Raw genomic sequence first — 53,993 nt, forward strand, 5'->3', positions numbered from 1 at the left:
CCTTCAGCATGAAGTTCTTGATGCGGATGTTGGCGAAGGTGCCGCGCATCATGATTTCGTGATTGCCGCGCCGCGTGCCGTACTGGTTGAAGTCGGCGGGACGCACCTGATGCTCGCTGAGGAATTTTCCAGCAGGCGAAGTCAGCTTGATCGAACCGGCCGGCGAGATGTGGTCGGTGGTGATCTTGTCGCCGAACATCGCCAGAATCCGCGCATCGACCACGTCGACGATGGGGTCGGGCTGCTTCTTCATGCCTTCGAAATAGGGCGGGTTCTGCACGTAGGTCGAGCTCATGTTCCAGCGGTAGGTCTCGCTCTCGACGGTCTTGATCTTGCGCCAGTTGGTGTCGCCCTTGAACACGTCGGCGTAGCGCTTCTTGAAGATCGTGGCCGTCACGAACTTCTTCATGAAGGCGTTGATCTCCTTGGTGGTCGGCCAGATGTCCTTCAGGTACACCGGCTTGCCGTCCTTGCCCTCGCCGATCGGCTCGACCGCGAGGTCCTTTGTCACCGTTCCCGCCAACGCATAAGCCACGACCAGCGGCGGCGAGGCCAGGTAGTTGGCCTGCACGTCGGGGCTGACGCGGCCTTCAAAATTGCGGTTGCCCGACAGCACGGCGGCGGCGACGATGCCGTTGTCGTTGATCGACTTCGAAATCTCCTCCGGCAGCGGACCCGAATTGCCGATGCAGGTCGTGCATCCGAAGCCGATCAGGTTGAAGCCGACCTTGTCGAGCTCCTTCTGCAGGCCGGAATTGGAAAGATATTCCGCGACCACCTGGCTTCCGGGCGCAAGCGAGGTCTTCACCCACGGCTTTGCCTTCAAGCCCTTGGCGGCCGCGTTGCGCGCCAAGAGGCCCGCGCCGATCAGCACGCTCGGGTTGGAGGTGTTGGTGCAGGAGGTGATCGCGGCGATCACCACGTCGCCGTGGCCGAGATCGAAGTCGCGGTTCTCGACCGAATAGCGGTTCTCGGCGCCTTCGGGCTTCTTGTATTCGCCGGCCAGCGCTGTCGCGAAGCCGGTGGAAACTGCAGGGAGCGCGACGCGGCCTTCGGGGCGCTTCGGGCCGGCCATCGACGGCACGACATCCCCGAGATCGAGCGTCAGGGTTTCCGTGAACACCGGGTCGGCTGATTTCGCGGTGCGGAACAGGCCCTGCGCCTTGGCGTAAGCCGAAACCAGCGCGACGCGATCCGCCTTGCGACCGGAGGTCTTGAGATAATCGATGGTCGCGGCGTCGACCGGGAAGAAGCCGCAGGTCGCGCCGTATTCCGGCGCCATGTTGCCGATGGTCGCCTTGTCTGCGACGGAGAGGAAATCGAGGCCGGGGCCGAAGAATTCGACGAACTTGCCGACCACGCCCTGCTTGCGCAGCATCTGCGTGACCGTCAGCACCAGGTCGGTCGCGGTGACGCCTTCCTTGAGCTGGCCCTTGAGCTTGAAGCCGACCACTTCCGGCAGCAGCATCGACAGCGGCTGGCCGAGCATGCAGGCCTCCGCCTCGATGCCGCCGACGCCCCAGCCGAGCACGGCGAGGCCGTTGACCATGGTGGTGTGCGAGTCGGTGCCAACGAGCGAATCCGGATAGGCGACCTCGAAGGTGCCGGTCTTCTTGCCGACCGTCATCTTCTGCTTTTTGGTCCACACCGTCTGCGCGAGATATTCGAGATTGACCTGGTGGCAGATGCCGGTGCCGGGCGGCACCACGGAGAAGTTAGAAAACGCCTTCTGACCCCATTTCAGGAACTCGTAGCGTTCCTGGTTCTGCTTGTATTCCTCGACCACGTTCTTGCCGAACGCCTTGTTGTCGCCGAAGAAGTTGACGATCACCGAGTGGTCGATGACGAGATCGACCGGCACCAGCGGGTTGATCTTCTCGGCGTCGCCGCCGAGCGCCTGCATCGCGTTACGCATCGCGGCGAGATCGACCACCGCCGGCACGCCGGTGAAATCCTGCATCAGGACGCGCGCCGGGCGGAACGCGACTTCGTGCTCGAGCTTGCGCTTCCGGAGCCATTTCGACACCGCGACGATGTCGGCCTTCTTGACCGTGCGGTCGTCCTCGTTGCGCAACAGGTTTTCCAACAGCACCTTCATCGAATAGGGCAGCTTGGAAATTCCCTTCAGACCGTTCTTCTCGGCGGCGGGCAGGCTGTAATACACGTAGGTCTTGCTGCCGACCTTGAGGGTCTTGCGGCATTTGAAGCTGTCGAGCGAGGTCATGTCAGGAAATCCCAAATTCTAGTTATACCCGGCAAGGGTATTTAAACACCATCAGCGTTAGGCTGGCCTATCGGCTTGCAGCCGCCGATTGTGTGCTGCATCAAGTTCCGGGCTTATAGAATCTTTCTAGAAGCGCCGCCACACTGACAAGCGTGCTGCAGCAATGCGGTACCCACAAATTCTGACGCGGTACCCATCAATTTCAGAGGGCTGTGACGAAGCAAAATGCGGCTCTCCGGACGCCAAATCGACTGTATCAGGGGCGGCCGCAGCGTGTTCTCGGGCCTCGATTTCGAAGCCTCTTCCGGCGAGGCGCTGGCCGTGGTCGGCCCGAACGGCTCCGGCAAGACCTCGCTGTTGCGCCTGATCGCGGGCCTCCTGGTGCCGGCGGGCGGAGCGGTCGGTCTGGAGGGCGGCGAGGCCGAACTGACCTTGCAGGAGCAATCCCACTATCTCGGCCATCGCGACGCGCTGAAGCCTGCGCTGAGCGTGCAGGAGAACCTCGCGTTCTGGCGCGATTTTCTGGGCGGCGCGGCCGGCGATACCAGCCAATGCCTCAAGGCCGTTGGGCTCGGCCATGCCACGCATTTGCCGGCGGCCTATCTCTCCGCGGGCCAGCGGCGGCGACTTTCGATCGCCCGCCTGCTGGTGGTGCGGCGGCCGGTCTGGCTGCTGGACGAGCCGACCTCGGCGCTCGATGCCGCCGGGCAAAACCTTTTCGTCGGCGTCATGCGCGATCATCTCGCCAGTGGTGGCATCATCATCGCCGCGACCCATACCCCGCTCGGGATCGACGCGACGGAACTGCGGATGGGGGACGCGAAGTGACCGCCCTCGCCGCCCTGATTCGCCGGGACATCAGAATCGCGCTGCGCGTCGGCGGCGGCGCGCTGATCGGCGTGCTGTTTTTCCTCACCGTCACGGTGCTGATGCCGTTCGCGATCGGACCCGATTTGGCGCTGCTGACGCGGCTGGGACCGGCGATCCTCTGGCTCGGCGCACTGCTGGCGAGCCTGCTCACGCTGGACCGCCTGTTCACGGCCGACCACGAGGACGGTTCGCTCGACCTGATCGTGATGGGCCGGGCGCCGCTGGAACTGGCCTGTGCCGCGAAAGCGCTGGCCCACTGGCTAGCCGCCGGCGTGCCGCTGATCGTGGCAACCCCTGTGCTGGGGCTGATGCTCAATCTCGACGCCACGGCGACCTCGGCGGTGGCGCTGACGCTGCTGGTGGGAACACCGGCACTAACTTTTACCGGTATGATCGGCGCGGCACTGGCCGTGACACTGCACCGCGGCGGCTTGCTGCTGGCGGTGCTGGTGCTGCCGCTGTCGATTCCGGTACTGATCTTCGGCGTCGCCGCGTCGCAGGCGGCCATCACGGGTCCGTTGTCATTTGGAACACCGTTTTCGATCCTGTGCGCGCTTTCGCTGGTCAGTTTCGTGATCGGACCGTTTGCCGCCGCCGCCTGCCTGCGGCACGGTCTGGACTGAGCACGATTTGACGCCGATCAACTCTCGCGGAGGCCATATGAAACAAACCAAGCCGGATTGCCTGCCCCGCCACTGACGACTATCAGGATGCCATGACGCTGATCGACCTCGCCAATCCCACCAAATTCCTGTCGCTGACGGCGCGCGTGCTGCCGTGGCTGGCGGGCGCGACCGCGATCCTGCTGCTGATCGGCTTCTACCAGGCAGCGATGGCGCCCGACGACTATCAGCAGGGCGCCACCGTCAAGATCATGTTCATCCACGTGCCCAATGCGTGGCTGGCGATGTTCGTGTGGGGCGTCATGAGCATTGCCGCGCTGGGCACGCTGGTATGGCGGCATCCGCTGGCCGATGTCGCGGCCAAGGCCGCCGCCCCGATCGGCGCGGCATTCACGTTTCTCGCGCTGGTCACCGGTTCGCTGTGGGGACGGCCGATGTGGGGCACCTATTGGGAGTGGGATGCGCGGCTAACCTCGGTCCTGATCCTGTTCCTGATGTATCTCGGCCTGATGGCGCTGTGGCGCGCGGTGGACGATCCGTCGCGGGCGGCGCGGGCCGCCGCCGTCCTGACCCTGGTCGGCGCGCTCAACCTGCCGATCATCAAATTCTCGGTCGACTGGTGGAACACGCTGCATCAGCCGGCGGCCGTGATACGAATGGGCGGTTCTACGCTCGACAAGGCGTTCCTGATTCCATTGCTGGTGATGGCGGTCGGATTCTCGCTGCTGTTCGTCACGCTGCATCTGGCGGCGATGCGCAACGAGATCCTGCGCCGACGCGTGCGCAGCTTGCAGATGTTGCAAGCCAGCCAGCAGGCGGCATGACGTGACATCGCTCGGTCCCTACGCTTCCTTTATCGTGACGTCCTACACGCTGGTGGCGGCTGTCGTGGTACTTCTCATCATCTGGATCGCCATCGACTATCGCCTCCAGAAGGAGCGCCTGCGCGAACTCGAGGCCAGCGGCGTGACCCGGCGCTCCGGCCGCCAGGCGACGGACATCCGATGACCGCGCCGCCCACAGCATCGGACGAGCTGCCGCGCCGTCGGCGCTGGCTGGTGGCGCTGCCGCTGATCGGTTTCATGGCGGTCGCCGCGCTGTTCCTGCTGCGGCTGTATGGCGGCGATCCCTCAAAAATCCCCTCCGCCCTGATCGGCCGCCCGGCGCCGCAGACCGCGCTGCCGGCGTTGGAAGGCCTCGTCCATAACGGGGCGCCGGTCCCGGGGCTCGACCCCGCCGCCTTCAAGGGCAAGGTCTCCGTCGTCAATGTCTGGGCGTCGTGGTGCGTGCCATGCCACGACGAGGCGCCGCTGCTGACCGCGCTGGCAAAGGACACGCGGCTGCAGATCGTCGGCATCAACTACAAGGATTCCCCCGATAACGCCCGCCGCTTCCTCGGCCGCTACGGCAATCCGTTCAGCATGGTCGGCGTCGATGCCAATGGCCGCGGCTCGATCGAATGGGGCGTCTATGGCGTGCCTGAAACTTTTGTCGTCGGCCGCGCGGGCACCATTCTTTACAAGCTGGTCGGGCCGGTGACGCCGGCCAATCTCGACAGTGTGCTGAAGGTCGAGATCGAGAAGGCGCTGAGCAAATAATTTTCTGGTTTTATCTGCCGTTCATTTGGCAGCCATGGCGCCGCCACGAATTCGCAGCTAGCTTTATGGCGTTACTTGAACCGTCCTTGGAGGGACACCCTATGCGTCATTTCACGCTCGCTTCTCTTCTCGCCACCGCGCTGACTTTGGGCATGCTGACGGCGACCCCGTCGATGGCCCAGACCGCGCAGCCCGCAACCAAATCCGACAGCAAGATGGCTCCAGCCCCGAAGGCCTCTGAGTCGAAGATGGCGCCGGCGCCCAAGGCGGAACTGCTCGATATCAACTCGGCGACCGCCGATCAGCTCGACGCGCTGCCGGGTGTCGGCAAGGCCTATTCCGCCAAGATCATCGCGGGCCGCCCGTACAAGGGCAAGGACGAGCTGGTGCAGAAGAGCATTGTCCCGCAGGCGACCTACGACAAGATCAAGGACAAGATCATCGCCAAGCAGAAGAGCTGATCTTCGCAGAACGCATCGGCGCGCGCCCCGCGCCGGTGCGTTTTGCTTTTTGATCAGCCCTTGCTCACATCGCCCGCTTCCGCCTCGCTCGCCTCGAGCGTGGCCGGCTCCAGATGGTAGCGCTTGATCACCGGCATCTGGGTCATGGCAAAGATCATCGTTATCGGGATCGCACCGAACGCCTTGAAGGTGACCCAGAAGTCGGTCGATTGCGTGCGCCAGATGATTTCGTTCAGGACCGCCATCGCCAGAAAGAACAACGCCCATCGCATGGTCAGGATGCGCCAGCCCTTCGGCGTCAGGTTGAACATCTGATTGAACAGGATCGCGATGAAGGAGCGGCCGAACAAAAGACCGCCGCCGAGGATCGCGGCGAACAGGCCGTAGATGATGGTCGGCTTGACCTTGATGAAAGTTTCGTCGTGCAGCACCAGCGTCAGCGTGCCGAACACCAGCACGATGACGGCGGTGACGATCGCCATCATGGGCACATGCCGCACCACCACATAAGAGGCGATCATCGCGGCCACGATCGCCACCATGAAGGCGCCGGTCGCGACGAACAGGTTGAACTTCGCGTTGGCGACGAAGAACACGATGAGCGGACCGAGTTCGGTCGCGAGCTTGAACACCGGATGCGGCTGGTTCTTGTCCATCTTAGCTTTCAATCCCTGCAATCGCGTTGGCAAAGTCGCGCGCGGTGAACGGCGCGAGATCGTCGATGCCTTCGCCGACGCCGATGAAGTGCACGGGCAGTTTGAATTTCTCCGCCAGCGCCACCAGGATGCCGCCTCGCGCGGTGCCGTCGAGCTTCGTCATCACGAGGCCCGTGACGCCAGCGGTACGATGAAATGCCTCGACCTGCGACAGCGCATTTTGTCCCACCGTGGCATCGAGCACCAAGAGCACCGCATGCGGGGCCGATGCATCGACCTTCTTGATGACGCGAACCACCTTTTCGAGTTCGTTCATCAGCTCGGCCTTGTTCTGCAAACGCCCGGCGGTGTCGACCAGCAGCACGTCGATATTCTGTTCCTTCGCCGCGGTCAGCGCGTTGAAGGCAAGGCTTGCCGAATCCGAGCCCTGCGCGCCTGATATCACCGGCGCCCTGGTGCGCTCGCCCCAGATCTTGAGCTGTTCGATCGCCGCGGCGCGGAACGTGTCGCCGGCCGCCATCATGATCTTCCGGCCCTCGGCGCTGAGTTTCGCGGCAAGCTTGCCGATGGTGGTGGTCTTGCCCGAGCCGTTGACGCCAACCACGAGAATGACGAACGGCCTTTGCGCCGCGTCGATCTCCAGCGGCTTCGCCACCGGCGCCAGCACCTTCTCGACTTCGGTCGCAACCACCGTCTTCACTTCGTCGGCCGAGATCGCCTTGTCGTAACGGCCGGCGCCGACGGCATCGGCTATCCGCACCGCCACGGCAGTACCGAGATCGGCGCGCAGCAGCACATCCTCGATATCGTCGAGCATGGCGCGGTCGAGCTTGCGCTTGGTGACGAGGTCGGCAACGGCCGAGCCGAGCGAACTCGAGGTCCGCTTCAGGCCGCTCGAAAGCCGCCGCCACCAGCTCAATTTGGGGGTTCCGGGAGTGGTATCGCTCATGTCGGGGACGTGTTAGCGGTTTCGCGCCATGAGCGGAAGTCACAACAAATCCATTGATGTTCCCGGGGCATCCCTCGATGTCCCCGGGGCATCCTTTGATGTTCCCCGGACATCCCTTGATGTCCGTGGGCTAACGGCAGATGAAATCCAGGCGCGCGTGCTCCATCGCGACGGGCTGATGCTTGTGATCGACAAGCCTGCCGGCCTGCCGGTGCATCGCGGCCCCAAGGGCGGCGCCAATCTGGAGGCGTCCTTCGACGGCTTGCGATTCGGCCTGCCACGGCCGCCGGTGCTGGCCCACCGGCTCGACAAGGATACTTCCGGCTGTCTCGTGCTGGGACGCCATCGCAAGGCCACCGCCTCGCTCGGCCTGTTGTTCAAGCACGGCAAGATTGGAAAAACCTATTGGGCGGTGATCGAGGGCGGACCTGCCGAAGATGAAGGCACCATCGACATGCCGCTCGGGCGGCTCAACGTCGAGCGCGGCTGGTGGCAGAAGCCGGATCCAGACGGGCAGAAGGCCGTCACCAACTGGAAAGTGCGCGGCCGCGGCGACGGCCTTTGCTGGCTCGCACTGGAACCCGTCACCGGCCGCACCCATCAATTGCGCGTGCACACGTCAGCCATGGGCTGGCCGATCGTCGGCGACAATATCTACGGCAACGGACCTCGTTTTGGCGAGCCGATCCTGCATCTGCATTCCCGCGAGATCGTGATTCCGATTTCGAAGAACAAGGAGCCGGTGCGCGTGGTGGCGCCGGCGCCGGAGCATATGCGCGAGCAGTTGAGGAAGTGTGGGTGGAACGGAGAGTGACTTCTTCCCTCTCCCCTTGTGGGAGAGGGTGGATCAATCGTGCGAAGCACGATTGAGACGGGTGAGGGGTTCTCTCCGCGGGTAAATCTCTCGCATTGCTATTCGCGGATAGAGACCCCTCATCCGGCGCTTCGCGCCACCTTCTCCCACATCCGCCTTCGCCGAAGGCTACGGCGGACATGAGGGGAGAAGGAAGAGTTACACCGTCAATCGCGTCCCATCATGGCCCTTGATCGCGAGCGCCATCACTGCGCCCGGTCTTTCACCTGATACCGCAACCGGCAGGAAATGCTCCGTCCGCCCTTGCGTCGCACTTTCGATCAAAACCTGACGCGTCGTGCCGACCTCTGCCGCCAACCGCCGCTGCAACGCCGCCTCACCCGCCGCGCGCAGCCGCTTCGCACGTGCCTTGATCGCTTCGCCTGCCACTTGCGGCATCCGTGCGGCGGGCGTACCGGGTCGCCTGGAATAGGGAAACACATGCAGGAAGGTGAGATCGCACTCATCGACGAGATCCTGCGAACGCGCGAACATCTCTTCTGTCTCGGTCGGGAAGCCTGCGATGATATCGGCCCCCAGCGTGATATCGGGGCGCAGCCGCCGCACTTGCGCGCAGAATTCGATCGCGTCTTGCCGCGAATGCCGGCGCTTCATCCGCTTCAGAATCATGTCGTCGCCGGACTGCAGCGACAGATGCAGATGCGGCATCAGCCGCTCATCTTTGGCGATGACGTCGAGCAGATCGCGATCGGCTTCGATGGAATCGATCGATGAAATCCGCAGGCGCTTCAGTTCCGGTACATGCCGCAGGATTTGTCGGGTCAATTGCCCCAGTTTCGGCGTACCCGGCAAATCAGCCCCGTAACTCGTGAGGTCCACACCGGTCAGCACGACCTCGGCATGGCCGCGCTCGACCAGCGCGCGAACCTGATCCACCACCGCGCCCATCGGTACCGAGCGCGAATTGCCGCGGCCATAGGGAATGATGCAGAAAGTGCAGCGGTGGTCGCAGCCGTTCTGCACCTGCACGAAGACGCGCGGCAGGCCGGCCTTGAATCCGTCCAGCAGGTGCGGCGCCATCTCCTTGACCGCCATGATGTCGGCAACTGCGATCTTCTCGCTGGCGGCGATACCAAAACCGGTGTCGAACGCCGTGCGCGCATCGCGCCAAGCTTCGCTTCGCATCTTGTCGTCATTGCCAACGACGCGATCGACCTCGGTCATTTCGGCGAACATTTCTGCTTGCGTCTGCGCCGCGCAGCCGGTGACGACGATGCGCACATCCGGCCGCTGACGCTTCAACCGCCGGATCGATTGCCGCGCCTGCGCCACCGCCTCGTTGGTGACGGCGCAGCTATTGATGACGACAGTATCGGAAAGCCCCGCGCGCTCCGCCTCGCGGGCGATCACCTCGGATTCGAACGCGTTGAGACGGCAGCCGAAGGTGAGGACGTCGACGCTCATGGTTCCTAGGCGACGCTGGCGAACAGCGCGGGATCGAAGCGGCCTTCATATTCGAAATCGGCGGTGCCGGTCATCAGCACATGGTCGTCGCGCTCGCGCCATTCGATCGCAAGCTTGCCGCCGGGCAGCGTGATCTCGACCGACCGATTGGCGCGCTTCAACCGCGCCGCCGCGACCGCGGCCGCACACGCGGCCGAGCCGCAGGCCCTGGTCAGGCCGGCGCCGCGCTCCCAGGTGCGGATCGTGATGTGGTCGCGGTCGACGATATGGGCCAGCGTGATGTTGGCGCGCTCGGGAAAGATCGGGTGGTTTTCCAACAGCGGCCCGAAGCGTTCGAGGTCATAGGCGTTGACGTCGTCGACCCAGAAGATCGCGTGCGGATTGCCCATCGAAACCACCGACGGCGAATGCAGCACCGGCGCATCGATCGGCCCGACCTGCAGTTCAATATAGCGGGTGTCGCGAAATTCTTCCGCCAGCGGGATATCCTGCCAGCCGAACTTCGGCGCTCCCATGTCGACGGTATAGAGATCGGGCGCCGGGCCCTGCCAGCAGTTCAGGAGGCCGGCGCGGGTCTCGAAGGTCACCGCGGTCTGGCCGGTCTCCTCGAACAGGCGGCGCACCACGCAGCGCATGCCGTTGCCGCAGGCGCCGGCCTCCGAGCCGTCATTGTTGTAGATGCGGATGAAGGCCTCGGTGCCCTGCAGCCGCGGCGGCTGCAATACCATCAATTGGTCATAGGGCACGCCCGCAGGGGAGGCCACCGCACGCGCCTCCTCAGCCGTCACGGCGGCCTTGGAATCGCGCAGATCCACCACGACAATTTCGTTGCCGATGCCGTTCATCTTGGCAAATGCGTGGTTGGCGAGCGCGCTCATGGAATTTCCCAAATTCTGCCTGCCTTATATGGCGAATGATGGCCAATTGGCTAGTGAGGTGAACTTGCAGTTCCTATCAGTCCCGCTGCAACCCTTTCATAGGAACTGCAAATTCACCTCACTAGGAAACGACAAGCTTGCTGGTGCTCCTCTTAATTCCGAAGCTCGCATAAGTGCCCGCCGCATATGCTTGCGAGCTTCGGAATTGGAGCACCAGTACGCAGGGGCGTATGACGCATCTGTCATGGGACGAAAGCGGATCTTGCGTGTTAGAAAATGGCACCATTCTGGCGGGCGCGGACCGGGACATGCCGCCGCCAGGGTGGGGTGGGATGGAGAATACCTGAAATGAACCGTATCAGCACTTTCCGTGCGGCTTTGGTCGCACTCTCCATGGTTGCGTTTGGCGGGGCAGCCCTGGCGCAATCGCCGGCGCCCGCAGCCTCACCGGCCGCGAGCCCGTCGGCTGTGCCCAGCCCCGCACCATCGGCGGTTCCGGTCCCGCCGCCGGCCGAAACCAAGTCGCCCGCGGATGCCCCCACGGCGGAAAAAGCCCCGTTGCCCGCGCCCCCTCCTCCCGCCGCCGGCGTCCAGGCCGCCGACCCCTTCGGCGAGGAGTTCGCCCTCGAGCCCAAGAAAGTGGTTATCATCAAGGGCACCGCGAATTGGGACGCGGCCTTCGACACCCTGATCGATGCGTTCAAGGCGCTGACCGCCGTGCTCGACAAGCAGGGCATCAAGGCCACGGGCAATTCGATGATCGTCTACACCTCGACCGACGATACCGGTTTTACGTTCCTGGCCCAGATTCCGGTCGATCAGGACGTCAAGAACCTGACCAAGGACATGAGCATGGGCAAGTCGCCCGAGGGCAAGGCGCTGAAGTTCGTCCATCGCGGCTCCTACGACAACATGGACAACACCTACGAGGCGATCACCAACCACCTCGACGACAAGAAGCTCGAGGCCAAGGATACTTTCATCGAGGAATACATCACCGATCCCCTGAAGACGGCGGAGGACAAGCTGGTGATCAACGTCTACGTGCCGCTGAGGTAAGAAGGATGAAGTATTCGCTCGTCCTTGCGGCCGTGGCCGCCACGTGGCTCGCCGTGCCCGCATTGGCGCAGACGATGCCGCCGCCTGCGATTTCCGTGACCGGCGAAGCGAATGTGTCGGTGCCGCCGGATCAGGCCCAGATCGACGGCGGCGTGACATCGGACGCCAAGACCGCGCGCGAGGCGTCAGATGCCAACAACGCGGCGATGGGCAAGGTGCTGCTGGCGCTGAAAGGCGCCGGCATCGAGGAAAAGGACTACCAGACCTCGCGGCTGTCGCTGCAGCCACAATTTGCGACGTCGTCCAAAAGCTCGGACCGCGCAGCAGGCATCGTTAGTTTCCGCGCCAGCAACCGTGTCACAGTCAAGATCCGCGATGTGACCAAGGTGGCGAACGTGATCGACGTGCTGGCAGGCGCCGGCGCCAACGAAATCGGCGGCATCAACTTTAGCGTTTCACAAGCCTCCAAGCATCTCGACGAGGCCCGCGAGAAGGCGATCGCGGACGCCCGCCGCAAGGCCGAGATCTATGCCAAGGCTGCCGGCGTCACGCTCGGCGAGCCCATCAGCATTTCCGAGGAAGGCGCGCCCGTGCCGCTACATCGCGGCAAGATGGCCGCGCCCATGGCCGCCGGCGCACCCGTGGCGCAAGGCGAAGAGACGCTATCGGTGACGGTGAGCGTGTCCTGGGCGATCAAGGCGAAGGAACAGTAGTGGCCTGTCGTCCCTGCGCAGGGCCGAGACGACGAGACGTTAGATCTCGTAAACCTGCCCCGGCTTCAGCGCCGCAAACCGCTCGGGCGCGACCTTCGCCTCTTTGAGCGCATCGGCCAGCGCATTGACCGGCTCGTCGATCGCTTCATCCGTCAGCTGGAATGTGCCGTGATGATGCGCCAGCGCTTCTTGCGCGCCGCAATCGGCGAGCGCCTTCACCGCATCGGACGGATTCATGTGCTGGTCCTTCATGAACCAGCGCGGCTCATAGGCGCCGATCGGCAATATCGCCAGCCGCAGCGGGCCGTGCTTCTCGGCGACGCGGCGAAAGTGCTTGCCCTCGCCGTAACCAGAGTCACAGACGATGTAGAGTTTCCCCGCCGGCGTCTCCAGCACGAAACTCGCCCACAGCGCCTTGTTGCGATCAAACAATCCGCGCGCCGACCAGTGCTGCGTCGGCACCAGCGTCACCGCAATGCCATTGCTGAGCTCGACGCGGTCCTGCCAGTCGAACCCCTCGGCTTTGATCGCACTGTCCGTGTCGCGCATGGTGACGTCGTTACCGAGCGGCGTGATCACCCTCGGCGAGAATTTTTCTGTAAGCTTCGACAGCGTCGCGATGTCGAGATGGTCGTAATGGCCGTGCGACACCAGCACGACATCGATCTTGGGCAGCGCCTCGAAGGCGATGCCGGGATCGTTGTGCCGCTGCGGCCCGGCGAACGAGACGGGCGAGGCCCGCAGCGACCACACGGGATCGACGAGGATGTTGAGATCCCGGGTCTGGATCAGCCAGGAGACATGGCCGACGAAGGACAGCCGCACCTTGTTGCCGGAAACGCGAGGCGGCGGCGTATCGCTGTGCGCGTTCGGCACCCAATCCGGCCAGCTCGCGCGCTTCCGGTCGGTTCCGAACTGCCAGCGCAGCACCTCGGCCAATGATCTCGGCGGCACCCCGTCGGGATCGAAGAAGCGGGTTCCGTCGAAATGATCGGAGACGGGGCCGTCATAGGTTTTCATATTGCTGATCCAGATCGAGGGCACGCCGACGGCCGCGGCTGCGCCGGCGAGTATTCCAAAAACATGGCGACGGGTGATGGGCACGGGAGATCACGAAGGGCGCGCGAGAGCTGACGACATGGAGCGCTATATGGCGTGCTCTGGCTCAACTTGGAACCTGCGGCGAAAGGAAGCTTGCCTGGAGGCCATCACCGCCTGCTGAAACGATAATTAGATCAGCAACTTAGATCACATCCAACGGCTATCACAACCTAGTTTCTCCTTGACTTTCGCCCCTTCCGGGCGTTTAACCCGCCGACTTCTCGGAAAGACGTTCTTTTCGACCCGCCGCCCGGCCCACGAGACCGGAGGCCAACGCCCGACAGCGCGATGCGCCCTCGGGCGCGAAAGTGTTTGGACGATCGTTTTGGCGTATTCCGCCGAGACAATTGGCCGTCATACCCCGCGAAGGCGGGGTATCCAGTACGCCGCAGCTTCTCGGTTCAAACGAGCTGCTCTGGAATACTGGATCACCCGCCCCAGTGCGCAATTGCGCACAAGGCGGGTGATGACAGTGGTGGATGGATCGATATATCGCCCGCAAGGGCAGCAACAGGACAACGGCATTGTTCGACAATCTGTCGGAAAAGCTTGGTGGGATACTCGATCGGCTGACGGGCCGCGGATCGCTGTCTGAGGCCGATGTCGACGCCGCGATGCGCGAGGTGCGCCGCGCGCTGCTGGAAGCCGACGTCTCGCTCGACGTGGTTAGAAGCTTCACCGACCGCGTCCGCGAGCAGGCGGTCGGCGCTACCGTCGTCAAGTCGGTTACCCCCGGCCAGATGGTGGTCAAGATCGTCCATGACGAACTGATCGCCACGCTTGGTTCCGACGGCCAGACCATCGACCTCAATGCGGTGCCGCCGGTCGCCATCATGATGGTCGGCCTGCAAGGCTCCGGCAAAACCACCACCACCGCAAAACTCGCCCGCCGCATGACCCAGCGCGACAAGCGCAAGGTGCTGATGGCCTCGCTCGACATCTACCGCCCGGCGGCGATGGAGCAATTGGCCGTGCTCGGCCGCGACCTCGACATCCCGACGCTGCCGATCGTGGCCGGCCAGAAGCCCGCGCAGATCGCCAAGCGCGCGCTGGAAGCCGGCAAGCTCGGCGGTTACGACGTGGTGCTGCTCGACACCGCCGGCCGCACCACGCTCGACGAAGAGATGATGAGCGAAGCGGCCGAGATCAAAACCACGGCCAATCCGCATGAAGTGCTGCTGGTCGCGGATTCCCTGACCGGCCAGGACGCGGTCAACCTCGCGCGCGCCTTCGACCAGCGCGTTGGCCTCACCGGCATCGTGCTGACGCGGGTGGACGGCGATGGCCGCGGCGGCGCGGCGCTGTCGATGCGCGCGGTGACCGGCAAGCCGATCAAGCTGATCGGCACCGGCGAAAAGACCGACGCGCTGGAAGATTTTCATCCGAGCCGGATCGCCGGCCGTATCCTCGGCATGGGCGACGTGGTGTCGCTGGTGGAGCGGGCGGCGGCGAATATCGACGCCGAAAAGGCCGCGCGCACCGCCGAGCGGATGCGCAAGGGCCAGTTCGACCTGACCGACATGCGCGAACAGTTGCTGCAGATGGCGAACATGGGCGGCATCAGCGGGTTGATGGGCATGATGCCCGGCGTTGCCAAGATGAAGAACCAGATCGCCGCCGCCGGGATCGACGACAAGATTTTGAAGCGCCAGGTCGCGATCATCGATTCGATGACGCGGGCCGAGCGCAAGAACCCTGACATCCTGAAAGCCAGCCGCAAGAAGCGCATCGCCGCCGGCGCCGGCCAGAATGTCGAGCAGGTCAACAAGCTTTTGAAGATGCACCGGAACATGGCCGACATGATGAAGGCCATGGGCTCGGGCAAGCGCGGCCCGATGGCCGGCATCGCGCAGGCGATGGGCTTTGGCGGCGGCATGAAGCCGCCCTCGCCGGAAGAGATGAAGGCGCTGGCCGACAAGATGCAGGGCGGCGCCGGAGGCGGCCTGCCGAATTTGCCGAAGGATCTTCCGGTCGGCCTGCGCCAGGGACTGCCGAACGTGCCGGGCCTTACAGGCCTCAGCGGCAAGCCGACCTTGCCCGGCCTCGGCGGCTTTCCCGGGAAGAAGAAATGACCGCTTCCGTCATTGCGAGCGCAGCGAAGCAATCCATCGATCCGCGCAAAGAAAGCATCGCAATGACGAATTGTATCAACCAACAGACTTTCAATTAACCCACACTCAGGAGAACCAAATGTCAGTCGTTATCCGCCTCGCTCGAGCAGGCACCAAGAAGCGCCCGGTCTATCACGTCGTCGTCGCCGACTCGCGCTTTCCCCGCGATGGCCGCTTCATCGAGCGTCTCGGTCATTTCAACCCGCTGCTGCCGAAGGACAATGAGTCGCGGCTGAAACTCGATATGGACAAGGTCAAGTCCTGGCTCGCCAAGGGCGCGCAGCCGTCGGATCGCGTGACGCGCTTCCTGGATGCCGCCGGCATCGTCAAGCGTCCTGCCCGCAGCAACCCGGAAAAGGCCGTGCCGCGCAAGGAGCGCAAGGCGCGCGCCGAAGCCGCCGCAAAGGCCTAAAGCGTAGCGGCGCACGACGGTGGCAGCACCGATTTGCGTCGCCCGTATCGGCGCTGCGCACGGCGTGCGCGGCGCGGTGAAACTGTGGACGTTCACCGAAGATCCGCTGGCCGTAAAACATTACGGCCCGCTGATGACCAGGGACGGCGCGCGCCAGTTCGAGGTGACGCATGCCCGTGAGGCCAAAGACCATCTGGTGGCGACGCTGAAAGGCATCGCCACCCGCGAGGACGCCGAACGGCTCAACGGCATCGAGCTCTATGTCGCGCGCGAAAAACTGCCCGAGACCGACGAGGACGAATATTATCACGCCGACCTGATCGGGCTTGCGGCGGTCAACGCCGCGGATGAGCCGCTCGGCCACGTGATCGCGATCCATAATTTCGGCGCCGGCGACATTATCGAGATCGCGCCGCCGCAGGGGCAGACCATGCTGCTGCCGTTCACCAATGCGGTGGTGCCGACGGTCGATCTCGCCAGCGGCCGCGTGGTGATCGAACTGCCGCGGGAAATCGAAGGCGATGACGAGGCGTCATCATCATGACGACCTGATAATGGCTCGCGAATAATCCCCTCAAAAAATACAGGGCTGCGGGATGCCTCGCCTGGAATCTTCAATCAAAGACCACCTGAGTCCCGTGCTCAAGAGCGACGGATTCTTTGGCTCCGGCCGCACCTTCCGTCGGATCTCAGGAGATCTCATTCACGTCCTGAATGTACAAGGATCGCGACACGGCGGCAGGTTCGCCGTAAACCTCGGCATCCAGCCTCGGTGTATCCCGGATGTCGTTGGCAACTCACCCGATGCAACCAAAATCAGAGAAGAGCTCTGCGAGTTTCGGCAAAGGCTGTCCGAAGCAAAGGGTGATCAATGGTGGGAACATGAAGGGTCAAAAGAGAGCATGGACGTCGCCGTTCGGGCAGCGGCATCGGTCTATACAACAATTGGTCGAAGGCTCTTCTCCGAACTGTCGGGACCAGAATCTCCGTTGCACAAAGTCACACCTACGCAATTCGAGGCCGGGCATTATAGCTTTTCGGGCTTTCGCTCCACGAAAGTTCGAATGGCGCGATCATTGGCCCTCATGCGGCAATCGGTTGGCAATCTGGTTGACGCCAGCGCCTTCGCCCGGATTGCGTTGGCGAATCTCGGAGTTGCGCACTCTCTTCGTGCGGAACTGGAGGCCTTATCGTGCATCAAGCCTCAAGCTGAACCCTCGACCTGACACGCGCGATGCCCTAACCAGCGAGCATGACCAACCCTTGGCGCGCCACGGTTCTCACGCTCTTCCCCGAGATGTTTCCCGGGCCGCTCGGCGTCAGCCTGGCCGGCAAGGCGCTGACTTCAGGCCTGTGGGAGCTGGAGGCGCGCGACATCAGGGATTCCGCCACCGATCGCCACCGCAGCGTCGATGACACACCGGCCGGCGGCGGTCCGGGCATGGTGCTGCGGGCCGATGTGCTGGCGGCAGCGATCGATGCCGCGGATATCGACCAAAGCCGTCCGCGCCTCCTGATGAGCCCGCGGGGTCGGCCATTGACCCAGTCGCTTGTGGCGGAACTGGCCGCCGGGCCCGGCCCCTTGGTCGTCTGCGGCCGGTTCGAGGGGGTCGATCAGCGGGTCATCGAAGCCCGGCACCTCGAGGAAGTCTCGATCGGAGACTATGTGCTGTCCGGTGGCGAGATCGCCGCGATGGCCCTGATCGACGCCTGCGTGCGGCTTTTGCCGGGGGTGATGGGCAAACAGGCTTCGGGCGAGGACGAAAGCTTTTCCGAAGGACTACTGGAATACCCCCAATTCACCCGCCCGCAGGAGTTCGAGGGCCGCGGCATCCCCGAAATCCTGATCTCAGGCGACCATGCCAAGGTGGCGGCCTGGCGCCGGGCCGAAGCCGAGGCCCTGACCCGGACGCGCCGGCCGGATTTATGGGCCGCGAGGCCCGGCCAAAAAGGCACAAAAAGAACGACAGACGGGTGACAAGCGCCCGCCTATGCCTTATACGAGCGCCAAATCCGCGCACGCGCATTTTCAGGCAAAGTGGATTCCGGTTTGCCGTCCGAAAATGCGCTAACTCTTTAAAAATGCGCGTATTCTATTCGCAAAACCGGTGTCCACTTTTGCGGAATACGCGCTACAGGATAGATGGACGTCGCGCAGCCCGCTGCCGGGCGCGCCGCCGATGGAGATTTCAATGAACCTCATTCAACAGCTCGAAAAAGAGCAATTCGAAAAACTGTCGGCGACCAAGACGATTCCGGAATTCGGGCCCGGCGACACCGTGATCGTCAACGTCAAGGTAGTCGAAGGCGAGCGCACCCGCGTGCAGGCCTATGAAGGCGTCTGCATCGGCCGTTCCGGCGGCGGGCTCAACGAGAGCTTCACCGTCCGCAAGATTTCCTACGGCGAGGGCGTGGAGCGCGTGTTCCCGGTAATGTCGCCGATGATCGACTCGATCAAGGTGGTGCGCCGCGGCAAGGTCCGTCGCGCCAAGCTGTATTACCTGCGCCAACTGCGCGGCAAGTCGGCCCGCATCGTCGAGAAGCAGGACCGCCCGACCGCCGTCGGCGAGTAATTCGTCCCGAAAGGGATGTGACGAAAAGCGCGGGGTTTTGCCCCGCGCTTTTTTGTTGCGCTATGCCTATCTAGGCAATGCCCCTGCCAATCGATTGATTGTGGCGGCCGCGGACCCTGTGTTAGAAATTCAGAATGGTTCTAGATCGCACCAGCGCCACGTTCGGCACCGCCCAGCTCGTCGTCATCGACGATCGCTCGCGGCTGCCCGGCCGGTTCTTCGGACGGTTCGCGACCTCGGCGACATCAGAGCTTACGCGCGCAGCTTGATGCTGCGCCGACGTCCGTTGCTTGCGCGTATCCGCGCTTGACCGCTCATACAGAATTTCATTTTGGAGCTTACGCTCATGTCCAAACCGACCACCCTGTACGACAAGATCTGGAACGACCATCTGGTGCACGAAGCCGATGACGGCACTTGCCTGCTCTATATCGACCGCCATCTGGTGCACGAGGTGACCTCGCCGCAGGCGTTCGAGGGCCTGCGCGCCACGGGCCGCAAGGTTCGCGCGCCGGAAAAGACGCTGGCCGTCGTGGATCACAACGTCCCGACCACCGACCGTTCAAAACCCAATCCCGACCCTGAAAGCATCGAGCAGATCCGGGCACTGGCGGACAACGCCAAGGAGTTCGGCGTCGAGTATTTCAATGAGTTCGACAAGCGTCAGGGCATCGTGCACGTGATCGGCCCTGAGCAGGGTTTTACGCTGCCTGGCACCACCATCGTCTGCGGTGACAGCCACACCTCCACCCACGGCGCGTTCGGCGCGCTGGCGCACGGCATCGGCACGTCGGAAGTCGAACACGTGCTGGCGACGCAAACGCTGATCCAGAAAAAAGCAAAAAACATGCGCGCGGTGGTCGACGGCAAATTGCCCGACGGCGTCACCGGCAAGGACATCATCCTGGCGATCATCGGCGAGATCGGCACCGCCGGCGGCACCGGCTATGTGCTGGAATATGCCGGCGACGCCATCCGTGCGCTCTCGATGGAAGGCCGCATGACGGTCTGCAACATGTCGATCGAGGGCGGCGCCCGCGCCGGCCTGATCGCGCCGGACGAAAAGGCGTTCGAATTCCTGAAAGGCCGCCCGAAGTCGCCGAAGGGCGCCGACTGGGACGCCGCGATGCGCTATTGGGAAAAGCTGCGCTCCGACGACGGCGCGCATTTCGACCACGAGATCCGGCTGGACGCGGCAAAGCTGCCGCCGATCGTGACCTGGGGCACCTCGCCCGAGGACGTGGTGTCGATCACAGGCTTCGTGCCGGATCCCGATGAGATCGCGGACGAGGCCAAGCGGCTGTCGAAGCACCGCGCCCTGAAATATATGGGCCTGGCGGCGGGGACGAAGATCACCGACATCAAGCTCGACCGCGTCTTCATCGGCTCCTGCACCAACGGACGGATCGAGGATCTGCGCGCCGCGGCGAAAGTCGCCGAGGGCAAGACGGTCAACGCCCACGTCAATGCGATGATCGTGCCGGGTTCGGGCATCGTGAAGGAACAGGCCGAAGCCGAGGGCCTCGACAAGATCTTCATCAAGGCCGGCTTCGAATGGCGCGAGCCGGGCTGCTCGATGTGCCTCGCCATGAACCCCGACAAGCTGTCCCCTGAAGAGCGCTGCGCCTCGACCTCGAACCGCAATTTCGAGGGCCGTCAGGGCTTCAAGGGCCGCACCCATCTGGTGTCGCCGGCCATGGCAGCAGCGGCGGCGATCGCCGGGCACTTCGTCGACATCAGGGAGTGGCGTTAACCCTGGTTTGCCTAGATAGCGAGACGTTCAGGCAACGCCACGTTAACAGGCAAGGGCGCAGACTGGTCTCTTGCGAAGCGCTTTCGCGAGGGACCCGGCCGTGACGGACAAGCCTGAATTCGTCGATATGATCAGCGAGCTGACGCGCCAGTCGCGCCGCCGCGTCATGCCGCGCGTCGTCGATCTTCCGACATCGCCCAAGGATACCTCACGCCTCAGTCACTGGCCGCCGGAGCATTGGGCACAGTGGCGAATGGAAAAGCTGACGCCGTGGAAGATCAAGCCTTGGGAAGGCAAGGATTGGTGAGCCGGCCGGATTCTTTCACGCTCGAAGAAACAGGCGCCGAACCGGGCGCCTGTTTCGTTTCAGCCTGATCTTACCAATACCGGTATGCATAATAGCGGTGGCGCCACCACGGACGGCAGATCTTGCGCGGTCCGTAGTAGGTCAAGATGATCCGGCATCGGCGCGGGTAATAGTAGGCCGGGTATGTGTAGTAGGCCGGCGCGTAGTAGAAGCGGCTATGGAAGTGACGCCGGTGGTGGAAGTGCGGCCGATGGAAGACGTGAGGCCGGTGGAACGCGTGACGATGTGCGAAGCGGTGGCCGCCGCCATGGAAGGCCGGCGCCGCACGAAAACCGCCACGGTAGATCGCCATCCCACCACCTCTGAAGCCACCGCCGTGAATGGCCGCGCCGCCACCGCGGAAACCGCCGCCATGAAATGCCGCTCCGCCGCCGCGGAAGCCACCGCCATGAAAGCCGCCGCCACCGCCACGGAAGCCGCCACCGCCACCGCCGCGAAAACCGCCGCCGCCCATCCCACCGCGGTGTTGAACCTGGGTCGTCAGTCCGTCGGTTGCGTATTTTACTGAAGGCGCCGCGCCGGGACTTGCAAGCGAGAGCGCCTCGGCGCGCTGTTGTGATGTCGCTGCGAACGCAAGCAGAGCCGCAGCTGTTACGCCCAGACGGCGGACAAGGCCGCGTCCGGGATCGGATATCGACATGGATGAACCTCCCTAACCGGCGACGGCGCGCCCCTCAGCCGCACCGCGGCTGGTCCCCGTCACGTTTTTCTTTCTTTGCGGTCGCTCCCAACGTGACGTTAAAGACAGGCACGTGAACGCGCCATGAATGCGCCGACCTAAAAGATGAATGCGCAGGAAAGGAGCGCTGAAGAGATTTTTTGCGGCTGACCGAAGTTGTGCACGCTCACCACCAGAACGGCCCGAACCCGATGCCGAAGGTGAACGGCGCCGGCGAGTCATAGGGATACGGCCGATAGTAGACCGGCCGACTGTAGTAATAGGGGCGGTCGTACGCACGATAGTAGCCGTAATGACGATGGTAGCGCCTGTTATAGCGGTGCGCGCTGAAATCGGTGACGTCGGATGTGCCGGCGCTCTGCGCCTTCGTCTGCGGCGCCGCGACGACCGGACCGATCGCGGCCGATCCGGCAACCACGAGCGCGCTTGCGACAAAGGCTGCCCCGATCAAGCTCTTCATGACGGACTCCTCTCGTTGATCACGACCATCAAATACGCGCAGCAATCTCGCCAGTTTCAAGGCCCAGCCAAAGCGAAAACAGGCCCGCAATGAAGCGGGCCTGTGCGATATCTGCGCCAAGCTGTCGCACTTACCAGCGGTGCCAGTGGCGGTGATGGTGGTGGTGATGATGGCCGCGGTGATGGTGCCAGCGGTGCCACCGATGATGGTGACGATGCCGCCAATGCACTTCCGTGGTCGCCAGCCTGGCGTCTTCCTGAACCGCTGCGGCGGCGCCGGGGTTGCTGAGCGACAGCGCATTGGCGCGCTCGGCTGGAGCCGCGAGCGCGAGCAGCGCGCCAACGGCGGCGAGCCCCAAAACTTTCGTGAACTGCATGAATGCTCTCCTTGGGTCGGTGTCCACGTCTGCGCCGAATCGCTCGGCGCAACGCTGCACGCAATCTGACGCGAGCGACTTGAATGGGCTCTGAATGAATGCGCCACGAAGATGAACGGATGACGGCTGCGGCTCGCCGCAATCCTTGCGCACGCCAACCGGCGCAGGACGCCGTCGCGACTTCAGCGCAAAAGCCGAACCACCGCCGCGTCAGGACGCGTCAAAAAATGGAAGAAAAAATCTAGCCCGGCCGCCAGTAGCAGTTCATGCGCGGGGTGATCACCGTGCCGCTCGGCCGGTACTCCTGCACGTAATGCGCGGTGCAAGAGCGCACGGCGTTGGGGCCGGGGTTGTAGCGCGGGTAGACGTCGGGCGCCCATTCCTCCTGCCGATAGATCGGCACCCGCCGCAGCGGCCGCCGGCGCTGCGCGGACACATCCGTGACGACCGGCTTCGGCGCCACCCCGACCCGCAGCTCCGGCAATGCCGTCTGCGCCTGCGCCATCGTACCGGGGAGCAGGAGCCCGGCAAAAGCAGCCCATGCTGCGACCGTCACAATCCGCTTCATCTTCAGTCCACCCACGCCTGATATCCCCCGTACGGTCCCCGATTGGCGCGCCGAGGTCAACTCCGCAAAACCAGGATGCGCACGGGCATAACACACGCTAAATACGTCCTGATGTGGACCGAAGCAAAAGCCCCCTCGCTCGCCGAGATGGAAGCCATGGCGCATGAGGTGTTCGAGCGCCTGCCAAAGACGTTTCGAACCCTGTGCCAGGGTGTGATCATCCGCGTCGACGATTTTCCGACCGACGAGGTTTTGGACGAAATGCAGGCGCAAAGCGAGTTCGACCTGCTCGGCCTGTTCGTTGGGCTAGGCCTGCCGCAGCAGAGCAACGACGATGTCGCCCGCCTGCCCAACATGATCTGGCTCTACCGCCGGCCGATCCTCGATTACTGGGCCGAACACGAGGAAACGCTGGGCCATATCGTCCGCCACGTCCTGATCCACGAGATCGGGCACCATTTCGGGCTGTCGGACGCCGATATGGAGGCGATCGAGGCTTCCGCAGGGTAGGATTGTGCAAATTGGCCTTTTGCCGGGGCGATATTCGCGATAAATCAGCGGCCTGCCCCACCCTTCAACCGGGAAGTGCGATCGATGGAAAAGTTCACCACACTGGAAGGCGTCGCGGCGCCGCTGAAGATCATCAATGTCGACACCGACATGATCATCCCGAAGCAGTATTTGAAGACCATCAAGCGCACCGGCCTCGGCAAGGGGCTCTTTTCCGAGCAGCGCTACAAGGATGACGGCAGCGAGAACCCGGACTTCGTGCTCAACCAGCCGGCCTATCGCAACGCCAAGGTGCTGGTCGCCGGCGATAATTTCGGCTGCGGTTCCAGCCGCGAGCACGCGCCGTGGGCGCTGCTCGATTTCGGTATCCGCTGCGTGATCTCGACCTCGTTCGGCGACATTTTCTATAACAACTGCTTCAAGAACGGCATTCTGCCGATCCGCGTCACCCAGGACGACCTCGACAAGCTGTTCGACGACGCCGAGCGCGGCGCCAACGCCACCCTGACCATCGACCTCGCCAACCAGGAAATCCGCGGTCCTGACGGCGGCAAGGTGAAGTTCGAGATCGATCCGTTCCGCAAGCACTGCCTGATGAACGGCCTCGACGACATCGGCCTGACCATGGAAAAGAAATCGTCGATCGACGATTACGAGGCGAAGCTGAAGAAAGAGCGCGCCTGGGCGTGATCGTATCGCCTGATCGTGTTACGAGAGCCCCGATCACATCGGGGCTCTTTCGTTAAGCGGAGGCGACGCGGATGCGGCCTGATGTCGTCACTTTCTGGCACGGCCGGCTCGACGGGCTGCGGCTGACCTGCCTGCGGTCACAGGTCGCCGCCGGCCACAAGGTCACGGTCTACAGTTTCGATCCCTTGCCGGGCCTGCCCGACGGCGTCGGCAATGCCGAGGCCGAGGCGATCCTGCCGCATTCCTTTTCCGAGCGGCTGCGCCCGCCGCAGCCGGACGGAAGCTGGCGCGACTGGACCATTTTGCAGTTCAGCGATTTCTTCCGGATGCGGCTGATGGCCGAGCGCGCCGGATTGTGGCTCGACGCCGACGTGCTGTTGCTCAAACCCGTCGAGATCGATCCGGCAAAGCCTTATTTTGCGTGGGAGCGCCGACGCCAGCTCGGAAACTCGGTTTTGTACCTGCCCGCGAATGACCCAATCGTGCTGGCATTCGCGGATCTGATGGAGCAGGAGGATCTGACGCCGGACTGGCTGGCGCTGCGTCATCGCCTCACCTTCATGCTGCGACAGTTACGGCACCGATCGAGCCGCCTCTCCGACATCCGCGTCGCGATCTACGGCCCGGCGGCGCTGACCGCGCTCGCGCGCCGCTCGGGTGAATTGCAGCATGCGCTGCCGAAGCAATCCTTCTACGCTGTGCATGCCGAGCCGAAACTGTTCTTCGAGCCGGCGGATTTTTCAGGCCTGCTCAGCCATCCAGAGATCATCGGATTGCACATCTCGCCAAAGGGCCGCGGTGGTGAAAAGCCCATCCCGGGCAGCCTTTATGCGTGGGCGGCGGAGAAGTTCGGTAAGTAGCGGCGGCGAGCTCCGTCTTCCCTTCTCCCCTTGTGGGAGAAGGTGGATCGCTGACGCGCAGCGGCAGCGAGACGGATGAGGGGTTTGTCTCCGCAGATAGAGACCCCTCATCCGGCGCTTCGCGCCACCTTCTCCCACAAGGGGAGAAGGGAAGAAGATCTAATGCCCCATCGCTGCGATCGCGTCCGCAATCGCGATCGTCCGCTTCGCCATGTCGGCGTGCAGCCGCTCTACCATCCGCCCGTCGAGCTGGATGGCGCCCCGTGAGGCGTTTTCCGGCTTCTCGAAGGCCGCGATGATCTTGCGCGCTTCGGCCACCTCTTCCGCCGGCGGCGTGAAGATGGCGTTGCAGGCCTCGATGTGGCTCGGATGGATCAGCGTCTTGCCGTCGAAGCCGAGATCGCGACCCTGCGCGCATTCGGTCGCAAAGCCGTCGATATTGCTGATGTCGCTGTAGGGCCCGTCGAGAATTTCGAGCCCGTGCGCGCGCGTCGCCAGGATGCAGTGCGTGATCATCGGGATCATCGCCGCACGGCCGGGCTGCATGCGGATCCGCGTCTCCCGCGAGATATCATTGGGCCCGAACACGAAGCCCGCAAGCCGGGTCTCGGAATCCTTCGATGCCGCCGCGAGCTTGTCGGCGTCCAGCACCCCGCGCGCGGTTTCGAGCATGGCCCAGACCCGGATCGACATATCGGCGTTGATGTCACTCAGGCGGTTGGCGATGGCGTTGAGATCGGCCACGGTGGAAACCTTCGGAACCAGGATGCCGTCGGGCCGGGCCTTGCCGGCCATGGTGACGTCGTCGACCCACCACGACGTATCGAGGCTGTTGACGCGGATCAGCACCTCGCGCTTGCCGAACCCGCCGGCCGCAATGGCTTTTGCGATCTGGTCGCGGGCCATCGCCTTGGCGTCCGGCGCCACCGAATCCTCGAGGTCGAGAATGATGCCGTCGGCCGGCAGGCTGCGCGCCTTTTCCAGCGCCCGCGCGTTCGACCCCGGCATGAACAACAGGCTGCGGCGCGGACGGATCATGGGCTGGTTCCTCTGGAGGCTTCGAGCCCCACGCCCTAACATTTCAAACCGGGGTCCGAAAGCCTTGTTCCCGTCATCGGCTTATGGTTAGCCATGCGCGGGTACAGACAGGACACCATGGCTCCATTCCCGCAACACCTGCTCGACGGCTACCGGGCCTTTAGCTCGCAGCGGCTGCCGACCGAACAGACGCGCTACCGGGAACTTTCCGAGCGCGGCCAGTCGCCCGCCGTGATGGTGATCGGCTGCTGCGATTCGCGCGTCTCGCCGGAAGTGATTTTCGACGCCGGCCCCGGCGAACTCTTCGTGGTGCGCAACGTCGCCAATCTGGTGCCGGTCTTCCAGCCGGACGGCGGCGCCCACGGCGTGTCGGCTGCGCTGGAATATGCGGTACAGGTGCTGCGTATCAAACACATCGTGGTGCTCGGCCATGCGCAGTGCGGCGGCATCCGCGCCTTCATCGACGATATCGACCCGCTGTCGCCGGGCGATTTCATCGGCCGCTGGATGGCGATGTTCATCAAGCCGGGCGAAAAGGTCGGCCAGCGCGAGCACGAGACAAGGCAGGATTTCACCACGCGGATCGAGAAGGCCGCGGTGTTCCGCTCACTCGAAAACCTGATGACGTTTCCGTTCGTGCGCAGCCGCGTCGAGCGCGGCGAGATGCAATTGCACGGCGCCTATTTTGGCGTCGCCGAAGGCTCGCTGTTCGTGCTCGACCCGGAAGCGAAGGAATTCCGCAGCGTGAGCGAAGCGGCATAGGCGGTCGCGCAGGGTGGGCAAAGGCGCAACGCACCGTGTCCATCACCTGTCCTCGATCGCAATGCTGAATGGTGGGCACGCGGAGCCTGTCATCGGGCGCGCGGGCGCGCGACCCGGTGGCTTTGCCCACCCAACGAATCACTATTCGCCGCCGTGGTCGCCGCCGCCCCATCGGTCGGATATCGCCAGCATGAAGGCCGACACCACGAACGCCAGATGGACGCCGACCAGCCAGGCGAGCTTTGTCGGATCGAAGGCGGCGTCGATGTTCATGAAGGCCTTCAGCACCTGGATCGCCGAGATCGCGACGATCGAGGCCATCAATTTTTGCTTGAGCCCGCCGAAACTGACCTTGGTCATCCATTCCGGCCAGTCCGGATGGCTGCCCGGATCGATCTTGGAGACGAAATTCTCGTAGCCCGAGAACACCACGATCAGGATCAGATTGCCCGTTAGCGAGAGATCGATCAGCGCCAGCGCGCCGAGGATGATATCGGATTCCTTGGAGCCCGGCGCGTGGACGATGAACTCCCACAGCACCGCGCAGAATTTGAACAACAGCACCGCGAGGCTGACGACGAGGCCGAAATAAAACGGCGCCATCAGCCAGCGGCTGTTGAAGAGCAGGCTCTCGAAGCCGCGCTCGGCGCGCTTGAGCTGCGGATTGGGGCGATAGGGAGCCGGCTCTTCCGTCATGGCAATCCCGGCTCCTCGACGCGCTTAACTCACGCCGCCTTCTTCTTCGCGGTGATCAGCTTGCGGTTGATCAGGCATTCGGCGATCTGCACGGCGTTCAGCGCCGCGCCCTTGCGCAGATTGTCGGAGACGCACCACAGCACCAGGCCGTTTTCCACCGTGGCGTCCTCGCGGATGCGGCTGATATAGGTGGCGTCTTCGCCGGCGGCCTCATACGGCGTGACGTAGCCGCCGGGCTCCTGCTTGTCGATCACCAGGCAACCCGGCGCGTTGCGCAGGATGTTGCGGGCTTCATCGGCCGTGATCGGATTCTCGAACTCGATGTTGACGGCCTCGGAATGGCCGACAAACACCGGCACGCGCACGCAGGTGGCGGTCAGCCTGATTTTGGGATCAAGAATCTTCTTGGTCTCCATCATCATCTTCCACTCTTCCTTGGTGTAGCCGTCCTCCATGAAGACGTCGATGTGCGGGATGACGTTGAAGGCGATGCGCTTGGGGAACTTCTTGTTGATGAGTTCGCTGTTGGTGTAGACGGCCTTGGTCTGCGAAAACAGCTCGTCCATCGCGTCCTTGCCGGCGCCCGAGACCGATTGATAGGTCGAGACCACGACGCGCTTGATGGTGGCCTTGTCGTGCAGCGGCTTCAGCGCGACCACGAGCTGCGCGGTCGAGCAGTTCGGGTTGGCGATGATGTTCTTCTTGGCAAAGCCCGCGGTCGCATCCGCGTTCACTTCCGGAACGATCAGCGGCACGTCCGGATCCATCCGAAAGGCCGACGAGTTGTCGATCACCACCGCACCGGCGGCGCCGATCTTCGGCGACCATTCCTTCGACACCGAACCGCCGGCCGACATCAGGCAGATGTCGACGTCGGAAAAATCATAGTGCTCGAGCGCTTTGACCTTCAGGGTGCGGTCACCATAGGACACCTCGACGCCGACGCTGCGGCGCGAGGCCAGCACCACGACCTCGTCGGCGGGGAATTTGCGCTCGTCGAGAATATTGAGCATTTCGCGCCCGACATTGCCGGTCGCACCGACGACAGCGACTTTGTAACCCATCGTTCACTCTCCGAGGAAAAATGCCGCCCCGCCGCGTCAAGCGGAAAGGGAGAAGGCAGCGCTTCTATGCGAGAAACGCCGATATGACAACGTTTGACGGCTGTGTTTGGGCGTTTGATGAATTCGGTTCCGGCCAGAACGGCCAATTCCCATTATACGACGAGAATTCACCCGGCGCTGGCAAGCTTCGTTGACGAGGTCTGCGGTACGCTGGCACGGCTCTGCGCCTATCTGATGACCCTGGCGCTGATGGCCATTTGCGGTATCGCGCTATGGCACCATTTGCCCGAGGTGACCGCGATGGAGACGTCGCCGAAAACCTGGAGCCAGGCCGGACGCACAGCGCCTGCGTTCGCGGTAAGCCATCTTATTTTCCCCAGCAAGACAGAGACTTACGAAGTTTTTCGGCATCCCGAGGGCGGTCGCAAGGACGTGTTCCGCTGGAGCGGCATCGGCGGCACGCCGGTCGCCGAGCTCGAAATCTATCGTCCGGGTGAAGAAATCGATCAGGTCGGCTCGGCGGCCGGCTACCTTGCCGCAAGGATGGATCCGGCTGGCCCGCGCGAGTTGGAGGCGGCCGGAATCGTCGACAGCAAGTTCGGCGCCGTGACTCTGTTTCGCCGGGTCGGCGGCACCGAGGCCGCCCGCGCCTGCCTCCGGTTTTTCAGGCATGTCGATGAGCCGAAATTCCGTCTCTCCGGCTGGTCATGCCTGGGCGAGGATTTGCCGGCCCGCCGCACCGCGATCGGCTGCATGCTGAACCGGCTGATCCTGCTGACGGCCGGAAACGATACAAAACTGACGGAATTGTTCGCCCACGCCGAAGTCCGGCGCAGCGATTGCGCGACGTCGGGCGCGCCGGTCTTGTCAGCGGATTGGGTGACGGGCACCGATAACCCGCATTTGCGCGGCGCCCTGTAATCCGGCGTTGGCGGGGTCTGCTTTCCGCGGCCCCTCACAATTGTGGCAACAAGCAGCCAAGACACTGGTTTTCATGAAACTTTTTCGCTTCGCGCCGCATTATTCCGGCGCGGTGTGGCGCAATTGACCTAGCGACGATGGTCTCGCCGTGGCTACAATGTCTGTAATCAGATCTGACGATCCGCCAACCTGTAAGGGCGGACAATGACGAGGATGCAATGACCCGAAAATTCCCCGCTGCGAGCAAGCTCGCGATGTTGCTTGCCGCGGCTGCCCTCGTCGCGCTCGGCTCCACTTCCGCCAGCGCCCAGTCCAAGCAGCAGCGATACGACCGGGATGGCCGCCCCTATTACGGGGCGAACGGTCCCAACCGTTCCTACCAGCAGGGCCCGCGCACCCGCGTCTTCGTCACCACGCGCTCATGGCTCGATGCCGGCACCGAGGTGCTGCCCGGCGACCGCAAGTTCCTGGACTACGCCTTCCCGTCGGATTTTGGATATCCGACGTTCGCGCGCGAAAACCTCAACCGGCCGATCGACCGCCAGCCACTCAACCCGCCGTCGGATATGGGTGGCTATCCGCTGACCGTCCCGCTGCCGCCGTATTAAGCTGCATTCGCCAGATGAAAAAATGCCCGGTCGAGACCGGGCATTTTTGTGACCTTCAGCGAGCGAACGACGGATCGTAGCGCTCACAAAACTGATCGATCGCCTCGGAGCGAAAATCGCTCAGGCGCTCGAAGATGATCTCATCCGGCCAGTCCCACCAGGCGATGCGGCGCAGGCTTTCGGCAACCGCATCCGGAAAGCGCTGACGGATCGGGCGCGCGGGAACGCCGCCGACAATCGTATAGGGCGGCACGCTGCGGCTGACGACGGCGCCCGCGGCAATCACCGCACCGTCGCCGACCGTCACGCCCGGCAGCAGGATGGCGGCATGGCCGATCCAGCAATCGTTGCCGACGATCACCCGGTCGCTGCGGCGCTCCGCAAAGAAGTCGCGGTCGCGGCTGGCCGTCGGCTCGTAATATTCCGGGCAATAGGTGAAGCGATGCTGCGATGGCCGGCCCATCGGATGGTTCGGTGCGCCGATCCGGACCGAATTGGCGATCGCCGTGAACTTCCCGATCACGGCGTCGGCGACCTCGCAATTCTCCCCGAGATAGGAATAGTCGCCGAGCGAGGAATATTCGATGCGGGTGTTGCACAGGACTTCGCAACGCCGGCCGATCTGCGCCTCACGCAGCCGCACCGTTTCATGGACGATTGTTTCCGCGAGCTTGGGGCGATGCGAATTGTCCATCAGACGGCTCCGTAGCCCGGATGGAGCGGAGCGCAATCCGGGGTCTGTCTCGCAAGTGGCTGGATTCCCGGATTGCGCTTCGCTTCATCCGGGCTACGACTCTAGCTGTGCAGCTTCTGCAATTCCTTCAAAATCGCCTCGCCCATCTGCGTGGTTGAGGCAGCCGTCGTGCCCTCAGACTTGATATCAGCGGTACGCAGTCCGCTGGCGAGCACGGCTGCGATCGCCGCATCGACCTTGTCGGCCAGCGCGCCCATGTCGAAGGAATAGCGCAGCGTCATGCCGAACGAGGAGATCATCGCGATCGGATTGGCGAGGCCTTGGCCTGCGATATCGGGCGCCGAGCCGTGCACCGGCTCGAACAGCGAGCGGCGCTTTTTGGTCTTGGCGTCGACTTCGCCGAGCGAGGCCGAGGGCAGCATGCCGAGCGAACCGGTCAGCATCGCCGCGATGTCGGACAGCATGTCGCCGAACAGATTGTCGGTCACGATGACGTCGAACTGTTTCGGCGCCTTCACCAGCATCATGCCGCCGGAATCGGCGAGCTGATGTTCCAGCGTCACGTCCTTGTATTCGCGCCCATGCACGGCCGTCATGACCTCGTTCCAGAGCACGCCCGACTTCATGACGTTGCGCTTTTCCATCGAGGTCACCTTGTTGCGGCGCTTGCGCGCCAGATCGAAGGCGACGCGGCCGATGCGCTCGATCTCATAGGTGTCGTAGACCTGGGTATCGATGGCGCGCTTCTGGCCGTTGCCCAGATCAGTGATCGTCTTCGGCTCGCCGAAATAGACGCCACCGGTGAGTTCGCGCACGATCATGATGTCGAGGCCTTCGACCGCCTCGCGCTTCAGGCTGGAGGCATCCGCCAGCGCCGGATAGCACACCGCGGGGCGCAGATTGGCGAACAGGCCGAGATCCTTGCGCAGCCGCAGGAGACCCGCCTCGGGCCGCACCTCATAGGGCACGCTGTCCCACTTCGGCCCGCCGACGGCGCCGAAGATGATGGCGTCCGCAGCCACAGCCTTGGCCATGTCACCTTCCGAGATCGACACCTTATGTGCGTCATAGGCCGAGCCGCCGACCAGACCCTGCTCGGTCTCGAATGACGCGATGCCCTGCTTGTTCAGCCAGTCGATCAGGCGCTGCACCTCGGCCATCACTTCGGGGCCGATGCCGTCGCCGGGGAGAAGCAGCAGTTTATGGGTCGCCATGTCGTTTACCTCCAGTTCGTCAATGCCGGGCAAAAGCGCGAAGCGCGTCTTCGCCCAAATGTCCCGGCCATCCACGTCCCGTTTGCGTTGGCAGTAAGACGTGGATGCCCGGCACAAGGCCGGGCATGACGGAAAATGTGAATTCCGGGCGGAGTGCTAAAACGCCGGAAGCGGATTGGCAAGGCATCGCAGGCAGGCCAAAAAGGCAGGGAACGAGCAACCCGCGCCCCCTCAAGAAGGCACCCAGACGGACCTCATGACATCAGCCATCATTTACGCCTTCGCTTCGGCCTTCTTCCTGGGCGCCGGGGTCGTCCTGGCACAGCTCGGCTTGCGGACCGTCGAGCCACTGTCGGGCGCGGCGATCAGCGTACCCTCCTTCACGGTGCTGTTCCTGCTGCTGTCGCCGCTGATCCTCCAGGACGAGCCGGTGGTCTGGCGCGGCCTGCCCATTTTCATCGCCATCGGTCTGTTCTTCCCGGCTTCGCTGACGCTGCTGACCTTTGCTTCGAACCGGTCGCTCGGGCCCGTGATCACCTCCACCCTCGGCAACCTCGCGCCGCTGTTTGCGGTGGCAACGGCGGTGATCCTGCTGCACGAGCCGCTGCATCCGCCGCAACTCCTCGGCCTCGTCGTGGCGGTCGCTGGCGCTGCGATCATCACCGCGACCCGCCCGCGCGACCTCGGCCATTGGCGAAGCTGGGCGCTGCTGTTGCCGCTGTGCAGCGCGCTGATCCGCGGCGTGGTGCCGCCGATCGTCAAGCTCGGGCTTGCTGTCTGGCCAAGTCCGCTCTGGGCCTGCCTGATCGGCTACGTCATGTCCTCGCTGGTGGTACTGACGGTGCAGCGCGTCCGCAAGGGCAGCTTTGTCGTGCAGGCGCCGCGCGAGGGTCTCTTTTGGTTTGCGATGACGGGGATCAGCAACGGCCTCAGCGCGCTGACGCTGTTCGCCGCGGTCCGCAACGGTCCGATCACACTGGTGGCGCCGCTCGCTGCGATCTATCCGCTGGTCACGGTGGCGCTCAGCGCGATGCTGCTCAAGCACATCGAGATCACCGCGCGGATCGTGGCGGGATCTGCACTGACGGTGCTCGGTGTAGCCCTGGTGCTGATTGGCTGATCCCGTTGCCGGATTGGCAAGACACCGTTGCTCCCCGTGGCGCTGTGCAACGGCCGCTTTGCCTGCCAGAATGGCCGCTGCCGGAGAATTTTGTGAAAGCCCCCGACCAACACATCTACGCGCACCCTGCGTGGCTGATCCTCATTCTATCGCTTGCGCCAACGATCGGTCTCGGAATCGGCCGCTTCGCCTACGCGCTGGTGCTGCCCGACATGCGCGATGCGCTCGGTTGGTCCTATTCCGCGGCCGGCTTCATGAACACGATCAACGCCGTCGGTTACCTGGCGGGCGCGTTGCTTGCCTCACGAATGATTCGGCGCTTCGGGCTGCCGCAAACCGTCCGCTGGGGAACGCTTGCCGCCATCGCCTCGCTGGCGCTATGCGCCGTCTCCGGCAATTTTTTCGTGCTGAGCTTTGCGCGATTACTGGCGGGTGTCGGCGCCGCGGGCGGGTTCGTCGGCGGCGCGGCGCTGGCCGCCACGATCGCGCAAACGCGCCCCGAACGCGCCAACTTCCTGCTCAGCCTGTATTATGCCGGGCCGGGGCTCGGCATTATCTCATCGGGGCTGATCGCACCATTCGTGCTGCAGGGCTTTGGGCCCGGATCGTGGTGGATCGTGTGGTGGGCCATGACGCTGCTCTGCGCCGTCCTGATCCTGCCGCTGTTGCTGGCGCCGCTCGGCAGCGGTGCTGCGATCGACAGCGCGGCGCCGGCCAGATTTTCCATCCGGCCGGTGCTGGTCTATCTGATCGGCTACTTCCTGTTCGGCGCCGGCTACATCGCCTACATGACCTTCATGATCGCCTATGTCCGCGACGCCGGCGGCGGCGCGCTGGCGCAGAGCGCATTCTGGAGCCTGATCGGCTTCAGCGCATTTGTGACCCCATGGGTGTGGCGGCGCGTGCTGGCGCTCGACCGCGGCGGACTCGCCACCACCATCATCCTCGGCACCAACGCCGTCGGCGCGGCGCTGCCGATCTTCGGGCACTCGGTATGGCTGCTCGCGATCTCGGCGCTGGTGTTCGGCGTCGCCTTCTTCGCGGTGGTCGGCTCCACCACCGCTTTTGTGCGCTTCAACTATCCGCCGCAGGCCTGGCCTGTGGCGATTGCAGCCCTGACGATTTCATTCGGCATCGGCCAGACGCTCGGACCGATCGTGGTCGGCGCGATCACGGACGCGGTCGGCAGCCTGTCGTTTGCGCTGAATGTATCCGCGGCGATGCTGGCGCTGGGCGCGGTGCTGTCGGCGTTTCAAAGGAAGGTGGGGCGGAAAATTTCGACATGATGCGTTCTCTATCCGCGCGTCGTCCCTGCGAACGCAGGGACCCATACCGCGTGATCTGAATTTTGGAGAAGGCTGGAGCAACAGCTTCGCATAACCACGGAATCCTGTGGTTATGGGTCCCTGCGTTCGCAGGGACGACGAGGCAGTTCGCTCTGATTAACTCCCGCTGAACGAATTATACCCCTGGTCTTCCCAGAAGCCGCCCTTGTAGTCGTTGGTGACTTCCATCGACATCACGTATTTCGGATTCTTGAAGCCGAGCTTGGTCGGCACCCTGATCTTCATCGGAAAACCGTAGGCGCGCGGCAGGATCTCGTCGCCGAACTTGAACGTCATCTGGGTCTGCGCATGCAGCGCGGTCGCCATATCGAGCGGCGAGTTGTAGCCGTCCTTGTCGGCGCACTGGAACCAGACATATTTGGCGCGCGTATCCGCGCCGATCACTTTCAGGAAATCGCGCAGCGGCGTGCCGGTCCAGCTTCCGATCGCGCTCCAGCCCTCGACGCAGATATGGCGCGTCACCTGCTTGACCTGCGGCAGTTGATAGAGCTCGTCCAGCGTCCAGGACTTCTTGTTCTCGACGAGGCCACGCACCTCGAGCTTCCAGGTCTTGCCGTCGACTTCAGGCGCCTCGTCGAGGTCGTAATAGGCATTGAACGGGAACGGTTTTGTGATGGCGCTTTCCGGGAAGGTCGGCGCCATGGCGTTGGGGTTGAAGATCAACGCCTGCACGCCGTCATTGAATTTCGAGACCTGCTTCAGCATCTCCTCGGCCGAGAAACTGTCCGTGACGTCGCAGCCGGTCAGCAGCGTCAGCGCGCCGAGGCTGGCGCCGCCGGAGATGAAGCGCCGGCGCGTCAGATCCGGCATGGTCTTGACGGCGTCTCTGATCAGAAGCGTCTTGTCGACGCCGGGGATCAGAAGCTTGCGCATGCGGCCCATAGTTGTTCTCCCCTAAATTAGCGGCCGATGATCATGGCGCGCAGGCTCTTCGGCACCAGAAGCGCGAGCGCGACGTGGACCACCATGAAGGCGACAATCGCCGCCATGCAGAAGAAATGGACATAACGGGCGCCCTCGTAGCCGCCGAACAACGCCGCCAGGTATTGCAGTTGCACAGGCTTCCAGAGCGCCAGACCTGACAGCACGATGAGGATGCCGACGACGATAATGCCGGCGTAGAGCAGCTTCTGCACGTAGTTGTATCTGGTGAGGTCGTCGTGCGACAGCTTGCCGGTCAGCGCAGCTTTCGTATCTGAAATCACGCCCTCCGGCGTGATCGGCAGCAGCTTCTTGCGGAAGCGGCCTGTGACAAAACCCAGCACCAGATAAATCAGGCCGTTGACCATCAACAGCCACATCGCGGCGAAATGCCAAAGTAGCGCGCCCGCGAGCCAGCCGCCCAGCGTGATCGAACGGGGGAATGTAAAGCCGAACAGCGGCGAGGCGTTATAGATCTGCCATCCCGACATGATCATCAAAACCATGGCGAAGGCGTTGGTCCAGTGCAGGGCCCGGACCCAGGCGGGCTGGATGACCTTCGCCTTGGTTGAGGTAGCTTGTTCGTCGCTGACTGTGACGGCCGACATGGCTCTTCCCCGCTTGCAATTCGCTATCAATTATACGCCGGGAACCGGCTTTCCGTTACTGCCATGACGCTATCAGATCGATGCACGGCGCGTATCGGGTTCACAAAAAAGCGAGCCGGGTTGCCCCGGCTCGCCAATCCACACGCCCTGTTGGGACCAGTCAGGGCGCGCGGGAGCTCAGGACGCCGGCATCAGCACGGTGTCGACCACATGGATCACGCCGTTCGACTGATTGACGTTCGAGATCGTGACCATCGAGGTTCCACCCTTGGCGTCGATGATCCAGACCTTGCCGTCCTGGAGCTTGACCGAGAGTTGCTCGCCTTCAGCGGTCTTGAGCTTCATGCCGTCCTTCAGGTCGGACGCGGCGAGCTTGCCGGGCACGACATGGTAGGTGAGGATCTTGGTCAGGGTCGCCTTGTTCTCAGGCTTCACCAGCGTCTCGACGGTGCCGGCCGGCAGCTTGCCGAAGGCGGTGTTGGTCGGCGCGAACACCGTGAACGGGCCCTTGCTTTCCAGCGTTTCGACCAGGCCGGCGGCCTTCACCGCGGCAACCAGCGTGGTGTGATCCTTCGAGTTGACGGCGTTCTGGACGATATTCTTGGAGGGGAACATCGCCGCGCCGCCGACCATCACGGTCTTTTCTTCCGCGCTGGCGGGCGCGGTGATGGTGGCGGTGAAAGCCAGTGCGCTGAACACGGCGGCGGACAGAAGTGCAATACGTTTGGACATGGAATCTTCTCCCGAGGATTGCGATGGCCGGCGGGGCATCCGCCGGTACTGAAAACAACGACGCCAGGCCGATTGACCGGGTTGATTTCGTCGTCGTTGGGCCGAGCTACGGGAGGTTTTTCGGCCGGTTTCGGCGAATAAATTATCGTGATGGCTGAAACTTTTGCGGGGGCGGGCCGTGCGGGGCTCGGGGCCGTAGCCCGGATGGAGCGGAGCGCAATCCGGGGTCGTCTCCGACGATGGAGCTGTCCCGGGTTACGCTTCGCTCCACCCGGGCTACGAGACCAGCGCAGTTGCTTCCAGCGCCTCCGCCGTCGGCGAATTCACCAAATCGGATCGAGCCAGGCGCACCGCGATTCCGACCTTGCGGAGCGTATGCGGGATTGGGGGGCTGAACTTGGACACGCCAACGGTGATGGTGTCGATCAATGCGAAGCGTCGCAGCAGGCCGATCGCAACGGCCTCCCCAAGCGCTTCCAGCGTTTGATATTTCATCGCGCCGGCGAGGCTCACCGCAGCGTCCACCACGGCATCGTAGCGGATCGATGCATCCAATCTGTCGTCCCGGTGCGTCGGAGCCGGATTCAACGTCGCGTCGATGTCGAAGGTGAATTTCTGGCCGAGGCTGCGTTCTTCCTCGAACAAGCCATGGTATCCGAAGGTCTGCAATCCGGCGATCTGGATGGTCGTCAACATTGGGCCGCTCCTTCATGAGAAGGTGGATCGGATTATCCGATTGCCCAGGCGCGCGGCTCAATTCCTCGCGCTTCCCGATGGTGCTCCATCTGCGATCGCCAGTCGCGCGAGATTGCTTGTATAGAGGCACAATCGACGCGGCTCAAGGGTGAGCCTGACATTTCCGAGCTGGCTTCGGAGCGCTGCAATGAATGTGGAATTGTACGGTTACCAATAACTGGCATTACTGTGGCGGTTCGCAACGGCTTGGGATGGCTGGAGCCCTCGCGATACCTGTGTGACGCTTGGGAGATGACGCATGAAGGACTCGATCTTCGCCGAGGGCGCCGGCTATGTCAGGGGGCGCTTCGTTCCGATCGCAGAGGCGACGCTGCCCGTCACGGATTGGGGTTTTACGCGGTCCGATGTCGTCTACGACGTCGTGCATGTGTTCAAGGGCGGCTTCTTCCGGCTGGTCGACCATCTCGATCGTTTCGAGCGCTCGATGGCGCAGCGCCGGATCCGGCCGCCGGAAGACCGCGCCGCGATCGAAGCGATCCTGCATCGCTGCGTGGCACTGACCGGGCTTTCGGACGCCTATGTCGCGATGGTGGCCTCGCGCGGACGGCCGCGCGTTGCGGGATCGCGCCGGCCGGCCGATTGCGAAAACCACCTGATCGCCTATGCGCTGCCCTGGATCGATGTCGTTCCCAAGGACGTGCAGGCGCGCGGAGCCCATGTCTTCATCGCCTCGACGCCGCGCGTGCCCGACGCCTCGGTCGATCCCACGGTCAAGAACTATCAGTGGAACGATTTGACCTCCGGCCTGCTGGAGGCGCACGACGCCAATTTCGACACAGCAGTGCTTTGCGACACACAGGGTTTCCTGACCGAAGGGCCGGGCTTCAACGTCTTCGTCGTGAAGGACGGAAGGGTGACGACGCCCGATCGCGGCAGCCTGCACGGCATCACGCGCCGATCGGTGCTGGAGCTCTGTGCCGAACTCGGCATCGAGGCTGCGGTTGAACCGATTCCCCGATCGGCGCTCGACCACGCGGACGAGGTCTTCCTGGCGACGACGGCCGGCGGTGTCATGCCCGCGTCGCGCATCGGCGCGCGCATCCTCGGCAACGATCGGCCCGGGCCGATCTCAATGCTGCTCAAGGATACCTACTGGCGCAAGCACGAGGAGGGCTGGCACCGGACGCCGGTCCGCCCCCTGGAGGCCGATGCCGGCGAATGAATTATCGTGATTTGTGAAACTTTTGAGAGCCCGAGCCGTGCCGCGACGACCCATCTCTCTCGTCGTCCCTGCGCACGCAGGGACCCATACCGCGTGATCCCTCAATAAGGCCCTGTGGCTGATGCCTATCGCCAAACTAAGGCCGGTGGCTATGGGTCCCTGCGTTCGCAGGGACGACGATGGAGAGAGTTCGTCCTAATCCCGATTATGCGGCGTCTGGATGAAGCCGCGATTATGCGTCGGGCTGATCAGGATCTCGTTCATGCACACGCGCGGCGGCATGCTGGCGACGAAGGCGATGGTGCGGCCGCAATCTTCCGGCTGCAGCATTTTCGCCTGCTCCTCCTCCGACGGCACGACGGGGCGCGATTTGAGAATCGGGGTCGCGACCTCGCCGGGCGACAGGCAGCAGGCGCGCAGGCCATTGACGCATTCATCCATGTTGAAGGAATGGGTCAGCGCCAGCACCGCATGTTTTGTGGTGGTGTAGGCCGGACCCGGCATTTTCGAGACGTGACGGCCGGCCCAGGACGCGACGTTGATGATGCAACCGTCCTGCTGCTTCCGCATCGCCGGCAGCACCGCGCGCATGCAGTAGAGCACGCCGTTCAGGTTGATATCGACGACCTTGTCCCAGCCGTCCACTTCCATGTCGGCCCAGCTTCGCTTCGGCACGTTGATGCCGGCGCTGTTGACCAAGAGATCGATCCGGCCGTGATTGGCGAGAATCTGTTCCGCCGCCTTGTCCACGTCGGCCTTGTTGCTGACATCGAGCGCGATCGCCTCGGCCTTGCCGCCCATTTTGGTGATATCGGCCACGACCTTGTCGAGGGCGTCTTTCCGCCGTCCCGAAACCACCACGATCCAGCCATCCGCCGCCAGGAATTCCGCCCCTGACGCGCCGATTCCGCTGCCACCGCCCGTCACCCAGGCCACGCGTTTCCCGCTATTTGTCATGCAAACTGTCTCCGTTGCTTTATGAAGGGCGTTCTTGCTATTCCAGCCGGCGAAATTCCGCAGGCCAGCGCCCTCTCAGGGAATGATGCATGAACACGACCGCCAACGCCAACCTGTTTTCCCGCCTGTTCGACACGCTCGACGATCCGAACCGGCTTGCGATCGAAATGCTCGATGGCACGCATATCAGCTATGGCGATCTGATCGCCCGCGCCGGGCAAATGGCGAATGTTCTGGTTGCGCGCGGCGTCAAGCCCGGTGACCGCGTCGCAGCCCAGACCGAGAAATCAGTGCCGGCGCTGGTGCTGTATCTTGCGACCGTGCGTGCGGGCGCGGTCTACCTGCCGCTTAACACCGCCTATACGCTCAACGAACTCGACTACTTCATCTCCGACGCCGAACCGTCGCTGGTCGTGTGCGACCCCTCGAAGGCGGAAGGCATCGGCGCGATCGCGGCGAAGGTGAAGGCAAAAGTCGAAACGCTCGGGCCCGACGGCACGGGATCGCTCACGGATGCTGCCGCCAAAGCGGAAGCTGCGTTTACGACCGTCGCGCGCGCCAATGACGACCTTGCGGCGATCCTCTACACCTCGGGCACGACAGGCCGTTCCAAGGGCGCGATGCTGACGCACGACAATCTGGCGTCGAACTCCTACAGCCTGGTCGACTACTGGCGCTTCACCGACAAGGACGTGCTGATCCACGCGCTGCCGATCTACCACACCCACGGCCTGTTCGTGGCGAGCAACGTCACCCTGTTCGCCCGCGCCTCGATGATCTTCCTGCCGAAGTTCGATCCCGAAATGATCATCAAGATGATGGCGCGCGCCACCGTGCTGATGGGTGTGCCGACCTTCTACACGCGGCTTCTGCAAAGCCCGGCGCTGTCGAAGGATTCGACCAAGCACATGCGGTTGTTCATTTCCGGCTCCGCGCCGCTGCTCGCCGATACCCACCGCGAATGGTCCGCGCGCACCGGCCACGCCGTGCTCGAACGCTACGGCATGACCGAAACCAACATGAACACGTCGAACCCGTATGACGGCGAGCGCGTACCCGGCGCCGTCGGCCATCCCCTGCCCGGCGTTTCCGTCCGCGTCACCGATCCCGAGACCGGCAAGGAGATTGCGCGCGACGAGATCGGCATGATCGAGGTCAAGGGCCCGAACGTGTTCAAGGGCTATTGGCGGATGCCGGAAAAGACCAAATCCGAATTCCGCGACGACGGCTTCTTCATCACCGGCGACCTCGGCAAGATCGATCCCAAGGGCTACGTACACATCCTCGGCCGCGGCAAGGATCTCGTGATCTCCGGCGGCTTCAACGTTTACCCCAAGGAAATCGAGAGCGAGATCGACGCCATGCCGGGCGTGATCGAATCCGCCGTGATCGGCGTGCCGCATGCCGACTTCGGCGAAGGCGTTACCGCGGTCGTGGTCTGCAACAAGGGCGCCGATGTCACCGAAGCGGGCGTGCTGAAGGCGCTCGATGGAAGGCTCGCCAAATTCAAGATGCCGAAGCGCGTGTTCGTCGTCGACGAACTGCCTCGCAATGCAATGGGCAAGGTGCAGAAGAATATTTTGCGGGATACGTACGCGAAGATTTACGCGAAGTAGGCCGGTGCCGTGGCCCGGATGGAGCGAAGCGCAATCCGGGGTTCTCGCAGGCGGAAAGGCCGTTCCCGGATTTCGCTTCGCTCCGTTCGGGCTACGCGTCTACAACAGGCTGATCACGAACCTTCCGCCGACGATGAACATGTACGCGCCGAACGCCATCTCCAGCGCGCGCTTGGACATCGCATGCGCGGCGCGCACCCCGAGCGGCATCCGCACCTCCAGCGGCACGCCGGCCAGCCGGAAGCATTCGTAGAACACCGGCACCAGGATGGCGCCGCCGCCGATGCCAAACACGCCGGCCAGAAATCCCGACAGCGCCCCGACCGCGGTCAGCAGCAAGGCGAGTTCGATGAGCTCTTTGGGATCGAGGCCGGCCACCATGTCTGCGAGCATCCCACGTTCAGAACCAGCCGGCCGCGCATCTGCATGGCCGGCTGCCCCGCGAGACTTAGCTGCTTCAAAGCAGGCCGCAAAATCCGCATATCGGGTCGGCTCTGGATGAATAGCCTCGAGGCGCTCGCCACTGCTGCGAGGGAAGGCGCCGGCGTCGTGCGGGTGCCGTCGTGGCAGGTCGAGGCCGATCTGGCCGCCGGCCGCCCTGGTGCGGCTGCCCTGGTGCGGCTGCCCGCCGATTACCCGCCGGCGCCAGTGCCGTTGCACCTGATGTTTCAGCCGTCGCGGCCGGCTTCGCTGACGATCTGGGCCTTCGCCGACTACGTCGTCGAGCACTGGCGCGGCGTCGATCCGCCAGAGTGCGCAGGCCGCGCTGATCGATAAACAGAATCATAATTCAATTCTTAAACCGTGCCAGATGCCCGTGGTATACCAAGCCGCTGATTAATCGCGTTTCATAGCCTCCTAGTAATGAACGCCAGTTCCATTTCAGGCGATTTGATCGTTGCGCGGACTGGTGCGACTACGTAAATAGAATTCATCTACCGCGCATCCCCATGGACCGGCCGCGGTTCCACACAACATGAAGCCGCCGAATGACCGCCAGGATCGAACGACCGCTATCGCCGCATCTCCAGACCTATCGCGTCACCCTGACAATGGCGCTTTCCATCGTCCACCGCGCCACGGGAATCGCGCTCTATTTCGGCACGCTGCTGCTCGCCTGGTGGCTGATTGCCGCAGCGTCCGGCCCCGGGGCCTACGCCAACGTTCAGGCCTTCGCCGGCAGCATCATCGGCAAGCTGATCCTGTTCGGCTACACGTGGGCGCTGCTGCATCATCTGTGCAGCGGTATCCGCTACTTCTTCTGGGACCTCGGCTATGGGTTCAAGGCCAATGAGCGCGAGGCACTGACCTGGGGCGCGCTGATCGCGGGAATTTCGCTGACCGTCCTGGTCTGGATCATCGCCTACACGGCCGGAGTCGGACGATGAGCGGCCCCTCTTCGATGCGCACGCCGCTCGGCCGCGTCCGCAATCTCGGTTCCTCGCATTCCGGCACCACCGATTTCTGGCGCCAGCGTCTCACGGCGGTGGCGATGGCGCTGTTGATCGTGCCCGTCATCGTGGTCATCCTGATGCTGATCAGGAGCAATCACGCCGGCGCCACGCAAATCCTCAGCTCGATCCCGATCGCGATCATCCTGGTGCTCTTCATCATCGCCAGCACCTGGCACATGCGCATCGGCATGCAGATCGTGATCGAGGACTATGTGCATAACGAGAAGATCAAACTCGCCAGCGTGATGGCGAATAATTTCTTTTGTTTCGCGGTGGCCTTGGCCTCGATCTACGCGATCCTTAAATTGTCATCGGGAGTGTAACCCATGGCTGCTCAAAGGACGGCTGCTCAAGGCAACGGCAAGGCCACCAACGGCAGTGGCGGAATCGGAAGTAGTCCCGCCACCAACGGTAAATCCTATCCGATCGAGGACCACACCTACGACGTCGTGGTGGTCGGCGCCGGCGGTGCCGGCCTGCGCGCCGTAGTCGGCTGCTCGGAAGCGGGCCTGCGCACCGCCTGCATCACCAAAGTGTTTCCGACCCGCTCGCATACGGTTGCAGCGCAAGGCGGCATTTCGGCTTCGCTCGGCAACATGCATCCGGACGACTGGCGCTGGCACATGTACGACACCGTCAAGGGGTCGGACTGGCTCGGCGACCAGGACGCGATCGAATACATGGTGCGTAACGCGCCGGAAGCCGTCTACGAGCTCGAGCATTGGGGCGTGCCGTTCTCGCGCACCGAGGACGGCAAGATCTATCAGCGCCCGTTCGGCGGCATGACCATGGACTACGGCAAGGGCCAGGCGCAGCGCACCTGCGCCGCGGCCGACCGCACCGGCCACGCCATGCTGCACACGATGTACGGTCAGGCGCTGCGCCATTCGGCCGAATTCTACATCGAGTTCTTCGCCATCGACCTGATCATGGACGACCAGGGCGTCTGCCGCGGCGTCATCGCGCTCAAGCTCGACGACGGCACACTGCATCGCTTCCGGGCGCAAACCACGATCCTGGCGACCGGCGGCTACGGCCGCGCCTACGCTTCCTGCACTTCGGCGCATACCTGCACCGGCGACGGCGGCGGCATGGTGTTGCGCGCAGGTCTCCCAATGCAGGACATGGAATTCGTCCAGTTTCACCCGACCGGCATCTACGGCTCGGGCTGCCTCGTCACCGAGGGCGCCCGCGGCGAAGGCGGCTATCTCGTCAATTCCGAGGGCGAACGCTTCATGGAGCGTTACGCGCCCTCCGCCAAGGACCTCGCCTCCCGCGACGTCGTCTCGCGCTCGATGACGATCGAGATCCGCGAGGGCCGCGGCGTCGGCAAGAAGAAGGACCACATCTACCTGCACCTCGATCACCTCGATCCCAAGGTGCTGAATGAACGGCTGCCGGGCATTTCCGAATCGGCAAAAATCTTCGCCAATGTCGACGTCACCCGCGAGCCGATCCCGATCGTGCCGACCGCGCACTATAATATGGGCGGTATCCCGACCAATTATCACGGCGAAGTACTGACCAAGAAGAATGGCGACGAAAATTCCGTGGTGCCCGGCCTGATGGCGCTCGGCGAAGCGGCCTGCGTCTCCGTGCATGGCGCCAACCGGCTCGGCTCCAACTCGCTGATCGACCTCGTCGTGTTCGGCCGCGCCGCCGCGCTACGGCTTGCGGAAAAGCTGACGCCGAACGGCAAGCAGCCGGACCTGCCGAAGGATTCCGCCGACCTGGCGCTCGGACGGCTGGATCATTACCGCTACGCCTCCGGCGGCACGCCGACCGCGAAGCTGCGCGAGGGCATGCAGCATGTGATGCAGAACAATTGCGCGGTGTTCCGCACCGGAGAGGTGTTGCAGGAAGGCCATAACCTGATCCACAAGGTGCATGGTGGCATCGGTGACGTCGCCACCTCCGACCGCTCGCTGATCTGGAACTCCGACCTGATCGAGACGCTCGAATTCGACAATCTGATCGTGCAGGCCGTCGTCACGATGGATTCGGCGGCGAACCGCACCGAGAGCCGCGGCGCACACGCGCGCGAGGATTTCCCCGACCGCGACGACAAGAACTGGATGAAGCACACGCTGGCGTGGATCGACAATGGCGGCAACACCACGGTCGATTATCGCCCGGTGCACGACTACACGATGACGAACGACGTTCAGTACATCCCGCCGAAGGCGCGCGTGTATTGAACACACTTGTCATGTGCGGACTTGCTCCGCGCATCCAGCTTCAAAAGAGGATGGATTACCGGGTCAAGCCCGACAATGACGAGAAGAACGGCAGAGGCAGGACATATGGCTGAATTCGCACTTCCCAAGAACTCGAGGATCACCGGCGGCAAGACCTGGCCGATGCCGGCGGGCGCGACCGAGACGCGCGAGTTCAGGGTCTATCGCTGGAATCCTGACGACGGCAAGAACCCGAGCGTCGACACCTATCACGTCGACATCAACGACTGCGGGCCGATGGTGCTGGACGGCCTGATCTGGATCAAGAACCATATCGATCCGACGCTGACCTTCCGCCGCTCCTGCCGCGAAGGCGTCTGCGGCTCCTGCGCCATGAATATCGACGGCCAGAACACGCTGGCCTGCACCAAGTCGATGCACGACGTGGCCGCGGGCGGCGCCGTCAAGGTCAACCCCCTGCCGCACCAGCCGGTCGTGAAGGACCTGGTCCCCGACCTCACCAATTTCTACGCGCAATATGCCTCGATCGAACCGTGGCTGAAAACGACCACGCCGACGCCGCAGAAGGAATGGAAGCAGAGCCACGAGGACCGCGAAAAGCTCGACGGCCTCTACGAGTGCATCCTGTGCGCCTGCTGCTCGACCTCCTGCCCGAGCTATTGGTGGAACAGCGACCGCTTCCTGGGGCCGGCGGCGCTGTTGCAGGCGAATCGCTGGGTGACGGACTCCCGCGATGAGGCCACCGGCGAACGGCTCGACAATCTCGAAGACCCGTTCCGGCTCTACCGCTGCCACACCATCATGAACTGCGCCAAGGCCTGCCCGAAGGGCCTGAACCCGTCGCAAGCCATCGCCGAGCTCAAGCTGAAGATGGTCGAGCGCCAGATCTAGGCGGCTGGCGCTGTCCCGTAGCCCGGATGGAGCGAAGCGCAATCCGGAACAGGTTTTGCCCGGCCGCGAGAATCCCGGATTACGCGGAGCCCGTCATCGGGCGCGCATTCGCGCGACCCGTTGGCTCCATCCGGGCCACGAAGAGCTATCGGACCGGGAACGGCGATATTTGAATCGATTATGATCGATCCGCCCCGGGACGGAAGTTCCCTTCGCCGTCCAACTTTGTTCTCAACGAAAGATTGCGTTAAGCTCGGCACGGAGCCGGAGCGCCCGTGCGGATCGAGCAACGTAATTCGCTGAGACTGCTGCAATGGATGATGGTCGCTTCGCTGGCCCTCCCGTTGGCCCTGTTTGTATTTGCATCCGCCGTCTCCTGGGTCTCGATCCGCGAAACCGCCGACCGTGAAATCGAGCGCGCGCTGGATGTCGCGCACGAGCATGCGCTGAAAGTGTTCGAGACCATCGACCGCAGCCTGTCGGAGATGGCCGAGATCATCCGCGACGTTCCCGACGCCGAGATCGTTGCGCGCGAGCAATTGCTGCATCTGCGGCTGAAACAACTGGTCGCTTCGCTGCCGCAGGTGAAATCGGCCTGGATTTTCGACGCCAAGGGCCACGCCCTCGTCAACAGCCTGGTGATGCCGGCACCCGGGATCGATTTTTCCGACCGGGATTATTTCAGGGCCCACGCAGCCGCCGGCGATATCGGAACCTATATCGGTGAAGCGCTGAAGCCGCGGCCGCCCTATCAGGGCGCTGCGTTCTTCGGCGTCAGCCGACGACGGCCGAGCGAGGATGGCGGCTTCGCCGGCGTGCTGCAGGCTTCCGTGTTCCCGGAGTACTTCGAGAATTACTACGCCCGGATCGGCCGCGAGCCCGGCAGCTACTTCGTGCTCGGCCGGACGGACGGCACCGTGCTGGCGCGTTTCCCCACCGGCGACCGCGACATCCGTCTCGACCCCAAGGGCCCGATCGGGAAAACAATCGCCGCCAGTCCAACGGCCGGCCTCATCACGGTGACATCGCCGACCGACGGCATCGAACGCCGCCTGGGCTACCGGCGGCTCGCCGAATACCCGGTCTATGTCGGCGCCGGTCTAGAGACCTCGGCGATCCGCGCGCGCTGGCTGTCCACCATGAGCCAGCATCTGATCTTCGGCGCGCCGGCCACCGCGCTGCTGTTTGCCCTGTTGGGGCTGGCCTTGCGCCGGACGCGCCATCTCTATTTCGAGGCCGAGAAGCGGCAGGTGGCCGAAGAAGCGCTCAAGCACGGCCAGCGGCTGGAGGCGCTGGGCCAGCTCACCGGCGGCGTCGCGCATGACTTCAACAATCTGCTCACGGTAATCCGCGCTTCGGTGGACCTGTTGCGGCGGCCCGACCTGCCGGAGCCGCGCCGGTTGCGCTATATCGATGCGATCTCCGATACCGTGACCCGCGCCGCCAAGCTGACCGGGCAGTTGCTGGCTTTCGCGCGGCGGCAGACATTGAAGCCGGAGGTGTTCGAGGTCGGGCGAAGCGTGCAGACACTGGCCGAAATGATCGGCACCCTGATCGGTTCGCGCATCGAGATCGTCATCCTTGGCCCGGAAGAACCGTGCCTGGTCAACGCCGACGCCGGCCAGTTCGAAACCGCCATCATCAACATGGCCGTGAACGCGCGGGATGCCATGGAGGGCCGCGGACGGCTGACGATTGCGGTGGGCATGGCGGCCAGTCTGCCCAACGCCGCGCCCCTGTCGCAAAATCCCTATGGCTATGTTGCGATATCCGTCGCCGACACCGGCAGCGGCATCCCGCCGGATCAGTTCGAACGTATCTTCGAACCCTTCTTTACGACCAAGCAGGCCGGCCATGGCACCGGACTCGGCCTGTCGCAGGTGTTCGGCTTCGCCAGGCAATCCGGCGGCGAAGTGGCCGTCGCCAGCGAAGTCGGCAAGGGCAGTATTTTCACGCTGTACCTGCCGCGCACCGCCGGCAGCGGGAAATCGCGACAGACGCCGGCGGCGGATGCCTCGGCGATCGCCGGGAGCGGGATGTCGGTGCTGGTGGTCGAAGACAATTCCGAGGTCGGGCAATTCGCCACCGACGCACTGGCCGATCTCGGCTACACCACCCGCCTGGTCGGCAGCGCCGCGCATGCGCTCGAAGAGCTGGCCGTCGACGCCGATCGTTTCGATGTGGTGTTCACCGACGTGGTCATGCCGGGCATGACCGGCCTCGAACTCGCCCAGGAAATCCGCCGCCGGCACGCCGACCTGCCGGTCGTGCTGACCAGCGGTTACAGTCACGTGCTGTCGGAACATGGCAGCCACGGTTTCGAGTTGCTGCAAAAGCCCTATTCCGTCGAGCAGCTCTCGCGCGTGCTGCACCGGGTCGGCCGCCGGAAATTCAAACAGGCGTCGACAGCCGCGTCATTCTGATGCGGTGGCCGATCCCCATGATCCGAACGGCCGCAAGCCGGGCGATCAGGTTCAGGTCATGCCGGACGACTACGGCAAGATCGGTGTGCGCGGTGAAATCGTCGCGCTCTCGTCCCAGCACATCGCGATTCGAAGGCACCCCATCGCCGGCGAGGTGGTCGTGCATTTTCCGCGCGCGGGTTTCTGGTGCTTGCCGTATAGGGCCTCGGAAACCGGCAGGGAACCTTTTGATTTACCTGCCGTTGTGACGCCATGGCCAAGGCATCCAGCAAGCCCGATCCGCGCGCAGCCAAATCGGATGCCGCGGAAAAGGCGGAATTTGCCGAGGTTATCGCGGAAGCCGGCGATCACGTCGAGCCACCGCCGCCGGAGGTCGTCGAGCCGGATCCGGAATTGTCGCCTGAGGAGGCCGAGGAGGCGCGTAAGGATTATCTGCTGGCGCGGTTCTGGATCAGCGCGCGCGGCTATTGGGGCAGGAACGGCGACCGGCTGGCATGGCTGTTCTCGAGCGGGCTGCTGCTGCTGATTGTCGGCCACGTCGGCTTTCAATACGGCATCAATGTCTGGAACCGCGCGATCTTCGACGCCATCGAGAAGCGCGATTCCGCCACCGTGTATTATCTCGCCGCGGTGTTCTTTCCGCTCGCGATCGGCAGCGTGCTGCTCGGCGTCGCCCAGGTATTCACCCGCATGGGTATCCAGCGCCGCTGGCGCGCCTGGCTGACCAACGCGGTGATATCGCGCTGGCTGGCCAGCGGCCGCTACTATCAACTCAATCTCGTTGGCGGCGATCACCAGAATCCGGAGTATCGCATCGCCGAGGATTTGCGGATCGCCACCGACTCTCCGGTGGACTTCGTCGCTGGTGTCACGTCGGCATTCCTGTCGGCTGCGACCTTCATCGTGGTGCTCTGGACCATCGGCGGCGCACTGACGGTGACGCTCGCGGGATCGACGATCACCATTCCCGGCTTTCTCGTCATTGCCGCCGTGCTTTACGCCGCGATCGCCTCGGGCTCGATCATGACGATCGGACGAAGCTTCGTGCAGGTGTCCGAGGACAAGAACCAGGCCGAGGCCGAATATCGCTATGCGCTGACGCGCGTGCGCGAGAACGGCGAAAGCATCGCGCTGCTCGGCGGCGAGGAGGAAGAGCGCGACGGCATCGACAAGACCTTTACAAAAGCTCTGCGGCAATGGGCGCGGCTCGCGGGCCAGCACATGCGCACCACGCTGGTATCGCAAGGATCGCATCTCATTGCACCCGTGGTGCCGCTATTGCTGTGCGCGCCGAAATTCCTCGACGGCAGCATGAGCCTCGGACAGGTGATGCAGGCGGCTTCCGCCTTCACCATCGTGCAGACCGCGTTCGGCTGGCTGGTCGACAATTATCCGCGGCTCGCCGACTGGAACGCCTGCGCGCGCCGCATCGCTTCGCTGATGATGTCGCTCGATGGCCTCGAGCGCGCCGAGCAGGGCGACGGCATCGGCCGCATCAAGCGCGGCGAGACCGAGGGCGACGCCATGCTGAGCCTCAACGATCTCTCGGTCACGCTCGATGACGGCACCGCCGTCGTCGGTGAAACGGAGGTCGTCATCGAGCCCGGCGAGCGGCTGCTGGTGGCCGGCGAGTCCGGGACCGGCAAGAGCACGCTGGTCCGCGCGCTGGCGGGGCTGTGGCCATGGGGCGGCGGCAGCGTCAACTTCCACCCCGACCGCCGGCTCTTCATGCTGCCGCAAAAACCCTACATTCCGTCCGGCACGCTGCGTCGCGCGATCGCGTATCCCGGTGCGGCCGATGACTGGCTCACTGAGCAGATCTGCGACGCGCTGCACAAGGTCGGCCTCGACCATCTCAAGGAGAAGATCGAGGAAGAGGGACCATGGGACCAGACGCTATCAGGCGGCGAGAAGCAGCGGCTGGCGTTTGCGCGCCTCCTGCTGCACAACCCCGACATCGTGGTGCTGGATGAGGCAACGTCGGCGCTCGACGAAAAGAGCCAGGACAAGATGATGGAGATCGTCATCAAGGAGCTGCCGAAGGCCACCATCGTCAGCGTCGCCCATCGCGTCGAGCTGGAGGCGTTTCACAGCCGCAAGATCGTGCTGGAACGGCGCAAGGGCGGCGCCAAGCTCGTCAGCGACGTCAACCTGATCCCGCGCATGGGCAGGCGACGCCTGCTCGGCCGCTTCCTGCGCCATCGGAAAGCCGCCAAGAAGGCGGCGTAGTATTTTCTTCGTTCTTCCTGAAGCGGCGCGCCGAAGCTGCGTAGCCCGGATGGAGCGAAGCGCAATCCGGGATTCTTCTCAGCCGAGAGACATCCCGGGTTGCGCTTCGCTTCACCCGGGCTACAGACTGTTTCACGGCCACAAAACCGGCTATGCATGCGCCGCTTCTACCCGAGGACTTTTGCTTGACGCCCGACAACGATCCGTCTCCTGCGCCGTTCGGCGCATTCGCTCCGAATGCCGCACAGGCCGCGATCATTCGGCTTGCCCACCGCACGCGGCTGAAGCGTGGCGCGTTCCGGCCCTGGCTGTCGCGGCTGGTGAATCTGCTGCGCGCGGGTCCCGTCGACGTGCCATATCAAGGCGCCTCGTTCCGCTTCTACCATCAGGCCAGCGCCACCGAGCGCGGCGCGCTGTTCAATCCCGCCTACAACATCGAGGAGCTGGATTTCTTGCGCGCGCATGTGCCCGCGGGCGGGGTGTTCGTCGATGTCGGCGCCAATGTCGGCACCTATGCGCTTGCGCTTGCGCGCCATGTCGGCGCCGGCGGCAAGGTGATCGCGATCGAGCCGCATCCGGTCACCCATGCGCGCCTCGCCTTCAACAACACAGCCTCCGGCCTCACCCAGGTGCGACTGGTCGCGGCCGCCGCCGGCCCCGCCGATGGCGAGCTGTTGATCGAAACCGACGGCGACAATCTCGGCGCCAGCCATATCGTATCGGGCGAGGCCTCCGCCAAGGCGATCAAGGTGCCCTCGCTGCGACTGCAGCGCATCCTCGAGGAGGCGGGTATCGCCCGTGTCGACGCGCTCAAGATCGATGTCGAAGGTTTTGAGGATCGCGTGCTGACCGGCTTCTTCGCCGACGCACCGCAGGCATTGTGGCCCCGCGCGGTCGTGATCGAGCATCTGTCAAAGGACGAGTGGCTGAACGACTGCATCGCCGACATGCGCGCGCGAGGCTATATCGAGACCGGCAAGACCCGCAGCAACACGCTGCTGGCGCGAGGCTGAGTTTCGTTTACCCGACCATTCCTCAACCGCAGGAGAGCTTGATGATCGACCACATCGGATTTCCGGTTTCGGATTACGAACGCTCCAAGGCGTTCTACCTGAAAGCCCTGGCGCCGCTCGACTACACCCTCGTGATGGAAGTCACGCAGGAGCAACACAGCCACGATCCCGCGGCAGGCTTCGGCGCCAATGGAAAGCCCGATTTCTGGATCGGCGGCGAAGGCGGGTTGGACAAGCCGTTGCATGTCGCGATCGTAGCCAAGGACCGCGCCACGGTGGACGCGTTCTACAAGGCCGCCATGGCCGCCGGCGGGCGCGACAACGGCGCGCCGGGAATCCGCGCGCACTACCACCCGAACTATTACGGCGCGTTCGTGCTCGACCCCGACGGCCACAACATCGAGGCCGTCTGCCATACGCCGACATAGTCGGTTCCGGCCGGTTCCATTGGCGAGGCGCGCGGGAACTTCGTGCCGACCTCGCCGTTGTCATTCCTGGAGTTGAAGCTTCGGGAGACGTGATGCCGATCGAACCGCCGGAGATACCGCCGGCGACACCAGGACAACCAACCGAGCCGCCGCCGGAGAACCCTCCGGGTAATCCTCGCCCGGAGGTGCCACCACCACTCCGTGAACCCGGTCAACCACCGCAACCGCAGGAGTTGCCGGGCAAGATGCCGGATGAGTTACCGATACGCGGGCCGAACGGCCCTCGCACCCCCAATCCTGCCACCGATCCGGGTGCCGGATGAATACTTCGCCTGAACGCGCAATGAATAATGCTGCATGCAACCCATTGTGCTTATGAAATAAAAACCATCCGACCATTTGTAGGCCGCCACAATCCGGCCTAATGATTAGCCGCTCAATCGACCAACTGACATGTCAATGAAGGCCGTTCCGTTGCTGTCAGGCCTTTCTTCGGGGACAAAGGACATCATGACAAACCTTCGCATCCTGCTGCTCGCCACGACTGCCTTGACGGCGACGCAGCTCGCGACCTCCGCATCGCATGCGCAGACCGCACCGCTTGTCGTGGCGCAAGCCAAGGAAAAGGACGAAGGAGCCCCGGGCGGCAGGCCCAAGGAGGCGCCGAAGGGGGCCCCACCGCCGGCTGCCGCGCCGAAGGCGCCCGCGCCGGCCGCTCCGCCACCCCCGGCTGCAGCACCTCCGCGTCCAGCAGCGCCGCCGCCGCCACCGCCTGCTGCGGCTCCGCCGCCGCGTCCGACGCCACCCCCGCCGCCTCCGGCAGCAGCGCCGCCCCCGCGCCCGACGCCACCTCCGCCGCCACCGGCGGCTGCGCCTCCGCGGCCGACACCACCTCCGCCTCCTCCCCCGGCTGCCGCGCCGAAGGCGCCGACCCCGCCTCCGCCGCCCCCTGCGGCTGCACCCGCGCGCCCGACGCCGACGCCACCTCCGCCGCCAGCAGCAGCGCCTGCGGCGCCGAAGCAACCGGCCGCACCGGCACCGGCTCCGACCCCGCCGCCGCCTTCATCTCAGAAGGCGACGCCATCGCCGACGCCGCCCCCGCCGGCTGGCGCCAAGCAGCCGCCGGCGCCTGCCACCACGCCGGCTCCGCAAACCCAAACCGCGCCACCGACCACCGCCCCTCCGCCTGGCGGAACCACAACGGCGCCGCCGCGTCCCGGCGCACCGGCGACGCCTCCGAGCGCGGGTGCCCCGACAACCGCGCCGACACCCGGAGCGCCGGGACGACCCGGCGCGCCAGCTCCGACTACACCGGGCGCAACTGCGCCGACCACACCGCCGGGACGACCCGGCGCGCCGCCTCCGGCTACGCCGGGCGCAACCGCACCGACGGCAACCCCTGCACCGACGACGAGCCCCGCGCCGGGCGCCGGCGGCGTTCCGACGGCACCGGGAGCCACGGCCCCCGCGGCGCCAGCCGCCGTGCCAGGCACGCCCGCCGCCACGCCACCGGCTGGCCGGGCACAGAATGCTCCACCGACCGTCGCGCCGGCCTTCCGGCAGGCACCTCAGGTCACCGCACCGCTGCCGGCAGCCCCACCGCCGGCAGCCGGAATCACGGCCATTGCCCCGGGCGCTGCGCCTGTAGGCCCACGGCGGCTGGACGATTTCCGCGGCCAGCGCCGCGAGAGCCAGGAGGGCGGCCGAACCATCATCACCGAGCCCGGCCGGATCATCATTCGCGATCCCGGCGGACAGCAATATGTCCGCAGCAGCGAGGTCGACCGCTTCCGCTATGGTGCGCGTGACATCCAGACCCAGACCGTCGGCGGCGAGACCCGCACCGTCGTGATCAGGCCCGACGGCACGCAGGTGATCACCGTGACTGGCCGCGACGGTCAATTGATGCGCCGTATCCGCCGCGACGAGCGCGGCCGCGAGATCATCATCATCGACAACAGCTACCGCGATCCGCGCGGGGGCGGCGGGTTCTATGTCAACCTGGCGCCGCCGGTGGTCCGCATTCCCTATAACCGCTACATCGTCGACGCCGAGGAGGCGTCGCCGGAGGTACTCTACGAGACCATGATGGCCCCGCCGGTGGAACGGATCGAACGGCGTTATTCGCTGGACGAAATCCGCTACAGCCCGACCGTGCGCCAGCGCATGCCGAGCATCGACGTCAACACCATCAACTTCGAAACCGGATCGTGGGAAATCCCGCCCGATCAGGCGGCGAAGCTGCAGGCGATTGCCGACGGCCTAAACCGCGCGATGCAGCAAAATCCGCGGGCGGTGTTCCTGATCGAGGGCCATACCGACGCGGTCGGAAACGACGTCGACAATCTGTCGCTGTCGGATCGGCGCGCCGAG

General features: G+C 64.0%; 60 protein-coding genes, 1 pseudogene and 1 riboswitch (2 of these 62 running past the window's edge). Of the genes and pseudogenes, 40 read left to right on the forward strand and 21 right to left on the reverse strand.

Annotated features, from left to right (window positions below):
- A protein-coding gene (gene acnA / locus C7G61_RS30120) for an aconitate hydratase AcnA (protein ID WP_108520652.1) crosses the window boundary here: on the reverse strand, positions 1-2,224 show its 5' portion. It extends 497 nt beyond the left edge of the window; the window shows 2,224 of its 2,721 coding nt (coding positions 1-2,224); it begins with the start codon at positions 2,222-2,224; its stop codon lies beyond the left edge, outside the window.
- A gap of 225 nt (positions 2,225-2,449) precedes the next feature.
- Between acnA and ccmA the strand changes: the two genes are divergently transcribed.
- The 6 genes from ccmA to C7G61_RS30150 all read left to right on the forward strand — a co-directional run bounded on the left by ccmA (position 2,450) and on the right by C7G61_RS30150 (position 5,776).
- Positions 2,450-3,052 carry a heme ABC exporter ATP-binding protein CcmA gene (gene ccmA / locus C7G61_RS30125; RefSeq protein WP_108520654.1) on the forward strand — a complete coding sequence of 201 codons (603 nt, stop codon included), beginning with the start codon at positions 2,450-2,452 and terminating at the stop codon, positions 3,050-3,052.
- The gene (gene ccmB / locus C7G61_RS30130) at positions 3,049-3,717 is read left to right on the forward strand and encodes a heme exporter protein CcmB (RefSeq protein ID WP_108520656.1); all 669 of its coding nucleotides are present in this window, start codon (positions 3,049-3,051) and stop codon (positions 3,715-3,717) included. Before ccmA ends, ccmB begins: the two co-directional genes overlap by 4 nt.
- Before the next feature lie 92 nt (positions 3,718-3,809).
- Positions 3,810-4,541, forward strand: a complete 732-nt coding sequence (locus C7G61_RS30135; RefSeq protein ID WP_108520658.1) for a heme ABC transporter permease — start codon at positions 3,810-3,812, stop codon at positions 4,539-4,541.
- A 1-nt stretch (position 4,542) separates the two neighbouring features.
- Positions 4,543-4,725, forward strand: a complete 183-nt coding sequence (ccmD, locus tag C7G61_RS30140; protein WP_108520660.1) for a heme exporter protein CcmD — start codon at positions 4,543-4,545, stop codon at positions 4,723-4,725.
- Positions 4,722-5,315: a DsbE family thiol:disulfide interchange protein gene (locus tag C7G61_RS30145; RefSeq protein ID WP_108520662.1), complete on the forward strand. Its 594-nt coding sequence runs from the start codon at positions 4,722-4,724 to the stop codon at positions 5,313-5,315. The genes ccmD and C7G61_RS30145 overlap by 4 nt, the downstream gene beginning before the upstream one ends.
- 101 nt (positions 5,316-5,416) lie before the next feature.
- Complete coding sequence (locus tag C7G61_RS30150; RefSeq protein ID WP_108520664.1) at positions 5,417-5,776, forward strand: ComEA family DNA-binding protein; 360 nt, start codon at positions 5,417-5,419, stop codon at positions 5,774-5,776.
- A 53-nt stretch (positions 5,777-5,829) separates the two neighbouring features.
- On the opposite strand, the gene C7G61_RS30155 is transcribed toward C7G61_RS30150, so the two are convergent.
- Together C7G61_RS30155 and ftsY are read right to left on the reverse strand one after the other, a co-directional pair.
- A complete protein-coding gene (locus tag C7G61_RS30155) occupies positions 5,830-6,432 on the reverse strand; it encodes a septation protein A (RefSeq protein WP_108520666.1) in 603 nt (200 codons plus the stop codon).
- A 1-nt stretch (position 6,433) separates the two neighbouring features.
- Positions 6,434-7,381 carry a signal recognition particle-docking protein FtsY gene (ftsY, locus tag C7G61_RS30160; RefSeq protein WP_108520668.1) on the reverse strand — a complete coding sequence of 316 codons (948 nt, stop codon included), beginning with the start codon at positions 7,379-7,381 and terminating at the stop codon, positions 6,434-6,436.
- 178 nt (positions 7,382-7,559) lie between these two features.
- On the opposite strand from ftsY, the gene C7G61_RS30165 reads away from it, so the two are divergent.
- A complete protein-coding gene (locus C7G61_RS30165; RefSeq protein WP_244608537.1) occupies positions 7,560-8,195 on the forward strand; it encodes an RluA family pseudouridine synthase in 636 nt (211 codons plus the stop codon).
- Positions 8,196-8,393: 198 nt separating this feature from the next.
- On the opposite strand, the gene mtaB is transcribed toward C7G61_RS30165, so the two are convergent.
- Positions 8,394-9,659, reverse strand: a complete 1,266-nt coding sequence (gene mtaB, locus C7G61_RS30170) for a tRNA (N(6)-L-threonylcarbamoyladenosine(37)-C(2))-methylthiotransferase MtaB (RefSeq protein WP_108520672.1) — start codon at positions 9,657-9,659, stop codon at positions 8,394-8,396.
- Positions 9,660-9,664: 5 nt separating this feature from the next.
- Positions 9,665-10,537 (reverse strand): diaminopimelate epimerase, encoded by an 873-nt coding sequence (dapF, locus tag C7G61_RS30175; RefSeq protein WP_108520674.1) that lies wholly within the window; start codon positions 10,535-10,537, stop codon positions 9,665-9,667.
- A 348-nt stretch (positions 10,538-10,885) separates the two neighbouring features.
- Between dapF and C7G61_RS30180 the strand changes: the two genes are divergently transcribed.
- Complete coding sequence (locus C7G61_RS30180; RefSeq protein WP_108520676.1) at positions 10,886-11,596, forward strand: GyrI-like domain-containing protein; 711 nt, start codon at positions 10,886-10,888, stop codon at positions 11,594-11,596.
- A gap of 5 nt (positions 11,597-11,601) precedes the next feature.
- Complete coding sequence (locus C7G61_RS30185) at positions 11,602-12,309, forward strand: SIMPL domain-containing protein (protein WP_108520678.1); 708 nt, start codon at positions 11,602-11,604, stop codon at positions 12,307-12,309.
- A gap of 39 nt (positions 12,310-12,348) precedes the next feature.
- Here the strand turns inward: C7G61_RS30185 and C7G61_RS30190 are convergent, their stop codons facing one another.
- Positions 12,349-13,413: an MBL fold metallo-hydrolase gene (locus C7G61_RS30190; RefSeq protein WP_190242024.1), complete on the reverse strand. Its 1,065-nt coding sequence runs from the start codon at positions 13,411-13,413 to the stop codon at positions 12,349-12,351.
- A gap of 521 nt (positions 13,414-13,934) precedes the next feature.
- On the opposite strand from C7G61_RS30190, the gene ffh reads away from it, so the two are divergent.
- The 10 genes from ffh (at position 13,935) to C7G61_RS47255 (ending at position 21,134) form a co-directional block, all read left to right on the forward strand.
- Positions 13,935-15,482, forward strand: a complete 1,548-nt coding sequence (gene ffh / locus C7G61_RS30195) for a signal recognition particle protein (protein WP_108520833.1) — start codon at positions 13,935-13,937, stop codon at positions 15,480-15,482.
- Between the two features lie 118 nt (positions 15,483-15,600).
- Complete coding sequence (gene rpsP, locus C7G61_RS30200) at positions 15,601-15,933, forward strand: 30S ribosomal protein S16 (RefSeq protein WP_108520681.1); 333 nt, start codon at positions 15,601-15,603, stop codon at positions 15,931-15,933.
- Positions 15,934-15,952: 19 nt separating this feature from the next.
- Positions 15,953-16,477, forward strand: coding sequence for a ribosome maturation factor RimM (gene rimM, locus C7G61_RS30205; protein WP_108520683.1), 525 nt, complete (start codon positions 15,953-15,955; stop codon positions 16,475-16,477).
- A 52-nt stretch (positions 16,478-16,529) separates the two neighbouring features.
- Positions 16,530-17,159: a DUF4304 domain-containing protein gene (locus C7G61_RS30210; protein WP_108520685.1), complete on the forward strand. Its 630-nt coding sequence runs from the start codon at positions 16,530-16,532 to the stop codon at positions 17,157-17,159.
- Between the two features lie 26 nt (positions 17,160-17,185).
- Positions 17,186-17,911, forward strand: coding sequence for a tRNA (guanosine(37)-N1)-methyltransferase TrmD (trmD, locus tag C7G61_RS30215; protein WP_108520687.1), 726 nt, complete (start codon positions 17,186-17,188; stop codon positions 17,909-17,911).
- Positions 17,912-18,125: 214 nt separating this feature from the next.
- The gene (rplS, locus tag C7G61_RS30220) at positions 18,126-18,506 is read left to right on the forward strand and encodes a 50S ribosomal protein L19 (protein WP_108520689.1); all 381 of its coding nucleotides are present in this window, start codon (positions 18,126-18,128) and stop codon (positions 18,504-18,506) included.
- A 134-nt stretch (positions 18,507-18,640) separates the two neighbouring features.
- Positions 18,641-18,775: a hypothetical protein gene (locus tag C7G61_RS47080; RefSeq protein ID WP_274542294.1), complete on the forward strand. Its 135-nt coding sequence runs from the start codon at positions 18,641-18,643 to the stop codon at positions 18,773-18,775.
- Positions 18,776-18,852: 77 nt separating this feature from the next.
- Complete coding sequence (leuC, locus tag C7G61_RS30225; protein ID WP_108520691.1) at positions 18,853-20,259, forward strand: 3-isopropylmalate dehydratase large subunit; 1,407 nt, start codon at positions 18,853-18,855, stop codon at positions 20,257-20,259.
- A gap of 100 nt (positions 20,260-20,359) precedes the next feature.
- Positions 20,360-20,566, forward strand: coding sequence for a hypothetical protein (locus tag C7G61_RS30230; RefSeq protein WP_108520693.1), 207 nt, complete (start codon positions 20,360-20,362; stop codon positions 20,564-20,566).
- 217 nt (positions 20,567-20,783) lie between these two features.
- Positions 20,784-21,134 carry a hypothetical protein gene (locus C7G61_RS47255; protein WP_190242025.1) on the forward strand — a complete coding sequence of 117 codons (351 nt, stop codon included), beginning with the start codon at positions 20,784-20,786 and terminating at the stop codon, positions 21,132-21,134.
- A 337-nt stretch (positions 21,135-21,471) separates the two neighbouring features.
- Here the strand turns inward: C7G61_RS47255 and C7G61_RS30245 are convergent, their stop codons facing one another.
- The 3 genes from C7G61_RS30245 to C7G61_RS30255 all read right to left on the reverse strand — a co-directional run bounded on the left by C7G61_RS30245 (position 21,472) and on the right by C7G61_RS30255 (position 22,709).
- Entirely contained in the window at positions 21,472-21,765 is a 294-nt protein-coding gene (locus C7G61_RS30245) for a hypothetical protein (RefSeq protein ID WP_108520697.1), read from the reverse strand.
- Positions 21,766-21,895: 130 nt separating this feature from the next.
- Positions 21,896-22,141, reverse strand: coding sequence for a hypothetical protein (locus tag C7G61_RS30250; RefSeq protein WP_108520699.1), 246 nt, complete (start codon positions 22,139-22,141; stop codon positions 21,896-21,898).
- Between the two features lie 241 nt (positions 22,142-22,382).
- On the reverse strand, positions 22,383-22,709 hold the full coding sequence (locus tag C7G61_RS30255) for a hypothetical protein (RefSeq protein WP_108520702.1): 327 nt from the start codon (positions 22,707-22,709) through the stop codon (positions 22,383-22,385).
- 111 nt (positions 22,710-22,820) lie between these two features.
- Between C7G61_RS30255 and C7G61_RS30260 the strand changes: the two genes are divergently transcribed.
- From C7G61_RS30260 to C7G61_RS30270, 3 genes are all read left to right on the forward strand, one after another.
- Positions 22,821-23,219, forward strand: coding sequence for a metallopeptidase family protein (locus C7G61_RS30260; protein ID WP_108520704.1), 399 nt, complete (start codon positions 22,821-22,823; stop codon positions 23,217-23,219).
- 84 nt (positions 23,220-23,303) lie between these two features.
- Positions 23,304-23,909, forward strand: a complete 606-nt coding sequence (gene leuD / locus C7G61_RS30265) for a 3-isopropylmalate dehydratase small subunit (protein ID WP_108520706.1) — start codon at positions 23,304-23,306, stop codon at positions 23,907-23,909.
- A gap of 71 nt (positions 23,910-23,980) precedes the next feature.
- Positions 23,981-24,769 (forward strand): glycosyltransferase family 32 protein, encoded by a 789-nt coding sequence (locus tag C7G61_RS30270; protein WP_108520708.1) that lies wholly within the window; start codon positions 23,981-23,983, stop codon positions 24,767-24,769.
- Between the two features lie 159 nt (positions 24,770-24,928).
- Here the strand turns inward: C7G61_RS30270 and C7G61_RS30275 are convergent, their stop codons facing one another.
- Positions 24,929-25,807 (reverse strand): HpcH/HpaI aldolase/citrate lyase family protein, encoded by an 879-nt coding sequence (locus C7G61_RS30275; RefSeq protein WP_108520711.1) that lies wholly within the window; start codon positions 25,805-25,807, stop codon positions 24,929-24,931.
- Positions 25,808-25,924: 117 nt separating this feature from the next.
- Here C7G61_RS30275 and C7G61_RS30280 point away from each other — a divergent pair, with 117 nt between their 5' ends.
- Positions 25,925-26,569: a carbonic anhydrase gene (locus tag C7G61_RS30280; protein ID WP_108520713.1), complete on the forward strand. Its 645-nt coding sequence runs from the start codon at positions 25,925-25,927 to the stop codon at positions 26,567-26,569.
- 141 nt (positions 26,570-26,710) lie between these two features.
- Here the strand turns inward: C7G61_RS30280 and C7G61_RS30285 are convergent, their stop codons facing one another.
- Positions 26,711-27,265 (reverse strand): TIGR00645 family protein, encoded by a 555-nt coding sequence (locus tag C7G61_RS30285; protein ID WP_108520715.1) that lies wholly within the window; start codon positions 27,263-27,265, stop codon positions 26,711-26,713.
- Between the two features lie 29 nt (positions 27,266-27,294).
- Positions 27,295-28,329 (reverse strand): aspartate-semialdehyde dehydrogenase, encoded by a 1,035-nt coding sequence (locus C7G61_RS30290; protein WP_108520717.1) that lies wholly within the window; start codon positions 28,327-28,329, stop codon positions 27,295-27,297.
- A 117-nt stretch (positions 28,330-28,446) separates the two neighbouring features.
- Between C7G61_RS30290 and C7G61_RS30295 the strand changes: the two genes are divergently transcribed.
- Together C7G61_RS30295 and C7G61_RS30300 are read left to right on the forward strand one after the other, a co-directional pair.
- Positions 28,447-29,250 (forward strand): hypothetical protein, encoded by an 804-nt coding sequence (locus tag C7G61_RS30295; protein ID WP_108520719.1) that lies wholly within the window; start codon positions 28,447-28,449, stop codon positions 29,248-29,250.
- A 218-nt stretch (positions 29,251-29,468) separates the two neighbouring features.
- On the forward strand, positions 29,469-29,858 hold the full coding sequence (locus C7G61_RS30300) for a hypothetical protein (RefSeq protein WP_108520721.1): 390 nt from the start codon (positions 29,469-29,471) through the stop codon (positions 29,856-29,858).
- Positions 29,859-29,913: 55 nt separating this feature from the next.
- Here C7G61_RS30300 and C7G61_RS30305 read toward each other — a convergent pair whose 3' ends face one another.
- Together C7G61_RS30305 and leuB are read right to left on the reverse strand one after the other, a co-directional pair.
- Positions 29,914-30,552 carry a DapH/DapD/GlmU-related protein gene (locus tag C7G61_RS30305; RefSeq protein WP_108520723.1) on the reverse strand — a complete coding sequence of 213 codons (639 nt, stop codon included), beginning with the start codon at positions 30,550-30,552 and terminating at the stop codon, positions 29,914-29,916.
- Positions 30,553-30,653: 101 nt separating this feature from the next.
- Complete coding sequence (gene leuB, locus C7G61_RS30310) at positions 30,654-31,766, reverse strand: 3-isopropylmalate dehydrogenase (protein WP_108520835.1); 1,113 nt, start codon at positions 31,764-31,766, stop codon at positions 30,654-30,656.
- Positions 31,767-32,022: 256 nt separating this feature from the next.
- Between leuB and C7G61_RS30315 the strand changes: the two genes are divergently transcribed.
- Both C7G61_RS30315 and C7G61_RS30320 read left to right on the forward strand, forming a co-directional pair.
- Positions 32,023-32,886 (forward strand): DMT family transporter, encoded by an 864-nt coding sequence (locus C7G61_RS30315; protein ID WP_108520725.1) that lies wholly within the window; start codon positions 32,023-32,025, stop codon positions 32,884-32,886.
- A gap of 92 nt (positions 32,887-32,978) precedes the next feature.
- Positions 32,979-34,172 (forward strand): YbfB/YjiJ family MFS transporter, encoded by a 1,194-nt coding sequence (locus tag C7G61_RS30320; protein WP_190242026.1) that lies wholly within the window; start codon positions 32,979-32,981, stop codon positions 34,170-34,172.
- Positions 34,173-34,328: 156 nt separating this feature from the next.
- Here C7G61_RS30320 and C7G61_RS30325 read toward each other — a convergent pair whose 3' ends face one another.
- From C7G61_RS30325 to folB, 4 genes are all read right to left on the reverse strand, one after another.
- Positions 34,329-35,114 (reverse strand): molybdopterin-dependent oxidoreductase, encoded by a 786-nt coding sequence (locus C7G61_RS30325; RefSeq protein ID WP_108520727.1) that lies wholly within the window; start codon positions 35,112-35,114, stop codon positions 34,329-34,331.
- A 17-nt stretch (positions 35,115-35,131) separates the two neighbouring features.
- Positions 35,132-35,761 (reverse strand): cytochrome b/b6 domain-containing protein, encoded by a 630-nt coding sequence (locus C7G61_RS30330; RefSeq protein WP_108520729.1) that lies wholly within the window; start codon positions 35,759-35,761, stop codon positions 35,132-35,134.
- Positions 35,762-35,938: 177 nt separating this feature from the next.
- Positions 35,939-36,493 (reverse strand): fasciclin domain-containing protein, encoded by a 555-nt coding sequence (locus tag C7G61_RS30335; protein ID WP_108520731.1) that lies wholly within the window; start codon positions 36,491-36,493, stop codon positions 35,939-35,941.
- Positions 36,494-36,769: 276 nt separating this feature from the next.
- Positions 36,770-37,189 (reverse strand): dihydroneopterin aldolase, encoded by a 420-nt coding sequence (gene folB / locus C7G61_RS30340; protein WP_108520733.1) that lies wholly within the window; start codon positions 37,187-37,189, stop codon positions 36,770-36,772.
- 35 nt (positions 37,190-37,224) lie between these two features.
- A riboswitch (ZMP/ZTP riboswitch) is annotated at positions 37,225-37,305 on the reverse strand.
- Between the two features lie 182 nt (positions 37,306-37,487).
- On the opposite strand from folB, the gene C7G61_RS30345 reads away from it, so the two are divergent.
- Positions 37,488-38,411 carry an aminotransferase class IV gene (locus C7G61_RS30345; RefSeq protein ID WP_108520735.1) on the forward strand — a complete coding sequence of 308 codons (924 nt, stop codon included), beginning with the start codon at positions 37,488-37,490 and terminating at the stop codon, positions 38,409-38,411.
- A 195-nt stretch (positions 38,412-38,606) separates the two neighbouring features.
- On the opposite strand, the gene C7G61_RS30350 is transcribed toward C7G61_RS30345, so the two are convergent.
- On the reverse strand, positions 38,607-39,368 hold the full coding sequence (locus tag C7G61_RS30350; protein WP_108520737.1) for an SDR family oxidoreductase: 762 nt from the start codon (positions 39,366-39,368) through the stop codon (positions 38,607-38,609).
- A gap of 89 nt (positions 39,369-39,457) precedes the next feature.
- Between C7G61_RS30350 and C7G61_RS30355 the strand changes: the two genes are divergently transcribed.
- On the forward strand, positions 39,458-40,984 hold the full coding sequence (locus tag C7G61_RS30355; protein ID WP_108520739.1) for a malonate--CoA ligase: 1,527 nt from the start codon (positions 39,458-39,460) through the stop codon (positions 40,982-40,984).
- Positions 40,985-41,161: 177 nt separating this feature from the next.
- Here the strand turns inward: C7G61_RS30355 and C7G61_RS30360 are convergent.
- Positions 41,162-41,365: pseudogene (locus C7G61_RS30360) on the reverse strand (sulfite exporter TauE/SafE family protein); the annotation flags it as partial.
- Between the two features lie 45 nt (positions 41,366-41,410).
- Between C7G61_RS30360 and C7G61_RS30365 the strand changes: the two are divergent.
- The 6 genes from C7G61_RS30365 to C7G61_RS30390 all read left to right on the forward strand — a co-directional run bounded on the left by C7G61_RS30365 (position 41,411) and on the right by C7G61_RS30390 (position 47,950).
- Positions 41,411-41,761 (forward strand): LysR substrate-binding domain-containing protein, encoded by a 351-nt coding sequence (locus tag C7G61_RS30365; RefSeq protein WP_108520741.1) that lies wholly within the window; start codon positions 41,411-41,413, stop codon positions 41,759-41,761.
- Between the two features lie 212 nt (positions 41,762-41,973).
- A complete protein-coding gene (sdhC, locus tag C7G61_RS30370; RefSeq protein WP_108520743.1) occupies positions 41,974-42,372 on the forward strand; it encodes a succinate dehydrogenase, cytochrome b556 subunit in 399 nt (132 codons plus the stop codon).
- Positions 42,369-42,761 carry a succinate dehydrogenase, hydrophobic membrane anchor protein gene (sdhD, locus tag C7G61_RS30375; protein WP_108520745.1) on the forward strand — a complete coding sequence of 131 codons (393 nt, stop codon included), beginning with the start codon at positions 42,369-42,371 and terminating at the stop codon, positions 42,759-42,761. The genes sdhC and sdhD overlap by 4 nt, the downstream gene beginning before the upstream one ends.
- Before the next feature lie 3 nt (positions 42,762-42,764).
- Positions 42,765-44,636 carry a succinate dehydrogenase flavoprotein subunit gene (gene sdhA / locus C7G61_RS30380; protein WP_244608535.1) on the forward strand — a complete coding sequence of 624 codons (1,872 nt, stop codon included), beginning with the start codon at positions 42,765-42,767 and terminating at the stop codon, positions 44,634-44,636.
- 105 nt (positions 44,637-44,741) lie between these two features.
- Positions 44,742-45,527 (forward strand): succinate dehydrogenase iron-sulfur subunit, encoded by a 786-nt coding sequence (locus tag C7G61_RS30385; RefSeq protein WP_108520747.1) that lies wholly within the window; start codon positions 44,742-44,744, stop codon positions 45,525-45,527.
- 275 nt (positions 45,528-45,802) lie between these two features.
- Positions 45,803-47,950: a hybrid sensor histidine kinase/response regulator gene (locus tag C7G61_RS30390; protein ID WP_108520749.1), complete on the forward strand. Its 2,148-nt coding sequence runs from the start codon at positions 45,803-45,805 to the stop codon at positions 47,948-47,950.
- On the opposite strand, the gene C7G61_RS44935 is transcribed toward C7G61_RS30390, so the two are convergent.
- A complete protein-coding gene (locus C7G61_RS44935) occupies positions 47,919-48,116 on the reverse strand; it encodes a hypothetical protein (RefSeq protein WP_190242027.1) in 198 nt (65 codons plus the stop codon). The two genes, C7G61_RS30390 and C7G61_RS44935, sit on opposite strands and share 32 nt — an antisense overlap.
- Positions 48,117-48,202: 86 nt before the next feature.
- Between C7G61_RS44935 and C7G61_RS30400 the strand changes: the two genes are divergently transcribed.
- From C7G61_RS30400 to C7G61_RS30420, 5 genes are all read left to right on the forward strand, one after another.
- Complete coding sequence (locus C7G61_RS30400; protein ID WP_108520751.1) at positions 48,203-50,179, forward strand: ABC transporter ATP-binding protein/permease; 1,977 nt, start codon at positions 48,203-48,205, stop codon at positions 50,177-50,179.
- Positions 50,180-50,364: 185 nt separating this feature from the next.
- The gene (locus C7G61_RS30405; RefSeq protein ID WP_190242028.1) at positions 50,365-51,192 is read left to right on the forward strand and encodes an FkbM family methyltransferase; all 828 of its coding nucleotides are present in this window, start codon (positions 50,365-50,367) and stop codon (positions 51,190-51,192) included.
- Between the two features lie 41 nt (positions 51,193-51,233).
- Complete coding sequence (locus tag C7G61_RS30410; RefSeq protein ID WP_108520756.1) at positions 51,234-51,620, forward strand: VOC family protein; 387 nt, start codon at positions 51,234-51,236, stop codon at positions 51,618-51,620.
- A gap of 92 nt (positions 51,621-51,712) precedes the next feature.
- On the forward strand, positions 51,713-51,943 hold the full coding sequence (locus C7G61_RS46205) for a hypothetical protein (RefSeq protein ID WP_108520758.1): 231 nt from the start codon (positions 51,713-51,715) through the stop codon (positions 51,941-51,943).
- 187 nt (positions 51,944-52,130) lie between these two features.
- On the forward strand, positions 52,131-53,993 hold the 5' portion of the coding sequence (locus tag C7G61_RS30420) for an OmpA family protein (protein WP_108520842.1). 207 nt of this gene lie beyond the right edge of the window; only the first 1,863 of its 2,070 coding nucleotides appear in the window; it begins with the start codon at positions 52,131-52,133; its stop codon lies off the right edge, out of view.

The sequence above is a fragment of the Bradyrhizobium algeriense genome (assembly GCF_003062295.1).
Taxonomy (GTDB): domain Bacteria; phylum Pseudomonadota; class Alphaproteobacteria; order Rhizobiales; family Xanthobacteraceae; genus Bradyrhizobium; species Bradyrhizobium algeriense.

What these genes read in the sequence shown, in the direction of transcription:
- ccmA (WP_108520654.1), top strand. Translation starts at nt 2,450, where the DNA reads ATGCGGCTCTCCGGACGCCAAATCGACTGTATCAGGGGCGGCCGCAGC.
- C7G61_RS30135 (WP_108520658.1), top strand. Translation starts at nt 3,810, where the DNA reads ATGACGCTGATCGACCTCGCCAATCCCACCAAATTCCTGTCGCTGACG.
- C7G61_RS30145 (WP_108520662.1), top strand. Translation starts at nt 4,722, where the DNA reads ATGACCGCGCCGCCCACAGCATCGGACGAGCTGCCGCGCCGTCGGCGC.
- C7G61_RS30150 (WP_108520664.1), top strand. Translation starts at nt 5,417, where the DNA reads ATGCGTCATTTCACGCTCGCTTCTCTTCTCGCCACCGCGCTGACTTTG.
- C7G61_RS30155 (WP_108520666.1), bottom strand. Translation starts at nt 6,432, where the DNA reads ATGGACAAGAACCAGCCGCATCCGGTGTTCAAGCTCGCGACCGAACTC.
- ftsY (WP_108520668.1), bottom strand. Translation starts at nt 7,381, where the DNA reads ATGAGCGATACCACTCCCGGAACCCCCAAATTGAGCTGGTGGCGGCGG.
- C7G61_RS30165 (WP_244608537.1), top strand. Translation starts at nt 7,560, where the DNA reads ATGCTTGTGATCGACAAGCCTGCCGGCCTGCCGGTGCATCGCGGCCCC.
- mtaB (WP_108520672.1), bottom strand. Translation starts at nt 9,659, where the DNA reads ATGAGCGTCGACGTCCTCACCTTCGGCTGCCGTCTCAACGCGTTCGAA.
- dapF (WP_108520674.1), bottom strand. Translation starts at nt 10,537, where the DNA reads ATGAGCGCGCTCGCCAACCACGCATTTGCCAAGATGAACGGCATCGGC.
- C7G61_RS30180 (WP_108520676.1), top strand. Translation starts at nt 10,886, where the DNA reads ATGAACCGTATCAGCACTTTCCGTGCGGCTTTGGTCGCACTCTCCATG.
- C7G61_RS30185 (WP_108520678.1), top strand. Translation starts at nt 11,602, where the DNA reads ATGAAGTATTCGCTCGTCCTTGCGGCCGTGGCCGCCACGTGGCTCGCC.
- rpsP (WP_108520681.1), top strand. Translation starts at nt 15,601, where the DNA reads ATGTCAGTCGTTATCCGCCTCGCTCGAGCAGGCACCAAGAAGCGCCCG.
- C7G61_RS30210 (WP_108520685.1), top strand. Translation starts at nt 16,530, where the DNA reads ATGCCTCGCCTGGAATCTTCAATCAAAGACCACCTGAGTCCCGTGCTC.
- trmD (WP_108520687.1), top strand. Translation starts at nt 17,186, where the DNA reads ATGACCAACCCTTGGCGCGCCACGGTTCTCACGCTCTTCCCCGAGATG.
- rplS (WP_108520689.1), top strand. Translation starts at nt 18,126, where the DNA reads ATGAACCTCATTCAACAGCTCGAAAAAGAGCAATTCGAAAAACTGTCG.
- C7G61_RS47080 (WP_274542294.1), top strand. Translation starts at nt 18,641, where the DNA reads ATGGTTCTAGATCGCACCAGCGCCACGTTCGGCACCGCCCAGCTCGTC.
- leuC (WP_108520691.1), top strand. Translation starts at nt 18,853, where the DNA reads ATGTCCAAACCGACCACCCTGTACGACAAGATCTGGAACGACCATCTG.
- C7G61_RS47255 (WP_190242025.1), top strand. Translation starts at nt 20,784, where the DNA reads ATGGAAGTGACGCCGGTGGTGGAAGTGCGGCCGATGGAAGACGTGAGG.
- C7G61_RS30245 (WP_108520697.1), bottom strand. Translation starts at nt 21,765, where the DNA reads ATGAAGAGCTTGATCGGGGCAGCCTTTGTCGCAAGCGCGCTCGTGGTT.
- C7G61_RS30250 (WP_108520699.1), bottom strand. Translation starts at nt 22,141, where the DNA reads ATGCAGTTCACGAAAGTTTTGGGGCTCGCCGCCGTTGGCGCGCTGCTC.
- C7G61_RS30255 (WP_108520702.1), bottom strand. Translation starts at nt 22,709, where the DNA reads ATGAAGCGGATTGTGACGGTCGCAGCATGGGCTGCTTTTGCCGGGCTC.
- C7G61_RS30260 (WP_108520704.1), top strand. Translation starts at nt 22,821, where the DNA reads ATGTGGACCGAAGCAAAAGCCCCCTCGCTCGCCGAGATGGAAGCCATG.
- leuD (WP_108520706.1), top strand. Translation starts at nt 23,304, where the DNA reads ATGGAAAAGTTCACCACACTGGAAGGCGTCGCGGCGCCGCTGAAGATC.
- C7G61_RS30270 (WP_108520708.1), top strand. Translation starts at nt 23,981, where the DNA reads ATGCGGCCTGATGTCGTCACTTTCTGGCACGGCCGGCTCGACGGGCTG.
- C7G61_RS30275 (WP_108520711.1), bottom strand. Translation starts at nt 25,807, where the DNA reads ATGATCCGTCCGCGCCGCAGCCTGTTGTTCATGCCGGGGTCGAACGCG.
- C7G61_RS30280 (WP_108520713.1), top strand. Translation starts at nt 25,925, where the DNA reads ATGGCTCCATTCCCGCAACACCTGCTCGACGGCTACCGGGCCTTTAGC.
- C7G61_RS30285 (WP_108520715.1), bottom strand. Translation starts at nt 27,265, where the DNA reads ATGACGGAAGAGCCGGCTCCCTATCGCCCCAATCCGCAGCTCAAGCGC.
- C7G61_RS30290 (WP_108520717.1), bottom strand. Translation starts at nt 28,329, where the DNA reads ATGGGTTACAAAGTCGCTGTCGTCGGTGCGACCGGCAATGTCGGGCGC.
- C7G61_RS30295 (WP_108520719.1), top strand. Translation starts at nt 28,447, where the DNA reads ATGAATTCGGTTCCGGCCAGAACGGCCAATTCCCATTATACGACGAGA.
- C7G61_RS30300 (WP_108520721.1), top strand. Translation starts at nt 29,469, where the DNA reads ATGACCCGAAAATTCCCCGCTGCGAGCAAGCTCGCGATGTTGCTTGCC.
- C7G61_RS30305 (WP_108520723.1), bottom strand. Translation starts at nt 30,552, where the DNA reads ATGGACAATTCGCATCGCCCCAAGCTCGCGGAAACAATCGTCCATGAA.
- leuB (WP_108520835.1), bottom strand. Translation starts at nt 31,766, where the DNA reads ATGGCGACCCATAAACTGCTGCTTCTCCCCGGCGACGGCATCGGCCCC.
- C7G61_RS30315 (WP_108520725.1), top strand. Translation starts at nt 32,023, where the DNA reads ATGACATCAGCCATCATTTACGCCTTCGCTTCGGCCTTCTTCCTGGGC.
- C7G61_RS30325 (WP_108520727.1), bottom strand. Translation starts at nt 35,114, where the DNA reads ATGGGCCGCATGCGCAAGCTTCTGATCCCCGGCGTCGACAAGACGCTT.
- C7G61_RS30330 (WP_108520729.1), bottom strand. Translation starts at nt 35,761, where the DNA reads ATGTCGGCCGTCACAGTCAGCGACGAACAAGCTACCTCAACCAAGGCG.
- C7G61_RS30335 (WP_108520731.1), bottom strand. Translation starts at nt 36,493, where the DNA reads ATGTCCAAACGTATTGCACTTCTGTCCGCCGCCGTGTTCAGCGCACTG.
- folB (WP_108520733.1), bottom strand. Translation starts at nt 37,189, where the DNA reads ATGTTGACGACCATCCAGATCGCCGGATTGCAGACCTTCGGATACCAT.
- C7G61_RS30345 (WP_108520735.1), top strand. Translation starts at nt 37,488, where the DNA reads ATGAAGGACTCGATCTTCGCCGAGGGCGCCGGCTATGTCAGGGGGCGC.
- C7G61_RS30350 (WP_108520737.1), bottom strand. Translation starts at nt 39,368, where the DNA reads ATGACAAATAGCGGGAAACGCGTGGCCTGGGTGACGGGCGGTGGCAGC.
- C7G61_RS30355 (WP_108520739.1), top strand. Translation starts at nt 39,458, where the DNA reads ATGAACACGACCGCCAACGCCAACCTGTTTTCCCGCCTGTTCGACACG.
- C7G61_RS30365 (WP_108520741.1), top strand. Translation starts at nt 41,411, where the DNA reads ATGGCCGGCTGCCCCGCGAGACTTAGCTGCTTCAAAGCAGGCCGCAAA.
- sdhC (WP_108520743.1), top strand. Translation starts at nt 41,974, where the DNA reads ATGACCGCCAGGATCGAACGACCGCTATCGCCGCATCTCCAGACCTAT.
- sdhD (WP_108520745.1), top strand. Translation starts at nt 42,369, where the DNA reads ATGAGCGGCCCCTCTTCGATGCGCACGCCGCTCGGCCGCGTCCGCAAT.
- sdhA (WP_244608535.1), top strand. Translation starts at nt 42,765, where the DNA reads ATGGCTGCTCAAAGGACGGCTGCTCAAGGCAACGGCAAGGCCACCAAC.
- C7G61_RS30385 (WP_108520747.1), top strand. Translation starts at nt 44,742, where the DNA reads ATGGCTGAATTCGCACTTCCCAAGAACTCGAGGATCACCGGCGGCAAG.
- C7G61_RS44935 (WP_190242027.1), bottom strand. Translation starts at nt 48,116, where the DNA reads ATGCACGACCACCTCGCCGGCGATGGGGTGCCTTCGAATCGCGATGTG.
- C7G61_RS30400 (WP_108520751.1), top strand. Translation starts at nt 48,203, where the DNA reads ATGGCCAAGGCATCCAGCAAGCCCGATCCGCGCGCAGCCAAATCGGAT.
- C7G61_RS30410 (WP_108520756.1), top strand. Translation starts at nt 51,234, where the DNA reads ATGATCGACCACATCGGATTTCCGGTTTCGGATTACGAACGCTCCAAG.
- C7G61_RS46205 (WP_108520758.1), top strand. Translation starts at nt 51,713, where the DNA reads ATGCCGATCGAACCGCCGGAGATACCGCCGGCGACACCAGGACAACCA.